We start from the raw sequence: 57,671 nt of genomic DNA, 5'->3' as shown, positions 1-57,671 counted from the left end.
GGCCCGCGCCGCGACGGCGGTGGGCCGGAACCCTTCGGCGGTCACGGAGATCGTGATCTCGCCCTCGGCGATGTCCCCGAAGACGTAGCTCCCCGAGGCGTCGGTGACACCGTTCGCCAGGACGTCGCCGCGGGCGTCCGTCACCGTGACGACGGCGTGGGCGAGGGGGAGCCCGTCGTCGGCGCCGAGAACCTTGCCGGTCATGCTGCCCGCGCCGGACAGCAGGATGTCGTGCTCGGAGGAGCCCTCGGCCAGGACGAGATTCGTCGCGTGCGGGTGGTGGCCGTCCGCCGTCGTGATCAGCACATGGGCGCCGGGACCGGGAACGGGCATGCGGTAATGCCCGCCGGGCCCGGCGACGGCGCGCGCGAGCTGCCGGCCCGTGGGCGAGATGAGGGTGAGTACCGCGCCCGCGAGGCCCGCGCCCGCCGCGTCACGCACGGTGCCGGACAGGGCGGGCTCGTGCGTGTCCACCGTTTCGACCGCCGTCACGGGCTCGGGCGAGGGCGCGGCCGGCTTCGGACGGCGCAGCAGCACCGCACCGACCAGCGCCGCGAGCACCGCCAGCGAACCGGCCACGATCAGGCACAACTGCATCCCGTCGAGGAACGACTCGGACAGCGCGCCGAGCGCCCGCCCCCGCTGCGCCCCGAGGTCCAGCTGCGCGACCGCCCCGAGCCCCCGCGCCTCGACCGCACCGACGACCCGCTCCGCCGCGGACCCGGTGACCCCGGCATCGGCCAGGTGCCCGGCCAGATTCCCCGTGGACCTGGACGTGAGCAGCGCGCCGAGGATCGCAGGACCGAGCGCGCCGCCCACCTGCCGCAACGCGTTGTTGCCCGCCGCGGCCATGCCCGCCAGATGGTGCGGCACGGACGACACGGCGGTCGCCGTCATCGGTGTGACGACGAGACCCATGCCGAGACCGAGCAGGGCCAGACGCCAGGCCATCGGGCCGAACGAGGTGTCGGCGGTCAGCGACGTCAGCGAGAACAGCGCGCCCGCGGCGCACAGCAGGCCGACGGTGATCAGCACGCGCGGCGAGATCCGGTGCATCACACGCCCGGCCACCGGGCCGACGAAGAAGCACACCCCGGTCACCATCAGCAGCCGGTACCCGGCGTCGAGGGTGTCGAGCTGCTGCACCATCCCGAAGTAGAGGCTGAGCACGAAGAAGAACCCGATGAGCCCCATGAAGGTGATCATCGCGATCAGGCTCGTCGCACTGAATCCCGCGCTGCGAAAGAGCCCCAGGTCGAGCATCGGACTGGCGCTGCGCCGCTCGAACACGACGAAGGCGATCAGGCCGACCACGGCGAGCCCCAGCGCCACCAGCACACGGGCGTCCGTGAAGGATCCCGCGCCGCCCTCGATCACTCCGTACACGAGCGCCGTGATGGCGACCGTGGCGGTGATCTGCCCCGGCCAGTCGAGCGCCCGGGCATGCGGGGAGCGGGAGTCCTTCACAAGCCGAGCGGCGACCACCATGGCGAGCAGTGCCACGGGAATGGACGGCAGATAGATCCAGCGCCACTCCGTGTGCGCCAGGATCACGCCCGAGATCAGCGGGCCCACCGCCAGCGCCGCCATTAGGGACGACGCCCACAGGCCGACGAACTTGCCGCGCTCACGCGGGTCGGGGACCGCCTGGCTGATCATCGCCAGCGTCGTCGGCAGCAGTGCGGCCGCCCCGATCCCGGCCAACGCCTGACCGGCCCACACCACCTCGACGGACTGCGCGCACAGCGCCGTCGCGGCACCCACGGCGGTGAACGCGAGGCCCGTCTGGAACACCTTCTTGCGCCCGTGCACATCGCCGAACACACCCGCCGTCAGGATGAGCGCCGCCATCGGCAGGACGAACGCGTCGGACACCCAGGACAGCTCGGATGTGGACGCGCCGAGCGCGCGCTGGATCGCCGGGAGACTCACCGACACGGAGGTCACCGGCAGATAGGCGACGAACACCCCGACACAGGCCATGACGAGGGTGACGGCCCGCCGCTCCCGTGTTCCGTTCGCCGTTGTCGCCACGTTCACGAAGACCCTCTCCTGCGGCGCAGCGCGCCGCGTTCGACTTTTCGACCGTGAGCACCTTCCGTCCTCGGGCGGCATCGAGGCCAGCCAGGGTCCCCGAACCCCGGAAAACCGATGCGGGGGTGCCCGGATCCACGGATTTCCGACAAGCGGCCGGGTATGCGCGCGTACGAGAACGGCCCCCGGCGATACGTCGCCGGGGGCCGTGCCTCGTAGGCAGTGCGGTGCGGTCAGCCCGCCACCGCGTCCGGTTCGGCCGCCGCCTGCGCGGCCTCGCCGGTGAGCCGGCTGACCGCGTCCTGCATGTGCGCGTCGAGGAGCGTGAGCAGGCGCTCCTCGTCCTCGTCGCGCATCGCCTCGATCAGCTCCGCGTGCTCCTCGACCAGCGCGTCCGGATCGGGATGGTCGTCGGTGAGGACCGACAGACACATCCGCGTCTCCACGAACAGGGTCTGCGCGATGCGCTGCAGTCGCGGGCTGCCGGACTCCTCGACGAGCACCTGGTGGAAGTCCATGTCGGCGGCGCTCAGCGCCGCTTCGTTGCCCCGCCGCGCCGCCGACTCCATCCTGCGGTGCGCCTTCTCCAGATGGTTCGCCGTGGTCTGCGGGTCGTTCTGGAGGACGAGGCGGCAGGCCGCGGACTCCATGGCGGTGCGCGCCAGATAGATGTCGCGTACGTCGTCCTCGTCGAGGCGGGTCACGAAGACGCCGCGATGCGGTGCGCTGACGGCGATGCCCTGCTGCACGAGGCGTTGCAGAGCCTCGCGCAGCGGGCCCCGGCTCACGCCGAGCTGGCCCGCCAGCTCGGCCTCGCCCAGCTGGGTGCCGGGCGCCAGGGTGCCGTCCATGATCGCTTCGGTGAGCCGGGCGGCGATGACGGTCGCCGCGGGTTCACGCTTGACCGGTCGCAGCGTTTTCGCAGTGGCCATATTCAGTTCGGTCCTCTAATCGGCGCGGCGCTTCACACGGCCGCGGGTGTCGGGGAATGGGGAGTGCGGGAGAGCCGGAACAGCGAGCCGAGGCCCTCGCGCGGCGTCTCGTCGCCCGCGAGCCGCAGGCCTTCCCAGGCAGTGACCTGGTTGGCCGTCAGAACGGGCTTGCCGACGGCCTCCTCGAGGTCGTCCAGCCAGGCGGCGCTGTGCAGCGCCGTGTCCGGCAGCAGGATCGCCTCGGCGTCCGGGTGGTCGTTCTCCCGCGCCAGTTCGATGACCTGCTCGCGGCCCAGCGTGCCGACCTCGGCGGCGGTGATGATGCCCTGCCCCGACACCGAGACGACCTCGGAGCCGTGGTGCTCAAGGAACCGGACGAAGTAGCCCGCCACATCGTCCGGGTACGTCGCGGCGATGGCCAGGCGGCGCACCCCGAGCGCCCGGACGGCGTGCGCGAAGGCGAAGGACGTGGAGGAGGCCCGCTCGACCGGAAGGCCCGCCGCCTCGGCGAGTTCGGCGACCTGCTCGCGGGCGCCCTCGGGGCCGAAGATGAAGCTGGCGCTGGTGCACGCCCACACCACCACGTCCTGTGGCTGGGTGAGCAGCTCGCCGAGCGCCGCCTTGAGACGGTGCGTGGAACCCATCTCCAGGAGGTCGTCCACCCGGTGCGCGTCCACGCCGATGTCCGTGTGGACGAGCGTCAGCCGGGCGCCGCCGCCGATCATCCGCTCGAGGCGCGGGTAGTCGTCCTCTGCGGAGTGACCGGGGTACAGGAACCCGACTCGGGTGGTCTTCTCGCTCATGCTTCTGACGTCCTTTCGTGCAGGCAGTGTACCGGGGATCCGGTCAAATGTAGATTGTTGACAGTACGAAGAACGGCAGCGCCACGGGTGTGGCGCCGCTCAGGGGCTCAGCCGAGGTCGAGGTCCGCGGTCGGCTCGTCCGGGGGAGCGGCCGCCGTCGACTCGGTCGCGGCGATCTGTTCCCGGTCCGCGGCCTCCCGCACGACGGCCGCCGCCGCGGCGGCGGGCGCCGGAGGAGCGATGCCCTGCCCGAGGTAGGGCGCGAGTGCCGCGCGGGCCGCCGGGTCGATCAGCGACTGGTAGTCACCCGCCGCACGGGCGCCCGCGTGCCGCAGCGCGGCCCACATCGTGACCTGGTTCGCGGAGATCACCGGGATCCTGAGCTCCGCCTCCAACTGCGGGATCACGTCGTACGTGGCCAGGTTGGTGCAGCTGATGAAGAGACAGTCCGCGTGCGTCAGGTCCGCGGAGCGGGCCAGCTCCACCACGTTGCGATACCCGACCTTCCAGATCTCCCCGGTCAGGCCCATGTACTGACGCCCGACCACGTCCACGTCCGCCTCGCCCAGGAAGTCGGCGAGCGAGTCGGTCAGGGACGCCGTGTACGGCGTGATGACGCTGACCCGGCGCGCCCCCAACTCGCCGAGGGCCTCGAGCAGCGCCCCGGACGTCGTGACCGACGGCGCGCCGCCGCCCGCCCCGCTCATGGACACGCACATCGCGCGTTCGTGCGCGATGCCGCCGACGAAGCTGCCGGACGTGCAGGCGTACGCGTAGGACGCGGGCCGGACCGCGTCGAGCGCCATGACGGCGTTGTGCAGGGTCTCGTGCTCGCTGATCAAGCGAGCCATGTCCACGCTGACCTCCACGGGAACGTACGGGGTGCGGGTCAGGTGGAGGGAGATCTCCTCGGGGGTCCAACGCCACAGTTCGCGATCGAGCGCGAAGTCGAACGGGGCGACTACGCCGATGCCGAGCTGCGGGACGGGTCCGCCGAAGGTCGTGATGTCCAATGCAGTGCCCCTTCGTGGCTGCACGCGTACAGAGATGCTGGTCCGTACGCCTGAGGTGGACGTGTCATGGCAGGTGGTGCGGAGGGGAGTGGTGTTTTGCCGGACTGGCCGCGGGTAGCAGAGTAGGCCCGCGGTTCGCCTGTAGATTGTTGACAACGTAAAGATCGGCTGCTTAGCGTGTCAATCCCCTACGCGGGGCGGCTCGTTCGTCGTGGTGAAAGCCTCGGTAAAGAGCCGGGGAATTCAGCCCAGGGGATGGCCCTTCCCCAGCCCTCACGGGGCTTCGTCCCTCCATGGTCAACCCTCGTACCGCACCTCGCATACCGTCCGCTCCAACCGTCGCCCGATCCGTCGCGCGACCCGAAGGACCGCCGTGCCGAAGACCGAGAAATCCCGCGTTCTGGTGCTCGCCGACCACCGGCCGAACGGCCTGGAGGAGGTGGCCGCCCACGCCGAGCTCGTCTGCATCCCCGAGGACCGTCTCGCCGCGGAACTCCCGCACGCCGACGCGCTGTTGGTGTGGGAGTTCGGCACCGAGGCGCTGCCCGGCGCCTGGCCCGAACGGGGCGGACCGCGCTGGGTGCACACCGCGAGCGCCGGCGTCGACCGGCTGATGTTCCCGGCCCTGCGCGACTCCGAAGCGATCCTGACCAATTCGCGCGGCGTCTTCGAACAGCCCATCGCCGAGTACGTCGCGGGCCAGATCATCGCCCTCGCGAAGGACTTCGCCGGCACCTACGACCGCCAGCGCGACCACGTCTGGCGGCACCGGGTCACCCAGCGGGTCTGGGGGACCCGCGCCGTCGTGCTCGGCGGCGGGCCCATCGGCCGCGCCGTCGTGCGCACCCTGCGCGCGCTCGGCATCGAGACCGACCTGGTCGGGCGCACCCGCAGGGAGGGCGACCCCGAGGTCGGCACGGTGCACGCCTTCGACGAGCTCGACGGCCTGCTCGCGCGCGCCGACTGGGTGGTCTGCGCGGCGCCGCTGACCGAGCAGACGCAGGACCTGTTCGACGCGGCCACCTTCGCCCGTATGAAGCGCGGCGCCCGCTTCGTCAACGTCGGACGCGGCCCGATGGTCGTCGAGAAGGACCTCCTCTCGGCTCTCGAAGAGGGCCAACTGGGTGGCGCGGCGCTCGATGTGTTCCGCGAGGAGCCGCTGCCCGCCGACAACCCACTGTGGGACGCGCCCAACCTGCTGGTCTCCCCGCACATGTCGGCCGACACCGACACCTGGCTCGACGACCTCGCCGAGGTCTTCGCCGACAACTTCACGCGCTGGCGCGCGGGCCGTCCGTTGCGCAATGTCGTGGACAAGGAACTGGGTTACGTACCGGTCGCGGACGCCCCGCAGGCCGCGGCAGAGGAGGGCCCCCGATGACCGGCACGACCAGCACGCACAGCACGACCGATGCGACCGGCGCGGCCCACGCGAGCACCCCGGCCCCGCAGGAGCCCTACGCGCTGACCGCCACCGAACTGCTCGCCGCCTACGAGAGCGGCGACCTGTCCCCGGTCGAGGCCACCGTCTCCGTGCTCGACCGCATCGAGTCGGTCGACCCGAAGCTCAACGCGTTCTGTCTGGTCGACCGGGACGAGGCGCTCGCGCAGGCGCGGGCCAGCGAGGAGCGCCGACGGCGCGGCGAGGCACTCGGCCTTCTCGACGGCGTGCCGACGTCCATCAAGGACCTCATGCTCACCAAGGGCCACCCCACGCTGCGCGGCTCCCTGACCATCCCGGCCGACCGCGAGTGGGACGAGGACGCGCCGTGCGTCGCCCGGATGCGGGAACAGGGCGCCGTGTTCGTCGGCAAGACGACGACGCCGGAGTTCGGCTGGAAGGGTGTCACCGACAACCCGCTGACCGGTGTCACCCGCAACCCGTGGGACCCGTCGACCACGGCCGGCGGCTCATCGGGCGGCAGCGCGTCGGCCGTCGCCGCGGGCATGGCCCCGCTGTCCATCGGCACCGACGGCGGTGGCTCCGTGCGGATCCCCGCCGCGTTCTGCGGCATCTTCGGCATGAAGCCTACGTACGGTCGGATCCCGCTCTACCCGGCCAGCCCCTTCGGCACGCTCGCCCACGCGGGCCCCATGACCCGCACCGTCGAGGACGCCGCCCTCCTGATGGACGTCGTCACGGGCTTCGACAGCCGCGACTGGTCGGCCCTCGAAGCGCCGCGCCGCAGCTACCGGGCCGCCGTCACCGAGGCCCTCGCCGACGGCTCTCTCCGTGGACTGCGCATCGCCTACGCCCCGACCCTCGCGGGCGCCTACGTAGAGCCCCAGGTCGCCGAGCGCGTGGCGGCGGTGGCCCGTCTCCTGGCCGACCTCGGAGCCGACGTCGAAGAGGCCGACCCCGGCTTCGCCGACCCCGTCGAGGCGTACCACACGCTGTGGTTCTCGGGTGCGGCGAAGGTCGTCGAGCACCTGAGCGCCGAGCAGTTCGCGAGCCTCGACGCCGGGCTCCAGGAGGCGTGCCGCGAGGGCGCCGCGAAGAGCGCGCTCGACTACCTGGGCGCCGTCGACACGCGCATGGCGCTCGGCGTGCGCATGGGCCGCTTCCACGAGACGTACGACCTGCTGCTCACGCCCGCCGTGCCGATCGCGGCGTTCGAGGCGGGCGTCGAGGTGCCGGCCGGGAGCGGACACAAGCGGTGGACTGGGTGGACCCCCTTCACGTACCCCTTCAACCTCACACAGCAGCCCGCCTCCACGGTGCCCTGCGGTGTCACGGCCGCGGGCCTGCCGGTGGGCGCGCAACTGGTCGCCGCGCGCCACGGCGACGAACTGGTGCTGCGCGCGTCGGCGGTGCTGCACGCGGCGCTGCGCGGGTCGGGCGTGGTGGGCACGGCGCCGGTCGGCCGATGAGGGCACTTCGCCGGTCCTGCCGCGCGTCGGCGCCGTAATGTTGCCCCGTGATCCTGCCCAAGATCCGCGACCCCCGCTTCATCACGCTGCGCCGCGGAGGGACGCTCACGGACGACGACCATCACCTCCTGGCTCTGTGGGCGGCCGACTGCGCCGAGCACGTGCTGCCGTTGTTCGAGGCGGTGGAGCCTGTCGACCGGCGCCCTCGTGAGGCGATCGAGCAGGTCCGGGTGTGGGCGCGCGGCGAGATCAGGATGTCCGACTCCCGCTCGGCCGGCGGTCACGCGATGGCCGCGGCGCGCGTGCTGAGCGGAGCGGCCCGCCACGCGGCGTTCGCCGCGGGGCAGGCCGCCGTGGTCGCGCACGTCGCCGCGCACGAACTGGGCGCCGCCGCCTACGCGATCAAGGCGGCCCGCGCGGCGGCGCCCAAGTCCGAAGCCGCGAGCGCGGGCCGGGACGAGTGCCAGTGGCAGCGGGACCGACTCCCCGACGCCATCCGCGCACTCGTCCTGGACGATCAGCGCCTGCGCAACGACATCTGCTGGTCCGTCTTCGACTGCTGACGCCGCATCAGCAGCAGCTGTGCACCGCGTGTTCCGGGCGGTGCCACCAGTACCTTTCGAGGACGGGAGCTTGCGGTACGTCCTCGGCGGTGGCACCGCGCGGCGCCGCTGACGGGGTCGCCGAATCCTCCGCCGTCATCAGGTCGGACACGTCGTGCACCACGCCCCCGGCGACCACCGTACGGACCGCGGCCGCGGCGGTGACGTCCTTCAGCGGATCGCCCTCCACCAGCACCAGATCCGCTAACTTGCCCGGCGCGATCGTGCCCAGATGCTCCGTCACACCCAGCGTGCGGGCGCCCTCCGCGGTGGCCGCGCGCAGCGCGTCGGCGGGGGAGACCCCGTAGCGGACCATGGCCTGCACATTGAGGTGGTAGTACACCGCCGGGGGCACCAGCGGACTGTCCGTGCCGACATGCACGTGCGCCCCGCCCTCGATCAGCCGCCGCACGGTCTCCCCGTGCCGGGCGACGAACCCCAGCTCGGCCGTGGGCTCCTCGGCCTGCGCGTCCCGCACACCGTCGCGGAACTCGTCGTACGACGCCGGGGGCAGCAGCGCCTTCAGGCGCGCGTCGTCCAGGGCCCACCCCGCGTACCGGTACAGCGCCGCCCGCACCGACGACAGGCCGAGCCCGGAAAGGCCGAGCGTCGGGGTGAAGGCCATACCGGACGCGATCAGTGGGGCTGTGACGTCGTCGTAGGAGTGCCCGAGGTGGGTCTCCTTCTGGCGGCGGCCGTAGCGGCTGGTGCCACCCAGGTGCTCGACGCCGTCGGCACCCAGCGCCAGCGGCCCGAACAGGTAGTGCGACGTGGCGGGCAGGCCGATCCGGTGGGCGCCCGCGACGGCCTCCGCCTGCATGTCGTACGGCAGCCTGACGTACGTCTTGACAAGGTCGTGCCCGAGCGCCTCGTGCTTGTCCAGTTCGCGCCGCAGCTGCTCCCGGTCGGTCACGGGCCGGGCGGAGGAGTAGTACACCCGGGAGCCGTCGATCAGCTCCCCGGCCGTGAAGACCCGCGGCCCCACCCGCCGCCCGGACTCCACGGCCTCCTTCGCCTCCACCAGGTGGTAGTGGCCGCTGCCGGGCGAGCGCACCGAGGTGATCCCGAACGCCAGCCACAGCCGCGACGTCGCGTCCAGTTGCCACGGCCCGTGCTCGTGCGCGGCGATCATGCCGGGTATCGCGGTCAGTCCGCCCGCCTTCACCACCTTGTCCCCGGGGCGCACGGCCGTCGTGCCGGACGCCTCGACCGCGGCGATCCGGTCGCCGTCGAGGACGATCTCGACGTCGCGGCGGAGCCGGGACCCGGTGCCGTCCCACAGCGCGCCCACGCGCACCACCGTGCGCCCGGTCGGCTTCGCCGGACGCCACGTCAGGTCCAGGGGGACCGCGGCGGCGCGTCCGCCGCGCGCGTCCGCGATCCGCAGCCGGCCCGCGGACAGGTAGAGCAGCGAGCGTGAGTCGCCGCTGAACGAGGGGAAGTCGGCGCTCTCGCTGTTGACGGTGCGGGCCTTGCCCGCGGGCAGCCCGGCCGCGTCCACCGGCACCACGCGCAGGGTGCCGTCCACGACGCAGGCCAGGTGCTTGCCGTCGGGCGAGTACACCGGGCCCGCGTACTCCCGGTTGGCCAGCGAGGAACCGGGAACGGGATCGCTGTAACGCGCCTCGCCGGTGGCGAGTTCGACGGTGAGGACGCGGTTGTGGCCCTCCCTGAAGCGCGGGGTGACGGGCGCAAGGGCTGCCAGCGAGACGCGGCTGCCGTCGGCGGTGAAGGAGGGTCGGCCGGGCGCGTTGAGCGGCCCGACGACCTTGCGGACGGCGCCGCTTTCCACGGTGACGGTGTGCACGCTGGAGTCGGCGACGAAGGCCACGGCCGATCCGTCGTGGCTGAACGCGGGCAGCGTCGCCCCACCCACATCGGTCAGGCGACGGGTGGCGCCGTCGGCGAGACCGCACCGCCACAGTTCCTGCGTGCCGGAGCGGTCGCTGACGTACACGAGGGAGCCGCCGTCGGGAGACCAGGTGGGCGAGGTGTTGTGGTGTCCGTCGGAGACCACCGCCTCGGGGCGGCCGCCACGGCGCATCACCCAGATGTCGCCGAGCGCGGCGAACGCCAACCGCTTTCCGTCAGGGGCGAGTTCGGGCCCGACGACGCCGCGTACGGGCCGGGCGTCCGTGGAGTCGAAGTCCCTGGCCGTGGGGCGCTCCTCGACGGTGGGCACCTGCACGGCGGCCGCGAACGGGATGTCCTTCACCGCCCCCTTGCCGAGCGTGCGGCGGCGGATCTTTCCGTCCCCGGTGTACAGCAGCTCGTCCGCGTCGATCCAGCGCACCGGCAGCGGAAAGACGTCCTCGTCCGCGCCGGAGACCGCGTCGCCGTCGACGACGACGGAGGTTCCGGCGCTGGTGAGATGCACGTAGGCGAGGCGTTGGCCGTCGGGGGAGAGGGACGGGCCCGCCACGAAGCCGGAGTCCACCTTCGCGAGGACCTTGCGGCTGCCGTCGGCCTCGACCCGCTCGATCACCTGCGGCGCGCTGTCCTTGCCGGACGTGAAGACGATGGCCTTGCCGTCGGGCGCCCAGGCGGGCTGTGCCTCCTGGGCGCTGCCCTCGGTCCAGACCCGGCGCCCGCCGCCCTCGGCGGACAGTACGTGCACGGCGTAGCGGCCGCCGGTCTCGACGGCGCAGGCGATGCGCGTGCCGTCGGGGGACCAGCGGGGCTCGCGGTGGTCGTCGCTGCCGTCGGTGAGTTGGCGCAGTCCGCGCCCGTCCGCCCCGGCGACCCACAGGTGGAAGGAGCCGTCGGTGTAGGCGGAGAACACGATGTGCCGCCCGTCGGGCGAGTAGTCCGGCTCGACGCCCTCCAGCGCGCCACCCGTGAGCCGCGCGGCGTCGCCGCCCTCGGCCGGCACCGTCCACAACGTATTGAGCAGGTCGAACACGACGGTGGTGCCATCGGGCGAGAGCGCGGCGGAGCCGTTCGTCATCTCGGTCACCGTGACCGCCGCGCGCCTCCCCGCGGCCGCCGCACCCGGTGCGGACGCGACCGCGCCGCCTGCCCCGACCAGTGCGGTCCCGGCGGCGACGAGGCCGCTCCGCTTGACGAAAGTACGGCGTGTGAGAGCCACAGTCGTCCAACCTCCCGAAGATCAACAACAGTTGACGGGAGGCTATGCACACCACGCGTCACCGCATCCGCACGCGCTGTAGATGTGACGTGAAAGTAATGCGCCGACGCCCGACTGCTGTCTTACTCCGCCCGCTTGAACTGCAGGGACTCCCCGACGGCCCCTGTCCGCCACAGGTCCTGGCAGGCCTCGGCGAGGCGGTCGAGGCCCTCGACGACCGTGCCCCAGACGATGCCGGGGACCCAGCCCTGGTCGCCGTTGATCAGCAGGTTGTTGCGCTCGTAGAACAGCGCGAGGTCGACGACGATGTCGCGCTCCGCGTGCGCGGCCTGGTTGCCCTGCTGCTCGGCGGCGGCCTCGTAACCGTAGGAGGCCGTGCTCATCTGGGTGTTGGAGAACGTGAAGTAGCACAGGTCGCCAGGGATCGGCGTGATCGTCGGGTTCTCCAGCGGGGGCTCCTGCGGGGCGAAGGCCGGCACGAGGGTGTAGATCTCGTTGCGCGCGTACTTCGCGTGGTAGACGTCGCTGCCCAGCGGCAGCGCGTTCCAGATCGCCTCGCAGGTGATCGGGGCGCGGTCGTCGAGCAGCTTGGCGGTGGCGGTGACGCCGCGCTTGGGCAGGGAGACCTCGATGAAACGGTCCATGGGTGTCGTCGCTCCGGTCTGATCGGTGATCAACGTAGGGGGAAGGTAAGCCGGTTGGGGTCCGCCTGTCAGCCGAGCGGCATGGCCAGGTAACGCGTCTCCAGGAACTCGTCGATGCCGACCCGGCCGCCCTCACGGCCCAGGCCCGAGGCCTTGACGCCGCCGAACGGGGCCGCGGGGTTGGAGACGACGCCCTTGTTGAGGCCGACCATGCCGGTCTCCAGGCGCTCGGAGAGCCGGAAGGCGCGCTCCAGGTTCTCCGTGAACAGGTACGAGACCAGGCCGTACTCGGTGTCGTTGGCCGCGGCGACGACCTCGTCCTCGTCGGTGAAGGTGAGGATCGGGGCGACCGGGCCGAAGATCTCCTGGCTCATCAGGGCGGAGTCGGGGGAGACGCCGGTGAGGACGGTCGGCGTGTAGAAGTAGCCCTCGCCCGCCGCGCGCTCGCCACCCGTGAGGACCTTCGCGCCGCGCTCGACGGCGTCCGCGACCAACTCCTCGACCTTGCCGCGGCCGTCCTCGTCGATGAGCGGACCGACCGAGACACCGTCCTCGGTGCCGCGTCCGACCGCGAGCGAGGCCATTCGCGCGGAGAGCTTCTCGGAGAACTCGGCGGCGACGGACTCGTGCACGTACAGACGGTTGGCGGCCGTGCACGCCTCGCCGATGTTGCGCATCTTGGCGGCCATGGCGCCCTCGACGGCCTTGTCGATGTCGGCGTCCTCGCACACGATGAACGGCGCGTTGCCACCCAGCTCCAGCGACACCCGCAGCACGTGTTCGGCGCTCTGCTCGATGAGCAGGCGGCCCACCGCGGTGGAACCCGTGAAGGACAGCTTGCGGACCGTGCCGCCGCGCAGCAGCGGCTCGACGACCTCGCCGGGGCGGGACGTGGTGAGCACGTTCAGAACGCCGGCGGGCACGCCCGCCTCGGTCATGATCTCGGCGAGCTTCAGCATCGTCAGCGGCGTCTGCTCGGCCGGCTTCACGATCATCGTGCAGCCCGCCGCGATCGCCGGGCCGATCTTGCGGGTGCCCATGGCGAGCGGGAAGTTCCACGGAGTGATCAGCAGCACCGGGCCGACCGGGCGCTTCATCACGACGAAGCGGTCCTTGCCGTCGGGGGAGGCCTGATAACCGCCCTCGATGCGGACGGCCTCCTCGGCGAACCAGCGGAAGAACTCGGCGGCGTACGCCACCTCGCCGCGCGCCTCCGCGATCGGCTTGCCCATTTCGAGTGTCATCAGGAGGGCGAGCTCGTGCTGGCGCTCCATGAGGAGTTCGTAGCCGCGGCGCAGGATCTCGCTGCGCTCGCGCGGCGCGGTGGCCGCCCAGGACTCCTGCGCCGCGGCCGCGGCTTCGGCGGCGGCGCGCGCGTCCTCGGCGCCCGCGTCGGCGACGGTGCGCAGCTCACGGGCGACCGACGGGTCCTCGACGCCGAAGGTCGCGCCGGAGGCCGCCGGGCGCCAGCCGCCGCCGATGAAAAGGCCGTCGGGCACGGACGCCACGACGGCCTGCTCCTGCTGTGTCTGCTGCTCGGTAGGTGCGCTCACTTCGACTCCCGGATCAGTTTGAGTACCCCCGGCCCGACCTACTCGTGGACAGCCGCGGAATTGCATGCTTGCATGAGTGTAGGTTGTTGACAATCCTACGACGCAGCCCGATGTTGATCTACAAGGAGCCGTCCATGAGTGCCTTGTCCCCCGTCCTCAAGCAGGCCACCCCCGTCCTGGCCGAACGCGGCGAGGGCGTCCATCTCTACGACGAATCCGGCCGCGCCCACCTGGACTTCACCGCCGGCATCGGCGTCACGTCCACCGGGCACTGCCACCCGAAGGTCGTCGCCGCAGCCCAGGAGCAGGTCGGCAAGCTCATCCACGGCCAGTACACGACCGTGATGCACAAGCCGCTGCGCACGCTCAGCGCGCGCCTGGGCGAGGTGCTGCCGAACGGGCTCGACTCGCTCTTCTTCGTCAACTCTGGTTCGGAGGCCGTCGAGGCCGCGATGCGCCTCGCCAAGCAGGCCACCGGTCGGCCCAACATCGTCGCCTTCCAGGGTGGCTTCCACGGCCGTACGCTCGCCGCCGCGTCGATGACCACGTCGGCCACCAAGTTCCGCTCCGGGTACGGCCCGCTGATGTCGGGCGTCGCACTCGCGCCGTTCCCCAACTGCTTCTACTACGGCTGGGACGAGGAGACCGCGACCAAGTTCGCGCTGCGCGAGCTGGACCAGCTGCTCGCCACCGTCACCACGCCCGCCGACACCGCCGCGTTCATCGTGGAGCCGGTCCTCGGCGAAGGCGGCTACGTCCCCGCCAACACGGCCTTCCTGCGCGGCCTGCGCGAGCGCGCCGACCGGCACGGCATCCTGCTGATCATCGACGAGGTGCAGACCGGGTTCGGGCGCACCGGCAAGTTCTGGGGCCACGACCACTTCGACGGCAAGCCCGACATCATCGTCACCGCCAAGGGCCTGGCCAGCGGCTTCCCGCTGTCCGCGATCGCCGCCTCCAAGGAGCTCATGTCGCGGGCCTGGCCCGGTTCGCAGGGCGGCACGTACGGGGGCAACGCGGTGGCCTGCGCCGCCGCCATCGCCACGCTCGACGTCATCCAGGAGGAGAAGCTCGTCGAGAACTCCGCCGAGCGCGGCGAGCAGCTCTTCGCCGGCCTGCGCGAGGTCGCCGAGTCCTACCCCGTCGGTGGGCAGGGCGGCATCGGCGACGTCCGCGGCCTCGGCCTGATGGCGGGCATCGAGTTCGTCACCGGCGACGGCTCCCCGGACGGCGCCACCGCCGCCCGCGTGCACGCCGCCGCATCGGAGCGCGGTCTGCTCCTGCTCACCTGCGGGACACAGGGCCAGGTCGTCCGGATGATCCCGCCGCTCGTCGTGAACGGCGAGGAGATCGACGAGGGCCTGCGGCTGTGGCGCGAGTCGCTCGCGGCGGTCCTCGGCTGACACCTCCGGTGGAACCGGGGCGGCGTCGAGGCGCCGCCCCGCACCCGCCGTCGCCCCGGCCGGCCGCCGCCGCGCCGGGGCGACGGTGTGTCACCTGCCGGTCGGTCACGGCCCGGTCCCGGCCGCCAGGTCCTCGTGCCGGGCACCCGCCACCCGTGATCCCGCAATTCCACCACCCCGCCGCAGCGATCTTGAGATCCTCACCTCCAGCAGCACCTCTCCGCCCGCCCGAAGGAGCCACCATGTCCGCCCCCGTCGCCACGACCGGATCCGCCGCGCGCCGCCCCGACGCGCCCGACCCGGCGACGCTGCAGAAGCTGGAGCGCGCGCTGCGGGACGCCGTGCCGCACGGCGAAGTCGCCTTCGGCAAGCGGCGGCGCGCCGAGTACGCGCAGGACGCCTCCGTGTACCGGCAGGTGCCCGCGGCCGTCGTGCTGCCCGCCGACACGGACGAGTTGGCCGCCGCGCTCGCCGCCTGCCACGGCCTCGACGTCGCCGTCACCCTGCGCGGCGCGGGCACCTCCATCGCCGGACAGGCGGTCGGTGACGGCGTCGTCATCGACACCTCCCGCAGCCTCAACCGCATCATCGACATCGACGCCGAGGCGCACACCGCCCGCGTCGAACCCGGCGTCGTCCTCGACCGCCTCCAGGACGCCTGTAAGCCGCACGGCCTGCGTTTCGGCCCGGACCCCTCCACGCACGCCCGTTGCACCATCGGCGGCATGATCGGCAACAACGCCTGCGGCACCCACTCGGTGGCCTGGGGCCGCACCGCCGACAACATCGTCGAACTGGAGGTCCTCACGTACGACGGCGAGCGCATCACCCTGCGCTCCCTCGATGCCGAGGAACTGCAGCACGTCATAGACGAGGGTGGCCGCACCGGCGAGATCCACGCCCGCCTGCGCGAGCTGCGCGACCGGCATCTGGCCATGCTGCGCACGGAGTTCGGCCGCTTCCGCCGCCAGGTCTCCGGCTACAGCCTCGAACACCTGCTGCCGGAGAACGGCTTCGACCTCGCGGCCGCGCTGGTCGGCACCGAAGGCACCTGCGCGGTCGTCGTCTCGGCCACCGTCAAGCTCGTCGACCTCCCGGCCCGCCGCACCCTCGTGGCGCTCGGCTTCTCCGACCTCCCCGCCGCGGGCGACGCCGCCCGCCACGTCCTGCGCCACGAACCCATCGCCTGCGAGGGCCTGGGTGGCGACCAGGTCGCGGCGCTGCGCCGCAACGTCCCCGACGCTCGCCCCGAGGAGATGCTCCCCGAGGGCGCGGGCTGGCTGCTGTGCGAGTTCGGGCACGCCGACGCGACGCCTGACCCGGAGGCCGAACAAGCCCGCGCCGAGGCCCTGCTGAAGGACACCGGCGCCGTCGACGTCCGCCTCGTACAGAGCCCCGCGGAACAGGCCGCCCTGTGGCGCATCCGCGAGGACAGCTCGGGACTCGCCACCCGCGCCCCCGACGGCTCCGAGGCCTGGCCCGGCTGGGAGGACTCCGCCGTCCCCGTCGAACACCTCGGCGACTACCTGCGCGACCTGGCCCAGCTCCTGGAGAGCCACGGCCTCCAGGGCACCCCGTACGGCCACTTCGGCGAGGGCTGCGTGCACATCCGCATCGACTTCGACCACGAGACGACCGAAGGCGTGCGGATCTTCCGTACGTTCATGAAGGACGCGGCCGAACTCGTCGCCCGGCACGGCGGCACGCTCTCCGGCGAGCACGGCGACGGGCAGGCCCGCGCCGAGTTCCTGCCCCTGGTCTACAGCGAGGAGGCCATGGCGGCCTTCGGCGAGTTCAAGGCGATCTGGGACCCGGAGAACCGGCTCAACCCCGGCATCCTCGTCCACCCCCGCCCCGCCGACGAGCGCCTGCGCATCACCGCGGGCCACCGTCCCACCCTCCAGCTCACCACCACGCTCGCCCTCGCAGAGGACGGCGGCGACCTCACCAAGGCGCTGCGCCGCTGCGTCGGCGTCGCCAAGTGCCGCACCGCGTCCGGCGGTGTGATGTGCCCCAGTTACCGCGCCACCGGAGACGAGAAGGACTCCACCCGCGGGCGCGCACGCGTGCTCTACGAAATGGTGCAGGGCGACGTCATCACCGACGGCTGGCAGTCCGAGGAGGCCGCGGAGGCGCTCGACCTCTGCCTGTCCTGCAAGGGCTGCAAGAGCGACTGCCCCGTAGGCGTCGACATGGCCTCCTACAAGGCGGAGTTCCTGCACCACCACTACAAGGGCAAGCGCCGCCCCGCCTCCCACTACGCGCTCGGCTGGCTGCCCCTGTGGTCCCACCTCGCGGGCCTCGCGCCGAGCCTCGTCAACGCGGTGACGCGCAACAAGAAGGCGGCCACACTTCTTAAGAAGGCGGGCGGCATCGCCCCGGAGCGCCCCGTCCCGCCCTTCGCCGGGCGCCGCTTCCGTACGAGCTTCAAGAAGCGCCGCAACGCGCCGACCCCCGGCAGCCGGGGCAAGGTCCTCCTGTGGCCCGACACCTTCACCGAGTTCATGTCACCCGAGGTCGGCCGCGCGGCCGTCGTCGTCCTGGAACACGCGGGCTTCGAGGTGGTCCTGCCGCCCGACCGCCTGTGCTGCGGCCTGACCTGGCACACGACGGGCCAGCTCGACATGGCCAAGAAGGTGCTGGAACGCACCCTCAGCGCGGTCGACCCCTACCTCCAGGAGGGCATGCCGCTGGTCGGCCTGGAGCCCAGCTGCACCTCCCTGTTCCGTACGGACGCCACGGAGCTGTTCCCCGACGACCCGCGAGCCAAGCGCCTCGCCGAGCAGACCGTGACCCTCGCCGAACTCCTCGACCAGCGCGCCCCCGACGTCGACTTCGGCCACCTCGACGACGTCACCGCCCTGACCCAGACCCACTGCCACCAGCACGCCACACTCGGCAGCAAGGCGGACGACCGGGTACTCGCCCGCGTCGGCGTGGACAGCGGCCGCCTCGACTCCGGCTGCTGCGGACTGGCCGGCAACTTCGGCTTCGAGGACGGCCATTACGACGTGTCGGTCGCGGTCGGCGAGCAGGCCCTCCTCCCGGCCCTGCGCGAGGCTGCCGACGACACGGTGGTCCTCGCGGACGGCTACAGCTGCCGTACTCAGATCACCCAGCTCTCCGACCGCAGGCCACGCCACCTCGCGGAACTGCTCAGGGACGCGTTGAGGACACGGCGGGGCGACTGACCGATACCCCGGCGACCCGTCGCACACCGATGAGTTCTGCCACGCCCGCCGGTCTATGAGTGTGAGTTGGCGCAGAGCCGACCGATAACCAGTGAGAAATCAGGGAGATCCGACATGCGCACGCTGATCAGCACTGCCTTCGTGTCCCTCGACGGAGTCGTGGAGGCGCCCGGCGGCGAGCCCGGGTACCGCAACTCCGGGTGGACCTTCAAGGGCGTCGACTTCGTGCCCGAGGCGTTCGAGATCAAGGGCAGGGAGCAGACCGAGGCCACCGCGATGCTGTTCGGCCGGGTCAGCTACGAGGCGTTCAGCCCGGTGTGGCCGGGCATGGAGGAGTTCGCCGAGTACAAGCCGATGCCGAAGTACGTCGTGTCCACCAGCCTCAAGTCGGACGACCTGGTGGCGGGTTGGGGCGAGACGACGATCCTGCGCTCGCTCGACGAGGTCGCCGCGCTGAAGGAGACCGAGGGCGGCCCGATCATCATGCACGGCAGCGCCACCCTCAATCAGAACCTGTCGGACGCGGGCCTCATCGACCGCTACCACCTGCTGGTCTTCCCGCTGCTGCTCGGCGCGGGCAAGCGACTGTTCAGTGCGACGGACAAGGACACCCAGCATCTGAAGCTCGTCGAGCACGAGGCGTATGCGAACGGGCTGCAGAAGAACGTCTTCGACGTCGTGCGCTGAGGCCGTCGGGGTGCTCCGTCACGTGTCGAAGTCGGTGGATCGGGCGAGCTTCTCCCAGGTGGCCAACTCGGCTCGGGCGCCGTCGAGTTGGGTGGTGATCGCGTCGACCGCGTCGTTGCCGAGCGGCAGGCGCAGCGGCGGCTCGTCGGCGTCCACGGCGGTCAGGATGGCGGCCGCGGCCCTGGCCGGATCCCCGGGCTCCTGGCCGCTGCCGCCCGGCAGCGCGGACAGGACGGGACCCACGGTGTCCTGGTACGCGTCCAGGGTCGATACGGGCGTCAGATCGGCGGACCCGGCGAACCCGGTCCGGAACGCGCCGGGTTCGACGATCAGCACGCGGATGCCGAGCGGCGCCACCTCGGCGGCCAGCGCCTCGGAGAGCCCCTCCAGAGCGAACTTGGTGGCGCAGTACGCACCGACCCCGGCAAAGGCGAACCGGCCTCCCATGCTGGTCAGTTGGACGATGGTGCCCGAGCCGCGGCGGCGCATGTGCGGCAGTACGGCCCGGGTGAGCGCGGCCGGGCCGAAGAAGTGCAGGTCCATCAGGTCCCGCAGCTCCGCGTCCGTGGCCTCCTCGACCGCCCCGACCATGCCACGCCCCGCGTTGTTGACCAGGACGTCGATCCGGCCGTGCCGGGCGGCCACACCGTCGACCGCGGCCTGGACGTCGCCGATGGCGGTCACGTCCAGCGCCAGCGTCTCGACCTGGTCGGGGTGTGCGGCGACCAGATCGTCGAGCGGCGCGGTGCGGCGGGCGGCGGCCACCACCACATCCCCCGCGGCCACCGCCGCCTCGGTGATCGCGCGGCCGAACCCGCTGCTCGCTCCCGTGACCAGCCAAACTCTGTTCATCGTGTGCTCCTCGATCCGGGGGAGCCGCCGCTGTCGGCAGCCCGTGTGCGAACTACCTTGCGGTACAACCCAGTTGCCCGTACAAGATCTGCCGTGATAGCCGATGGTTATGGACGTTCACGGGCGGGACCTGAGGTACTTCACCGCGGTGGCCGAGGAGTTGCACTTCACGCGTGCGGCCGAGCGGCTGTACGTCTCGCAGCCCGCGCTGAGCAAGCAGATCCGGATGCTGGAGAAGCAGCTGGGGGCCGCGCTGTTCGAGCGGGACCGGCGCGAGGTGCGGCTGACCGAGGCCGGGGTGGCGCTGTTGCCGCACGCCCAGAGGATGGTCGCCGAGTGGGAGGCGGGGCGGGAGTCGGTCGCGAAGGTGGTGGCCGAGCGGGCTGCGGCTCTTGTCGTGGGGATGAGCACGAGTCCGGGGCGCGGCGGCGTGCTGCCGGCGATCCGCTCCCGCTTCACCGCCGAGCATCCCGACACCCGGCTGCGGGTCCGCCAGGTGTCCTGGGACGACTCGACCGCGGGGCTCGCCGACGCCGCGAGCGACGTGGCGTTCGTGTGGCTGCCGCTGCCGGAACAGGAGCGCTACCGGTGGTTGTCGGTCGCCGAGGAGCCCCGCCTGGTCGCCATGGCCGAGACGCACCCGCTGGCCGACCGCGGGGCCGTCGACTTCGCGGACCTCCTGGACGAGCCGTTCCTCGCGCTGCCCGACAGCGCCGGGCCACTGCGTGACCACTGGCTGGCCACCGAAGCCCGCGGCGGGAAACCCGCGGTCATCGGGGCGGAGGTGGCCAGCGCCGAGGAGACGTACGAGGCACTCGTCGCGGAACTCGGCGTCGTCCTGCTCGCGCTCGGCAACGCACCGCTTCTCACCCGCGGCGGAGTCGTCACCCGCCCCGTCCACGGCATCTCACCCAGCCGTTTCGTCCTGGCCTGGCGCGCCGACGACCGCCGCCCGCTGGTGCGCGCGTACGCGCGAGCCGCCGAGGCCGTCAGCGACGGAACCCGTACTCCGCCCACTTCTCGACCACACGCCGCCGCACGTCCTCGGGGAACGAGTTCCGGAACGAAGCGGTGATCCCCGGTGTGTCACCGGCCAGTTGGGCGGGGAGCAGGCAGCTGATGACGGCCTTGCCGCCACGGCCCGTGCGGGCCTCCTCCGGGGTGAGGTAGGGAACCATGGGGATGCCGGGCGCCTGCGGGTACACGTATTCGCCGGTGCCGGGGTGGTAGCGCGTCGCCATCGCCCACACCAACTGGTCGATGTCGGTGACGTCGATGTCGTCGGCGACCAGGATCACCTTCGGGACGAGCCACCCGGTGTGCGAGCCGAACAGCACCTCGGCGACGGCGTCGGCCAGTTGGCGCTCACTCATCGCCGTCCCGGCCAGCCGCGCGATATCGACGGAGACGGCGATCCAGCAGGTGGCGGCCTCGTACGAGCACCAGGCCATGGAGACGGGAAGTCCGCTGGAGCGCAGCAGGTCCAGGCTGGTCGCCGAGATCATCGTGCCCCAGATGGTGTGGTTCTCCTCCGGCGGAAGGCCCGCCACGCACACCGGCAGGATGGGATCGTCGCGGTGGGTGACGGTCTCCACGTGGAAGACGGGCTGCTGCTTGCTGCCCGCGAACGAATACCCGTGGTACTCGCCCATCGGCCCCTCGGGGGCCGTCTCGTCCGGGCTGATCCAGCCCTCCAGCACGATCTCCGAGTTGGCGGGCACATGCAGGTCGTGCAGCTCGGTGCGGACGACGTCGACGGGGCTGCCGGCGAGGGCGCCCACATACCCGTCCTCGTTCACCTCGGCGGGCAGCGGCATGCCCGCGGCCGCCAGCGCGGCGGGCGGGGCCCCGAGGACCATGGCCCAGGGCGTGGGCTCGCCGCGCTCCCGCCACATCTGGTGGATCATGCCGAGGTGCTGCTGGGGCATGGCGGGTCCGACGAGCGTGCGCGGCCCGTGCAGCATCGTGCGGCTGACGGACCAGCTCGTCCACCGGCCGTCGGGTGTGCGCACGACATGGAAGCCGTACGTCCCGAAGTACCGCCCGCCGTCCTCGGCGTGCAGCAGCGGGACGGGGAAGCGGGTGAGGTCGACGTCCTCGCCCGCCAGGACGTTCTCCTTGCAGGGGCCGCCGTCCACGATGCGCGGGGGGAGTGGGTCGGCGTGCATCGCCGAGATGAGGCGCTCAAGGAGTTCGCGCGGCGCGGTCTCGCGGGGGAGGTCGAAGTGTGCGGCGAGCCGCCCGTACGCGCCGTCCGCGCGACCGGTGAGCCCGGCGGGCGCCCCGAGGATGCGATGCCCGGGCGCACCCTCGGTGAGGTTGCTGAACAGGGGAGCGGGGCCGCGCGTCTCGTACACGCGCCGCGTGATGGCGCCGACCTCAAGCGTGGGGCTGACCGGTTGACGGATGTCGACCGCGTCGCCCGCCTCGATCAACTCCTCCACAAAGTCACGGAAGTTGAGCGCGCTGCCGCGTTGCGTCATGACAGACCCTTTCGTGCGGGCGAGTGCCGACCGGAACGGGATCGGCCCTCCCCGAAGGCATCACACACAGTTATTACGTACACGTCCTACCTTCCTCACGGTAAAGTACGTACACGTCCTAATCAACCGAGGGGTCCCACAGATGTCGCGTCCGACGTCCCGGAAGAGCGCGCACGCCGAAGCCCTGGAAGCGGCACTCGACGGGCTCGGGCCGCTCGCCCGCCAGCTGAACCAGCTGCACACGCGGCTCTGGTACGAGCAGGTCCACCAGGACCTGACCGGCCCGCAGTTCACCGTCCTGAGCCTGCTCGACCTGCACGGCGACATGGACCAGGGCACGCTCGGCACCCTGGCCCACCTCGACAAGTCGACCGCCGCACCACTCCTGGAGCGACTGCGCCGACGGGGCCTGCTGGACATCCAGAAGGATGAACGCGACCGCCGCCGCAAACTCGTCCGCATCACGGAGAGCGGCCGCCACCTGGTGACCCGCCTGGCGCCCGGCGTCACGGACGTGAGCGACCAGCTGCTGGACGTGCTCACGGGGGAGGAGCGGGGGGAGTTCCTGCGGATGCTGCGACGGGTGACGTCGCGGCAGCAGGACGCGTGAACCGCCGGCCGGAGCGCGGCGGGGACGGTTCGGCCGGACCCGAAGCGTTCCACGCCTAGCGTCGAGTGCATGAACCGAACCGTGCATGAAGTGCGCCGCTACGAGGACGTGCGGGCCGCGCTGGCCGACCCGAACCTGGTGCCGGAGCCGCCGGCCGCCGCCGAGGGGCCCGCCGGAGCGTCGATGACCTGGCTGCGGGCCTCGGTGCCCCGGTTCAGCTCGGGCGCGACGCATGCGCGGCGCCGGGCCCTGGTGGAGACCGAACTCGCCCGACTGGACGTGTCGCAACTGGAGGAGGCGGCGGCGCACTGGCCCGACGCGGCCACCCGGGACGCGGCACCCCACGTCGTACGCACCCTCGCAGAGGCCCTGGGATACCCGGAACCCGAGACCGTAGCGGAGGCGGTCACGGCCATCGCGGCCGTCTACTTCGGCGGAGAGGACCCCGCGGCCGACGCGGCGGTGGCCCACCTGGTCGACCTGCTGTCGCCATCCGGGCAGCCGCACGACCCGAGCGAAGTCGCCGCCGCCCGCATCTGCCTCCTCGTGCAGGCCAGTGACGCGACCGCGACCCTGGTGCGCCAAGCCGACGCCACTCCCGCTCCCGCCTCCGCCGGCGCTCGCCCCGTTGAGCGACTGCTGCACGAAACGCTGCGCGACGATCCGCCCGTCCGCGTCCTGCGCCGCGTCGCCGCCCGCGACACCCGCGTGGCCGGTAGGGACATCGCCGCCGGTGACCTCGTCCTCCTGGACGCCACGGCGGCCGCCCCCGCCGTCGCCACTCCCGCTCCCGCCTCCGCCGACGCCCGCCCCGTTGAGCGGCTGCTCCACGAAACGCTGCGCGACGATCCGCCCGTCCGTGCCCTGCGCCGCGTCGCCGCCCGCGACACCCGCGTCGCCGGTACGGACATCGCCGCCGGTGACCTCGTCCTTCTGGACGCCACGGCGGCCGCCCCCACGGACGCCGACGCGCCGCTCACCTTCGGTGCGCCGCCGCGCGTGTGCCCCGGCCGGGACCACGCCATGGCCCTGGCCGCGGGGGCCCTCGCGCACCGGCGGCCCTCGCTCACCCCCTTCGCCCACCTGCACCGCAAGGGCGTGCCGCTGCTGCTGTTGCCGAACGCCTGGGACTGCGCCTCGGCCGCGGCGCTCGCTGCCGAGGGGTTCGAGGCCGTCGGCACCACCAGTCTCGGCGTGGCCGCCGCGGCCGGGCTCCCGGACGGCGCGGGTGTCACCGCTGACGCCACCCTCGCCCTGGCCCGCCGACTCGGGCGCACTTCGCTCCTGTTCACCGTCGACATGGAGGGCGGATTCAGCGACGACCCGGAGGAAGTCGCCGATCTCGCCCGCCAGTTGAGCGCCGCGGGCGCCGCCGGGATCAACCTTGAGGACGGACGCGCCGACGGCGGCCTCACCCCGGTCCACCAGCACGCCGCGAAGATCGCGGCGGTCAAGGCGGCCGTCCCCGAGCTGTTCGTGAACGCCCGCACCGACACGTACTGGCTGGGCCGCGGTCACGAAGGCACCGACGAGCGCCTCGCCGCGTACCAACAGGCTGGCGCCGACGGGCTGTTCGTGCCCGGTCTGGCCGAACCCGACCGGATCCGCGACATCGCCTCCCGCTTCGAGCTCCCCCTCAACATCCTCTACTCGCCCACCGGACCGACCCTCGACGAGCTCGCCGCGCTGGGCGTCCGCCGGGTCAGCCTCGGCTCGCTGCTCTACCGCCGGGCGCTCGGCGAGGCCGTGGCCACCGCGCGGGCCGTCCGCGAAGGGCGGCGGCCCACCGGAGACACCCTGTCGTACGGGGACGTGCAGTCCCTGTAGAGGGTCAGCGCTCCGGCGCCGGATTCGCGAGCGCCGTCGTCGTGCAGTAGCCGATCGGGCCCGCCGCGTCGTACAGCGTGCAGTGTCCGACGGCGATGCCGTCCTCCGCCGTGTGCGCCGTCGCCTCCAGGCCGATCGCGTCGCTGAGCGGGAGCCGGCTCAGGGACAGCGTGTAGTCGGCGTTGATTTAGCGCAGGCCGTCGTCGCCCGCGTGGGCGAGGGGGCTCGCGGTGTCGGCGGCCAGCGCGGCGCGGACGAGCGGGGACAGGGCCTCTCCGCCCACCAGCGGCCGGGCGTCGCGCATCCAGGACCGCCGCCGCTGATCGCCGCTCCACTCCCGCACGGGCCGCAGCTCCTCGTCGAACCGCAGGAACTGCGTGCGCCCGTGCGGGGCCAGCATGTCCTGCGCCGGCGGCGCGTCCCACGGGCCGGTCGCGGGAATGTGTCCCGGAGGCGGTGTGCCGGTGCGCAGCAGTACGGCGCTGGCCCGCGCCAGGGGCCGCCCGTCGCCGCCGCGCACGACGGCGTCGGCCACGCGGATCCGCCGCCCGTCGCGGACACGCTCCGTGGTGACACCGACCGGGGCGAAGGGCGCGGTGCGGAACAGGTCGACGGTGAGCCGGGCGAAGTGCAGCCCCTCCTCGGCGTGTTCGCGTTCCAGCGCCCGCGCGGCGAGCCCGCCCAGGAGCCGGCCGTGCACCGTGTCGGGCGCCCACCAGCCGCGCGCGTGCGACTCAGGCACGAAGGTGTCTCCGCTCCGGATGAAGTAGGGCGCCTCGTCCTCGGTCTGTGCCACGTGTGTTCCTTTCAGTGCGTCGTACGTCGGTGCGTACGGGGATCAGTCGTCCGCAGCGGATCGATGTGCAGCGGGTCCAGCCTGCGGATGAGCGCGAGCGTGGCGTGACAGATCGCGTCCGCGTCCCGCTTGCGCGCACATGTGCCGATCTCCCGGCCCGCCTCACCGATGACGGAGGTGAGGACGCCGACCACCAGCCGGTCCACGGGTTCGCTGCCCGCTTCGAGCAGCACCGAGTTCTGCCGGATCCACTCGCGGCCGCGCGCCCGGCGCATCAGCTCGAAGCCGGGCGGCCCGTCGCCGTCCATCCACAGTTCGATCAGGTCACGCCGTCGCCAACAGCCCTCCAGGAAGCTTCGGGTGCCGACGAGGAACAGTTCCAGCGGATCCGTCTCGCCCGCGGCCCGCGCCGCTGCCACCGCCTCGGCCGCCTCGCGTTCGCGGGAGTTCTCGTAGTCCTCCCACAGTGCGACGAACAGCTCCGTCTTGCCGCCGAAATGGTGGTAGAGACTGCCCACGCTGGACCCGGCCCTGCGCACCACCGCCACGATCGCCGTGTCCGTGAACCCCTGCTCGCAGAAGACCTCGCGGGCGGCGTCCAGCAGGGTGCGCCGGGTCTGTTCCGTGCGGCTCCACTGCCAGGCGCCGTCCTTGGCCGAGGTCCGCTCCGCCTTGCGTGTCATCCGGTCGTCACCCCCTGCGTACCCACTTCCGTACCGAACCGAATTTTAGAATCAGCCGATTCGCCGCGCCAGAAGCCCGGTTGAACTCGTTCCTACCTCTTGACCGACCGCCGTGCCGCGGGCAACTTGAACTCATTCCTAGATTCCCGTTCCAGGATTCCCGCATCCGGTATTGAGGGGGCACTTCCATGGTCGACTTCTCGCTGTCCACCGAGGAACGTCAGATCAGGGACACCGTGCGCGCGTTCATCACCAAGGAAGTGATGCCGCTGGAGCAGGACGTCCTGCGGGGCGAACGGGCCGGCCGGCGGGGCATCGAAGCCGAAACGGTCGCCGAACTCCGCGCCAAGGCCCGCAGATCGGGCTTCTGGGGCGTCAACACCCCGGAGGAGTACGGCGGGATGAACCTCGGCCCCGTCATGTCCGCGATCATCGCGATGGAGATGGGCCGGACCTTCGTCCCCTTCAGCTTCGGCGGCAGCGCGGACAACATCCTCTACGCCTGCGACGAGGAGCAGAAGCGGCAGTACCTGCTGCCCACCATCGAGGGCGAGCGCCGCTCCTGCTTCGCCATCACCGAACCCGGCGCCGGCTCCGACGCCCGCAACATCCGCAGCCGCGCCGTCCGCGACGGCGACGACTGGCTGATCACCGGCGAGAAGACCTTCATCACCGGCGGCAACGAGGCCGACTTCGTGATGGTGTTCGCGGTCACCGACTCGGACAAGGGCGCCGACGGCGGTGTCACCTGCTTCCTCGTCGACCGCGACATGGGCTGGAAGTCCGAACCGATCGAGACGATGGGCGAGTGGGGCCCGGCCTCCCTCGTCTTCGACGAGGTGCGCGTCCCCGGCCGCAACGTACTCGGAGAGGTCGGCAAGGGATTCCGGCTCGCCATGGAATGGATCGGCCAGGGCCGCTACCTCATCCCCGCCCGGGCCATCGGCTCCGCCGAGCGCATGCTCCAGATGGGCGTCGACTACGCCCGCCAGCGGCACTCCATGGGCCGGCCCATCGCCGACTACCAGGCCATCCAGTGGCACATCGCCGACTCCCAGGTGGAGATCGAGTCCGCGAAGTGGCTCACCCTGTACGCGGCCTGGCGCACCCAGCAGGGCCTCGACGCCCGGCACGCGTCCTCCATCGCCAAGCTCAACGGCGCCGTGATGGCCAACCAGGTCGTCGACCGTGTCCTGCAGATCCACGGCGGCATGGGCTACACCAAGGAACTGCCCATCGAACGCTGGTACCGCGAACTGCGCCTTCTGCGCATCTTCGAGGGCACCGACGAGATCCAGAAGCGCACCATCGCCCGCAACCTCATCAAGGGGCACGTACGACTCGGCGGGATCGGCGAGTGACTGGGCAGCGCCCGCGCACCGGGCTCTTCCGGGTGCGCGAGCTCGACCAGTATCCGGACGCGAAACAGCGGATGCGCATCCTGTCGATGGCGGTCCTCGCGGTCCTCATCGCCTCCTACGAGGGCCAGATCGCGCCCGTCGTGCCGCTGCTCCTCGACGACCTGGACATCTCGCTGACCACCTACGGCGCCGTGTCCGCCACGGCGCTCGTCGCCGGGGCCATCGCGTCGATGGTCGGCGGGCGGCTCACCGACACCGTGGGCCGGGTGCGGCTCATCGTGCCCCTGCTGATGCTCACGGCCGGCTGCTGCTTCCTGATGACGACCGTCCACTCGGCCGGTCAACTCCTCGCCGTGAGGGCCGTGTTGTCGGTCGTCGACGGCATGGCCATGGCGGGCACCGCGCCCCTGGTGCGGGACTTCTCGCCGCGCATGGGCCGCGCGCAGGCCTTCGGCTTCTGGACCTGGGGCCCGGTCGGAGCGAGCTTCCTGGCCGCCGCGGTCGCCAGCCTCACGCTGCCGCTGTTCGACGACTCGTGGCGCTCCCAGTTCGTCATCATGGGATCGGTGTCCCTCGTACTCTCCGTGGTCATCGCCTTCAACATCGCGGACCTCTCACCCGAACTGCGCGCCCGCATCGTGCAGTCCGAGCGGGAGACCCTCGGCCGGGCGGACCACACCAAGCCGCCGCGCGCCCTCGACCTGTTCGCGCACCGCGACATCTGGGCGCATGTGATCGGCATCGCGTCCTGGCTGGTGCTGTACGTGACGCTCGTCGTGTACGGGCAGACGATGCTCGCGGAGAGCTTCGACCTGGACGCCGCGACGGCCTCGCAGATCATGGCCGCGTTCTGGACGCTGAACATCTTCACCCTCGTCCTGACCGGCCGGATCTCCGACCGGCTGCAACTGCGCAAGCCCTTCTGCGTGGGCGGGACGGTGGGCGGCGTGCTGCTCACCGTGTACCTGGCGGGCCTCGTCGGGCGTGAGGACGTCTCGCACCTGCACATCGCGATCACCGGCGCGCTGCTCGGCGGGGTGATGGGCTGCGCCTACGGGCCGTGGATGGCGAATTTCTCGGAGAACGCCGAGGACGTCGACCCGCGCCTTCAGGGCACCGCCTGGGGTGTGTTCACCTTCCTGACCAAGGCGATGGGCGTGGTGGTCCTCCTCGTCGTGCCCCGCGTGGTCGAATCCCACGGCTGGCGCGCCTGGCTCGTCGTCTGCGGATGCTGCATGGCCGTGTTCGTCCCGGCATCGCTGTTCTTCCGCGGCCCGTGGCGCCGGCCGAAGGCGGCACCGGCGGCGGCCCCGCAGGACACCACGGCCCCCGCCCCCGCGGGTGACTGACGCGGGACTCAGGCGGCGTTCACCCTGTGAAGGACGCCGCCAGAATCTCCTGCACCCGCGCCCCGTTCGACGCGATGTGATGCCTCGCCTCCCGCTGCGCGCGCTCCGCGTCGCCCGCGCGGATCGCGTCCATCAGCGGTTCGTGCTCGCCGAGGAGCCTGCGCGGGTTCTCGTTCTCACGTTCGTGGGCGGACAACGCCATGAGGTAGAAGCGCAGTTCACGGGTGAGCCCGGCGTAGAACGCGTCGATGCGGGCGTTGCCCAGCGTCGCCACGATCGTCCCGTGGAAGGCCAGGTCCGCGGCCACGATGTCGGCGCGCCGCAGTGAGGCCGTCACCGTGACGAGATGGTCGTACGCGGCCTCCACGGCGCCGAGTTGGGCCGTGCCGAGGGGCGCCGCGAGGGCCGCCGCCTCCAAGTGCTCGCGCGCCGTGTAGAGCTCGTCGACGCTCTGCGGCGTGGGGGAGATGACCACGGCCCCGCGGTTGGCCTGGAACCGGATCAGACCACCGTGCTCAAGCAGCCGGACGGCCTCGCGCACCGTGTTGCGGGCGATGCCGAGTTCTGCGGCGATGGCGCTCTCGCGCAGCCGCTCGCCAGGCCGGAAGGAGCCGGCGAGGATCCGCTCCGACAGACCGTCAGCGATCTGCTGCGCGGTCGTGGTTCGCCGGGCCACCAGCCCTTCAAGTGCCGTCGTCATGGCGTCATCGTAGCCATCCCGCGACCCCTGGTGCCGAACAGTAGAACTGTTCTACAGTTGCGCACTGCTTCGGCCGATCATGGCCCGTCGCCTGCGTGACCCACTGAACCGATGTTGCAGGAGGGCCCTCAACAGTGCGGACAACTCACGGACACGACCGGATCGATCCCGGCGACGGGGCGGCCCCGGAGCAGCCGCCCTCCGACACACCCCGCACCCTCAGACAGCGGCACGTGCGGATGATCGCCCTCGGCGGCATCGTCGGCGCCAGCCTCTTCGTCGGCAGCGGCGCCGTCATCCACACCGTCGGACCCGCCAGCATCCTGTCGTACGCCCTCGGCGGTCTCCTGGTCATCCTCGTCATGCGGATGCTCGGCGAGATGGCGACCGCCTCACCGACCCTCGGCTCGTTCATGGAGTACGCCAGGACGTCGCTGGGTGGCTGGGCCGGATACACCATCGGCTGGCTGTACTGGTACTTCTGGGTCGGCGTCGTCGCCTTCGAAGCGGTCGCGGGCGCCAAGCTGCTGATGCTCTGGATACCCGGCGTACCGCAGTGGCTGTTCTCCCTGATCCTGATGACCCTGCTGACGGCCACGAACCTGGTGTCCACCCGCTCCTTCGGGGAGACCGAGTTCTGGCTGGCCTCCATCAAGGTCGTCACGATCGTCGTGTTCCTCGTCGCGGGCACACTCTTCGCGCTGGGCCTGTGGCCGGACACGAAGCTGTCGGTCGGCAACGTCGCCCTCGACGGATTCGCCCCCAACGGCCTCTCCGCCATCCTGCACGGCGTCGTCCTCGTGATCTTCTCCTACGTCGGAACCGAGATCGTCACCATCGCCGCCGCCGAATCCGACAACCCTGTGAAGTCGGTCGTCAAGGCGACCTCCTCGACGGTGTGGCGCGTCATCATCTTCTACGTGGGGTCGGTCACGCTGTTGGTGATGATGACGCCGTGGGACCGGATCCCGACCGAGACCAGCCCGTACGCGGCCGCCTTCGGCAAGATGGGCGTGCCCGCGGCGACGACCATCATCAACGTCGTGGTGCTCACCTCCGTCCTGTCCGTGCTCAACTCCGGTCTCTACACGGCCTCCCGCATGCTCTTCGCCCTCCAACGCCACCAGTGGGCACCCCGCTGGGTCGCCCACCGCAGCCGCAAGGGCGCCCCCTGGAAGGCCATCCTGGCCTGCACCGTCGTCGGATACGTGGCCGTCGCGATGAGCTACGTCGCCCCGGACACCATCTTCAGCTTCATCATCAACTCGGCAGGCGCCGTAGGCCTGTTCGTCTACGCGATCATCGCGGGCTCGCAACTGCGCATGCGGCGCCAGCTCGAACGCGAGGCCCCGGAGCGGATCAAGCTGCGCATGTGGGGCTACCCCTACCTCAGCTGGGCCACCCTGGCAGCCATCCTCGTCGTCCTGAGCTCCATGCTCCTCGTCCCGGACGCGCGCTCGCAGCTCTATCTGAGCGTCCTGAGCCTGGCAGCCATCCTCGCCACCTACGCGCTCGTACGGACCCGGCGACGCGACACCACACACTGACCCCCACCTTTACGGAGAACCTCATGGCCCAGGAGAACCCGCCCGTCCTGACCGGCCCCGCCCTGTGGAGCGCGCAGGCCCACCTCCCGTCCGTCCTCGGACGCCAGCTGACCATCGAACGCGCCGAGGGCAGCTACCTGTACACCACGGACGGCCGCCGCCTCTTCGACGGCACCGCAGGACTCTGGCACGCCAACGTCGGCCACGCGCGCCCCGAACTCGCCGACGCCGCCCACGACCAGATGCGACGCCTGGAGACGTACCACGTCTTCGGCCGCTACCTGAACGACCGCGCGGTAGCCCTCGGCGAACGCCTCGCCGCGATGTCACCCATCGACGACCCCAAGGTCATCCTCAACAGCGGCGGCAGCGACGCCATCGACGTCGCCTGCAAGCTCGCCCGCAGGCACTGGCAGCGCGAGGGCCGCGAGAGCAAGACCATGATCCTCAGCCGCGAGTTCGCGTACCACGGACTGCACGCCTACGGCACGAGCATCGCGGGCCTCGACTTCAACCGGACCGGCTACGGCACCGAGTCCCTGGTCCCGGAGACCGCGCGCGTGTCCACGGACGACATCGACGCCGTCGAACGCACCGTCCGCGAGATCGGACCGGAACACATCGCCGCCCTCGTCGCCGAACCCGTCCAGGGCACCGGCGGTGTCATCGTGCCGGCACCCGGCTACCTCGAAGGCCTGCAACGCATCTGCCGCGAGAACGACATCCTGCTGATCATCGACGAGGTGATCACCGGATTCGGGCGCACGGGCCACATGTTCGCCACCGAACGCTACGGACTCACCCCCGACCTGATCACCTTCGCCAAGGGCGTCACCTCCGGCTACGCCCCGCTCGGCGGCGTCCTCGTCGCCCCGCACATCTGGCAGCCGTTCTACCGGGACACCGACGACACACCCATGTTCCGGCACGGCGCCACCTACTCCGGGCACGCCACCGCCTGCGCCGTGGCACTGCGCAACCTCGACATCCTCGACGAGGAGAAGCTGGTGCCCAGGGTGGCCGACCTCGAACACGTCCTCGCCGACGAACTGCGGGTCCTCGGCACACGGGAGTCCGTCGTCGAGACACGGGTCGCGGGCCTGCTCGGCGGTGTCGCCCTCGTCGACGACATCAACGCGGAGGCTGTCACCGACGAGCTCGTCGAGCACGGCTTCGTCACCCGCCCACTGCGCGGCAACACCGTGCAGATCAGCCCGCCGTTCATCACCACCGACGACGAACTGCGCGCTCTCGTCGCCGCCATCGCCACGGTGCTCGCGGCACACGAAGGCCGGTGACGCCATGCCGACAGCGGACGGGCAACCATCGGGCGGCCTCGTCGAGTCGCGGTCGATCGACGTCGTGCCGGACGAGGAGCGGCACGGCACCGCGTTCAGCCAGTTCACCCTGTGGGTGGGCGCCAACCTGCAGATCACGGCCGTGGTCACCGGCGCCCTCGCGGTGGTCCTCGGCGCGACCGCCTTCTGGGCGGTCATCGGACTGCTCGTCGGAAACCTGCTCGGCGGCGCGGTCATGGCCCTGCACTCGGCGCAGGGACCGCGGCTCGGACTCCCTCAAATGATCTCCTCGCGGGCCCAGTTCGGAGTGCGTGGCGCCGTCGTGCCGCTCGTCCTGGCCGTCTTCATGTTCATCGGCTGCACCGCGAGCGGCACCGTCCTCGCGGGCGAGGCGGTCGGCGAACTGACCCACCTGGGACCCGTCGCCGGCATCCTCATCTTCACGGCGGTCACCGCGGTGGCGGCCGCCGTCGGCTACCGCCTCATCCACTTCCTGGGCCGCCTCGCCGGAGTGGTGTGCGGTGTCGCGTTCGTCTACCTCGGCGCGCGCCTCCTGAAGCACGACGACATCGGCATGGTCCTCTCCGACCACAGCTTCGCCCTGCCGGCGTTCCTGCTCGCCGTCTCGCTCTCGGCGTCCTGGCAGCTGTCGTTCGGCCCGTACGTCGCCGACTACTCACGCTATCTGCCGCGTGCGACCTCGGCCCGCGCGACGTTCGGCTGGACGCTGGCCGGGACCGCACTCGGCGCCCAGTGGTCGATGGCCTTCGGGGCGCTCGCCGCGGCCGCGGCGGGGGACGCCTTCGTCGGCCACGAGGTGACGTACGTGGTGTCACTCGGCGGGGCGGGCCTGATGGCGGCGGTGCTCTACTTCGTCATCGCGCTGGGCAAGCTGACCGTCACGGTGCTCAACACCTACGGCGCGTTCATGTCGACCGTGACGAGTGTGACCGGGATGCGGCGGCGGGGCGCGGTGCCCCACCGCCTCTCGCCGCGCGGGCGGGTCGGCTACATCGCCGCGATCATCGTGGCGGGCGCCGCGCTCGCCCTCGCGGGCCGGGGCGACTTCCTCAACACGTTCTCGACGTTCCTGCTCATCGTGCTGGCCTTCTTCACCCCGTGGAGCGCGGTGAATCTCGCCGACTACTACCTGGTCGCGAAGGAGCGCTACGACATCCCGGCCCTGAGCGACCCCGACGGCCGCTACGGATCCTGGCGGGCCCCGGCCCTGGTGTCGTACGGCGTGGGCCTGGTGGTCCAACTCCCGTTCATGGCAACGGACCTGTTCACCGGCCCCTTCGTCGCACCGCTGGGCGGCGCCGACATCTCGTGGATCGTGGGTCTGACACTGCCGGGAGTCCTGTACTGGTTCCTGGCCCGCCGCGACCGGCACCGGATCCCGGACCGGATGATCTACCCGGAGGGCGCATCGCCGACGCAGGCGCCCCGGGGAGCGACGGAGGTGCCCGCGTAAGGCCTGTCGTTCGGATCAGGCCGGGCGCCCCCGGCGGCAAGGACGAGCGCGTCCACGGCGAGGGCGCCTCCCGGGGCGAGGCGGACCGGGTTGAGCTCGACCTCGTCGATGTCCTCCCGGCCGGCGATCACCTCGGACACCGCGACGACCACATCCACCAACGCCTCCACGTCGAGAGGGTGGCGGCCGCGCCAGCCGTGCAGCAGCGGAGCCATCCGCAGGCTCCGCACCATGGCGTGCGCGGTGGCCCGCGAACAGGGCGCCAGTTCCAGCGCCAGGTCGCGGGAGAGTTCGGCGCGGACCCCGCCCGCCCCGACCACCACGACCGGACCGAACGACGCGTCCCGACGGGCGGCGACCAGTACCTCGACCGCGTCCGCACGCCGGTCCATCTCCTCGACCACATAGCGATGCGGCCCCAGGCGCTCGACCATGTCCTGGTACGCGGCCCGCAGCGCGCCGGGATCCCAGAGCCCGGTCGCCACACCGCCGTGCTCGCTCTTGTGCTCCAGCCAGTCGGCCTTGAGCACGACGGGGGCCGAGAGAGAGGCCGCCACGGCCACCGGGTCACGGGTTCCGGCCGGAATCTCCACCGCACGCGGGAACGACACACCAGCCTCGCCCAGCAGGCGACGAGCAGCCAGATAGCCCGCACCCACGGGATGCTCATCGGGCGCCGCGTGGTGCGGCGGTGTGCCGCGGACGCGAGGCTGCCAGGTCAGGCGGTGTGCCGTGGCGACGGCCCGCAGTGCCCGCTCCACGTCGGTGAACGTCGGCACGCCATAGCCTTCCAACTCCCGTACCGCTGAGGTGTGTTCGGCCATCGAATGCACGACGACGGGCAACTCCCTGTCCGCCGCGACGCGGCCCAGGGCACGCGCCGCGGCCGACTCGGCCGCCGCTTGCGCGGGGATGTCACGCCCGTAACTGCCGAAGTAGCCGCTGAGCACGACCGTGTCGGCGACGGACGCGGCCGCCAGGCACGCCGGAACCGAGGCGTACGTCGACAGGTCCCGCTCACCCGCACCGTCGAGGTCGACGGGGTTCGCCCGTCCGGCCCGCGGCGGCAGATGGCGTGCGAGGTCCCCCTGTACGGCGGGCGGGAACTCCGCGACGTCCAGGCCGAGCCGCGCGGCGGTGTCCGCGGCCACGGCCCCCTGCCCACCGCTGTCCGCAACGATCGCCACACGCGGCCCGCGGACCGGGGCCGCGCGGAGCACCAGGTGGGCGGTGTCGGCGAGTTGGGCCGGGGTGTCGACGCGGACGGCACCGACCGCACGGCACGCCGCGTCCACGACATCGAGGGCGGAGGTCATGGCCCCGGTGTGCGAGCGGGCCGCCGCACGCGCCGCCGTGCTGGCGCCGACGGTCAGCAGCAGCACCGGTTTGCCGGCCTCGCGCAGCGCGGCGAGGGCGTCGAGGAGCGCCGCGCCGTCGCCGTAACTCTCCAGGTAGAGGCCGACGGCGCGGGTGGCGTCGTGGTCGACGAGGTCGGCGAGCACCTCAGCGGCGCCGACGTCGAGCTGGCTGCCCACGGAGACGAAGCGCGAGACACCTACGCCGCAGGCCGCGGCCAGCTGGGCGATCTCAAGGCCGACCTGGCCGCTCTGCGAGACCACCGCGAGCGAGCCCGCGGTGAACCGGCCCCAGGCCAGCTCCAGTTCGGCCGACGCGTCGTACAGGCCAAGACAGTTCGGGCCCACCAGACGGGAGCCGCCGGCCCTGACGGTCCGGGTGAGTGCGGCCGGGTCCTCGACGCCGGAGGTGACGGCGAGCAGCCCCGGCACCCCGAGGGCGACCGCGTGCCCGACGCCGGTGGCGAGAGCGGCCGCGGGCACCGCGAAGGCGACCAGGTCGGGAACCTCGGGCAGGGCGTCGAGGGCCGGGTGGCTCGGCTGCCCGAGGACGGTCGAGCCCCGGGCGTTGACGAGATGCACCCGGCGCCGATGCCGCCCGGCGAGGGCGCCGCGCGCGAGCCAGTGGCCCCACTTGGCGGGGTTGTCGGTGGCGCCGACCACGGCGACGGAACGCGGGGCGCGGAACACGTCGAGCGTCGGACGGCCCGTCATGATGCCGCGAGCGCACGGGAGATGATGAGTCGCTGGATGTCGGAGGTGCCTTCCTCGATCTCCTCCAGCTTGGCGTCCCGCATCCACTTCTCGGCGAGGAACTCCTGCGAGTAGCCGTTGCCGCCCAGTGTCTGCACGGCGGCCCACGTGGTGAACATGGCGTTCTCCGAGCCGACCAGCTTCGCCGTCGCCGCCTCGGACGTCACCTTGCGGCCCAGGTCGTACAGGCGCGCCGCGCGCATCGTCACCAGGTGTGCGGTGTCCGCTCGGGTCGCCATGTCGGCGAGCCGGAAGGCCACCGACTGATGCTCGATGATCGGCACACCGAACTGCACGCGCTCGCGTGCGTAAGTCACCGCCAGGTCGAGCGCGGCCCGGCACAGTCCGGTACAGGACGCGCCGATCAGGATCCGGGAGGCGTCGAAGGTCCGCATGAGGCCCGTGAAGCCCTGCCCCTCCTCGCCGAGCCGGTCGGCGGCCGGGACCCGTACGCCGTCGAGGAACACCTCGGCGTTGACGATGGCCCGCTGCCCCATCTTGCGCATCGGCTTGCCGACGCTGAGCCCCGGTGTGTCCCGGTCGACGACGAACGCCGTGACACCACGGGAGCGGAGCTCCGGGTCGACCGTCGCGAACACCACGTACCGGCTCGCGTAGGGGGCGTTGGAGATCCACGTCTTCTGCCCGCTGAGCACATAGTGGTCGCCCTCGCGCACCGCGCGCGTACGGATGCCCGCGGCGTCCGAGCCGTGGTCGGGCTCCGTGACGGCGAGCGCCGTCAGTGGCGGGGCCGATGTGGTCAGCGGGCGCAGCCACCGCTCCTTCTGTGCGTCGGTGCCGAGTTCGATGACCGGGTCGGCGAAGAAGCCGTTGGACGTCAGCAGATTGCCGATGCCGATGTCACCTTGGCACAGCTCCTCCTGGACGAGCGCCTGGGTGGCCAGGTCGGTGACACCGCCCCCGCCGTACGCGGCCGGGATCATGAAGTCCGTCAGGCCGGCCGCGGCGGCCTTCTTCCACAGGTCGAGCGGCGACTCGACGGCGGCGTCGTCGACCGCGCGGGCGCGCGGCCTGATCTCGGTGGCGGCGAAATCGCGGGCCAGCCGGACGAACTCCCGTTGTTCTTCGGTCAGTTCCGAGGGGTCGGGTACGGGGAGGGGCATGGTGGGCTCCTCTGGCGACGGTCGGTCGGTGGACGAAGCAGCGGCGGCTCGGGGTGTCACCGCGGGACGGTCTCGTGCGGGGGAGGGGCCGTCGCCGGCTCGTCCCGGCGGGCCGTACGGTCGAAGAATTCCGGGGCCACACGTGCGTAGAGGAGCATCAGCAGCCAGCCCAGGAGGAGCGTGCCGACGCCGATGAGGAAGACGCCGCCGATGTGCCAGTGCGGTGCGAAGGGCAGCGTCCAGGAGGTGTAACTGTTCGCCGGGTCCCAGTCGTTGCGCAGGCTCCACAGTCCGGCGGCGAGCAGCACCAGGCCACCGATCGCGGGCAGTACGATCCGCAGCCACAGATCGCCCGCGCTGCGGCGCCACTGGTCCCGGTAGGCCCACGCCGAGGTCAGGCCGGTGAGCCCGTAGTAGAACGCGATCATCAAGCCGCAGGAGGAGACCGCGTCGCCGATCACCTGGCCGTCGCTCAGGAAGTTCATGACGATGTAGCACACCGCGCCCGCGAGCCCGGTGGCGATGGTGCCGAACTGCGGGATGGCGTACCGCGGATGCACCTTCGCGAGCCCGCGCGGGGCGGCGCCGCGCCGGCCCATCGCCAGCATCGTGCGCCCTAGCGTCAGGACGGTCGTCTCGGTGGAGGCCGCCGCGGACGACAGCACCATCAGGACGAGCAGATGCCACAGGAAGGACCCGAGGCCGCTGTCGCCGAAGACGGCGCGGCCGATGGCGGAGAACACGTCGCCGAAGTTGTCGGGGTTGCCGAGGCCGATCCCCGTCGTGCCGATACCGGCGAACGCCAACGTCGCGATGGTGGCCACCAGATAGAGCCCGAGGAGGGTGAGCGTGGACCAGGCGGCGGCCCGGCCCGGCGTGCGGTGCCGGTCGGTGGTCTCCTCGTTGACGGTGAGCGCCGTCTCCCACCCCCAGTAGATGAACAGCATCAGCACGAGCCCGCTGACGAAGGCGCTCGGCGAGGGGATCTCGAAGGGGTTCAACCACGACAGCTGAGGACGCTGGGCGCCCGGCCCCGCATCCCCTGCGTAGACACGCACGAGCGCGACCACGGAGAGCACGGCCAGCATCCCGAACTCCAGGAACAGCAGGGCGCGTTGGACGGCCGCCGCCACCTCGATGCCGCGATAGCAGATGGCGCTCATCAGGCCGATCCAGCCGAGCCCCACCAGCAGCACCCAGGGGCTCGACGGGTCCGCGCCGATGCCCTCGGCACCGAAGAGAATGAAGACGTACTGGCCCGCGACCTGCGCCAGGCTGGCGAGGACCAGGACGAACGAGGTGATGATGGCCCAGCCGCCCATGAAGCCCACGCGCGGGCCGAGGACCCGGCTCGCCCAGGTGAAGATCGTGCCGCAGTCCGGCTCCTGACGGTTCAACGCCGCGTAGCCGAAGGACACGAACAGGATCGGCACGAAGGCGAGTACGACGATCGACGGCGCCTGGAAGCCGACGAACGCCACGATGAACGCGAGCGTCGCCGCGAGGCTGTATGCGGGGGCGGCCGACGCGACCGACAGGATCAGGCTCGTCGTCATGCCGAGCGCGTTGGCGCGCAGACTCTGCTGGGGTGGTCCGCCGGAAGGCTCGTCGGTGGTGGTGCGTGGGATGTCCGGCACGGTCGAACTCCCTGTCAGAGGTAGGTGAATCGCATCGTTGACGCGATGGTCAATGATGCGCCCGATGCGCGGCATGTCAAGGGTTTCGGGCACCCGTGGTCGCAACGTTGACTGAATGATCAGTGTTGCGACATGCTCTCCTGTCATGTGGGAACAGACCGAAATGAACCTGGTCGAGACCGAGGTCGTCATCGTCGGCGGCGGCTACGCGGGACTCGCCGCCGCACTCCAACTCCACGACCACGGCGTCGACTTCGCACTCCTGGAAGCGGCGGACCGGGTCGGCGGCCGCGTCCTCACCGAGTCCCGGAGCGGCCTGTGTGTCGACCACGGCGGCCAATGGATCGGCCCCACCCAGACCCGGCTGCACACCCTCGCCACCCGCTTCGGCTGCGCCACCTTCCCGACCTGGGAGAGTGGACAGCACATCGAGGTGTGGCACGACGGCGCCACCGTCCCCTACCTCGGGGCGGCCCCCGCCGACGGGCCCGGAATCACCGCGTACACCCACATCACCGAAGCCCTCGACGCGCTCGCCCGGACCGTCCACACCACCGAACCGTGGCGTACCCCCGGCTTCGCCGAATGGGACGCGCAGACCGCACAGTCCTACTTCCTGGCGCACACGGACGACCCGGACGCGCTGCGCCGACTCGCGCTCGCCGTCCAAGGTGTGTGGTGCGCGGAGCCGTACGAGATCTCGCTGTTCCATGTGCTCTTCTACGTCGCCGCGGCCGGCGGCTGGGAGCAGCTCATGGAGACCGGCGGCTGCGCCCAGGACAGCCGCTTCGTCACCGGCGCCGCGGGACCGGCCCGCGCGGTCGCCGAACTGCTCGGCGACCGGATCCGCCTCGGCGCCGCGGCACGCCGCGTCGAGCACGACTCCGGCGGCGTACGCGTCCACACCGGCGACACCGTGTACGAGGCCCGCAGGGCGGTCGTCGCGCTCCCGCCGCCCGCGGTCCGCGCCCTGTCCTTCGCCCCGGCCCTGCCGGTCAGCAGGGAGGGCTGGCTCTCGCACAGCCCGATGGGGCGCGTCGCGAAGGTCCACGCGGTGTACGACACACCGTTCTGGCGCGAGGCGGGCCTCTCCGGCATCGCCACGCTCTACGACGACGGGCCGCTCGGCGTCGTCTTCGACAACTCACCCGAGGACGCCGCCCATGGTGTGCTCGTCGGCTTCGTCTACGGAGACCGCCTCACCGACTGGAGCCGCCTCGACGACACCGGCCGCCGCGAGGCCGCCCTCGCGAGCCTCGCCCGTGTCGTCGGCGACGCGGCGGCCCGCCCCCTCGACTACACCGAGAAGAACTGGTCCCAAGACCCGTACGCACGCGGCGGATACGAGGCCTACGTGACCCCCGGCGGGTGGACCGGCTACGCACGTGACGGCTGGCGCGCACCCACCGGGACGCTGCACTGGGCCGGCACGGAGACGGCTAGCGTGTGGAACGGCTACATCGACGGCGCCCTCTCCTCCGGGGTTCGGGCGGCCGACGAAGTCATCACGTCACTCCCGGCGCAGGCGGAAGGCTGAACCAGCATGGGCCCCGACAGCGAGGGCGAGGAGACGCTCGTCGAGCGGGCCCGCCAGGTGGTCCTCTGTGCACCCATGAGCCAGCGGGAGTTCGCCGACCGCGTCGGCATGGACCCCACCGCCCTCTCCAAGGCCCTGCGCGGCAACCGCCGCCTGCGGGACGTCGAGATCGCCGCCATCGCCCAGATCGGCAGGGTCTCGCAGCGCTATCTGCGGACCGGCGCCGGCCGGCCACCCGCGCCCCGGAACGGCGCGAACGGTACGCAGGGCACCCGCAGGCGCGCCGACGCCGTGGACGCTGAACTCCGCCGCACACAGATCCTGGAGGCCACGGCGCGGCTCATCGCCCGCCGCGGCTTCCACAAGGTGCGCGTCGCGGACATCGCCGAGGCCTGCGGCACCAGCACCGGCACCGTGCACTACCACTTCCCGACGAAGGACGACGCCCTGCGCGCCGCGCTCGTCTTCTACGCGGACCGCTTCCACACCCGCCTGGAAGCCGAGTTCGCGACCGCCGGCAGCACCGTGGAGAAGCTGCGCCGCCTGATCGAGGTACAGCTGACGACGACCGACGAGGACGCCGACGAGTGGTCGGTGTGGGTGCAGTCGTGGAACGAGGCGATCCTCGACCCGAGCCTGCGGGACGGCCAGCGCGGTGTCTACGCCCGCTGGCGCGGCGTCGTCCTGGACCTGGTGCGCACCTGCCAGCGCGAGGGCATGGCCGAAGGCGTCGACGCGGCGGCCCTCGCCGCCCGCTTCACGGGCCTCGTCGACGGCCTGGCCATCCAAGTCCTGGCAGGAACGGGCGACATGGACGCGACGCGGATGCGGGAACTGCTCCTGGACGCGTTCGAGCCGTACATCAGCCTGCGAAAGGGCAGTTGAGCCCGCGATTCGCACGCGGGTTCGGGAGCAATCTACAAGATCTACAACAGGCCGATCCGGGGTCTTCCGCGTCGGTGGGGCGTCAACGATAGTGATGCATCGCGGAATTGATCTTCCGCAATGCAGAATATCCGCCCATGTAGGAGTGCCCCATGGCGCACGCCAACGGAAACATCGCACACCGCGCAGGCCGTCTCCTGCGCACCAGCCTCTTCGCTCAAGTCCTGCTCGCCCTGCTGCTCGGCGCCCTCGTGGGACGCCTGTGGCCGGACATCGGATCGACCCTGCAGCCCCTCGGGGACGGCTTCGTCCGGCTCATCAAATCGATGATCGCCCCCCTGGTGTTCTGCGTCGTCGTCGCGGGCATCACCAAGGCCGGTGACCTGAAGGCCTTCGGCCGCATCGGCGTGAAGGCGCTGATCTGGTTCGAGGTCGCCACCACCGTCGCCCTCGTCATCGGCCTGCTCGCCGGCAACATACTGGCGCCCGGAGCCGGCATGAACGTCGACCCGGCCACCCTCGACAAGGGCGCGGTCGACGAGCAGACTGGCGGCGGGCATCTCCCGTCCACCACCCAGTTCGTCCTGGAGTCCCTGCCGGACAGCGCCGTCGGCGCCTTCGCCGAGAACGCCCTGCTCCAAGTCCTCGTCCTGGCCTGCCTCGTGGGCGCCGCCCTGCTCCACCTCGGCCAGAGCAAGGTCCCGCAGATCCTGCCGTTCATCGAGCAGGCCCAGGACGTCGTGTTCACCATCGTCGGCTACATCATGAAGCTCGCCCCGCTCGCGGTCTTCGGAGCCACCGCCCACCTCGTCGCCGAATACGGCGTGGGCGCGATGTCGACGTACGGAAAGCTGATCGCCGTCTGCTACGGCGTCGCCCTGCTCTTCCTCCTGCTGCTCGGCCTCGCACTCAAGGCGGTCACCGGCCTGAGCCTGTGGAAGTTCGTCCGCTACACCCGCGAGGAACTCCTGCTCGCACTCGGCACCGGCTCCAGCGAGACCGTGATGCCACGGATGATGCAGAAGCTGCGCGCGGCCGGCTGCCGGGACGACGCGGTCGGGCTCGTCCTGCCCACCGGCTACTCCTTCAACCTCGACGGCGCCTCCATCTATCTCTCCATCGGCACCCTCTTCATCGCCCAGGCCGTCGGCGTGGACCTGACGCTCGGTCAACAAGTGACCGTCGTCCTTGTGTTGATGCTGACCAGCAAGGGCATGGCGGGCGTACCCGGTTCCGCGTTCCTCGCGCTGTCCGCGACCGCCTCAGCCCTTGGCGTCATCCCCGCCGCCGCGGTGGCGCTGCTGCTCGGCGTCGACCGGATCATGGACTCGATGCGCGTCGCCACCAACCTCCTCGGCAACTGCGTCGCGGTGTTCGCCGTGTCCCGCTGGGAGGGCGCCCTGGACCGGGTCACCGCGAAGCGGGTGATGAACGGCGAGGAACCGGCGGCGGCGCCGGTCCCGGTGGTCACGACCAAGGACGTGGCGCCCGCCAAGGACAGCTGACGCGCAGGCGTCTTCACGGACCGAACCCCGGCTCACCCTGAAATCGCCCAGATCGCGATATCGGCGGCAATCCCTTGCGTTACGGAATCATCACATCATCGCGGCCATGGAGGTCCCTGTGCGGGGCAGGCGAAAAGTGAGAGTCGAGGAAAGGAAGCCACCGATGCTGATCGTGGCTCTTTTGCTCCTGCCGGCCATGGGACTCCTCTTGATCGGCATGGACCGCATAGAAGACCGCATGGGCGGATCGTCCCGCCCGGGATCCGGACACCATCGACCGAGTCATCTGCGCCTCGTCCACGGCGACGAGCAGAGCGGCAGAGAAGCGAGCACCACCAGAAAGGCCGGCCGCGAGGCCGCGTGACGGGCACGAACCTCCCGGCCCTCCACTGCTCGGTGCCGGGGCCCCGCGCACACCACGCGGGACCCCGACACACCATGCCGCCGACTCAGTCCCGTACGGCCGCCAACCGCACCGTCAGGATCTGGAACGGCCGCAGCCGCAGCCGCACCCCGTCGTCCGTCGCCTCACACGCGGCCTCGTCGGCGGCGCGCGGGCGTTCCAGCAGGTCCGTGGCCGTCGCCGACGCGAGGCGGAAGCCGGGGGAGAGGAGCGCGGTGGCGCGGGCGCCCCGGGACTCGTACAGGCGCACCACGACGTCGCCCGAGCGGTCGTCGGCGAGCTTGACCGCCTCGACCACCACAGCGGGGTTGTCGACGACCACCAACGGTGCCACCTCCGCCGAACCGGACACCGTCCGCTCGGGCAGATTGAGGTGGTACCCCTCACGGACCGCGTCGTCGACGTCCGCCCCGATCAGCAGGGCATAGCGCAACCGGTGCGTGCCCTGGTCGGTGTCCGGGTCGGGGAAGCGCGGCGCGCGGGCCAGGGACAACCGGACCGTCGTCGTGGTGCCACCGTCCTCGCGCACATCACGCGTGACGTCGTGCCCGTACGTCGAGTCGTTGACCAGCGCCGCACCCCAGCCCCGCTCACCGACATGCAGGAAACGGTGCGCGCACACCTCGAACTTGGCGGCGTCCCAGCTCGTGTTGGTGTGCGTGGGCCGCTCGACATGCCCGAAGGGCACCTGCGCCGTGGAGTGCCCGGCCCGCACGTCCAGCGGGAACGCCACCTTGAGCAGCTTCTCCGTCTCGTGCCAGTCCAGGACCGTGGCGACATCCAGGCGACGGGCGCCCGGCGCGAGCGCCAGGGTCTGCTCGACGTGCGAGTCACCAAAGGCACGCACGACACGGACACCACCGTCCACGACGGTCACCGACTCCACCGCCGTCAGGTCCGTGACGGTGTTGCGGTAGAAGGCGTCCAGGTCCCAGGCGTCCCACTGGTTCGGGAAGTCCTGATGCAGCTGGAGCAGGTTCGCCACCGCCCCCGGCGGCAGCGCCTCCCGCTCACCCTCGATGTCGTACGCCGATGTGACCAGGCCCCGCTCGTCGATCACGACGCGGACCAGGCCGTTGTCCAGGACGTACCCGCCGTCCCGCGGCTGCGCCTCCACCGTGACCGCCACCGGCTCGCGACGCACCGTCGTACCCAGGCCGGCAGCGCCCGCGCGGGCATGCGGAGCGGCGTTGAAAACGACCCGCGAACCGTCCTCGGAGGCAGGACCCGCCAACGCGGACTGCGCCGACGCAATCAACTCACCCAGCTCAGCGGCGACCTGACGGTACGTCTCCTCCGCCTCCCGATGCACCCACGCGATCGACGTACCCGGCAGAATGTCGTGGAACTGGTGCAGCAGCACCGTCTTCCACAACCGGTCGATCGCCTCGTACGGATACGCCGCCCCCGTGCGCAGCGCCGCCGTAGCCGCCCACAACTCGGCCTCCCGCAACAGGTGTTCGCTGCGCCGGTTCCCCTGCTTGGTCGCGATCTGACTGGTCAGCGTGCCCCGGTGGAACTCCAGGTACAACTCGCCCACCCACACCGGCGCGTCCGGGTACTCCTCCAACGCCTTCGCGAAGAAGTCACCCGGCTTCTCGATCTCGACCCGCGCCGAACCCTCCAGATCCGCGAGCCGCTCGGCACGCGCCAGCATCTCGCGGGTGGGGCCACCACCACCGTCGCCGTACCCGAACGGAGCGAGCGAACGATTGGCCGCGCCCTTGTCCTGGAAGTTGCGCACACTGTGCGCCACCTCGGCGCCCGACAGATCACTGTTGTACGTGTCGACCGGCGGGAAGTGGCTGAAGATGCGCGTCCCGTCGATGCCCTCCCACCAGAACGTGTGATGGGGGAACTTGTTCGTCGTGTTCCACGAGATCTTCTGCGTGAGGAACCAGCGCACCCCGGCCAGCTTCATCAGCTGCGGCATCGCACCGTTGTAACCGAAGGTGTCCGGCAGCCACATGTCCTCGGTCTCGACACCGAACTCGTCGAGATAGAACCGCTTACCGTGGATGAACTGACGGGCCAGCGCCTCACCCCCGGTGATGTTCGTGTCCGGCTCCACCCACAGGCTGCCCGTCGGCACGAACTGCCCCGTCTTCGCCTTCTCCTGGGCCCGCTCGTACACCTCGGGACGGTGCTCCTTCAGCCAGGCGAGCTGCTGCGCCTGGGACATCACGAAGCGGAACTCCGGGTGCTCGTCCATCAGTTGGGTGACGTTGGAGACGGTGCGCGCGACCTTGCGCACGGTCTCGCGCAGCGGCCACAGCCACGCCGTGTCGATGTGCGCGTGCCCGATCGCCGAGATGCGGTGCTCGCCGTCCGCGGCCGTCGAGGCGAGCGCGGGGGCGAGGATCGCGCGGGCGGCGGCCGCGGTGCCGCTGATGTCCTGCAGATCCACGGCGTCCAGCGCCGAGGACAGCGCCCGCAGGATCTGCCAGCGGCGCGGCGCCTGCTCGGGCAACTCCCGCATCAGCTGGTCGAGGACCTCCATGTCGTGGACGAGGTCGTACACCTCCGCGTCGAAGACGGCCAGGTCGAGGCGGCGCAGCCGGTAGATCGGCGCACCGCCCGAGGCGCCCTCCTCCTCCAGCCACGGGGCGCGACCGCCGACCGGCGTGATCGCGAAGCTGCGGTCCTCGGGCCCCGAATGCATGACGAGCGGGTTCGCGGCGGCCTCGACGTAACAGACGAACTCCTCACGACCGACGGCCTGTTCGGCCACCGGAAGCCAGGTGTTGCGCGGGTTAAGCGCCTTCACGGCCGTGCCGTCGCTCCGGTACGCCAGGCCCTCGGCGGAGAATCCCGGCTCGGTGGTGCCGAAGCCGAGGTCGACGACGGCCTCCACCCGGCGGCCCGCCCACTCCTCGGGTACGCGGCCACTGACCTTGAACCAGTTGGTGGTCCAGGCGGGGCCCCAGGACGCGCCCACCTCGGTGGGCCGGTAGTCGGCGGCGAGACCCTCGGCCACCGGGACGGGCTCGCCCGGCACCTGCCAGATGCCGACCTCCAGGGGGACGGAGGTGGCGTGGACGGCGGGCCGGATGCGTTCGTCGAGGACGCGCCGGAGGCGGTGCTGGACGATGTCGCGGTCGGAGTGCACAGAACACCTTTCGAAGAACGTTGAACAGGACTGCACGGGAAGGGAGTTGGCGCCTCCCGGGGGGCTCGGGAGGCGGGCTCAGCCCTTGAGCGCGCCACCCAGCGCGAACCCGCCGCCCAGCTTGCGGGTCAGCAGCAGGTACAGCATCACCACGGGCAGCGTGTACACCAGGGAGAACGCGGCCAGTTGCCCGTACTGCGTCTGGTCATGGGCACTGAGGAACGTGAACACACTCACCGACGCCGGCAGCTTCTCCGGCGACAGGAGCAGCACGAACGGAACGAAGAAGTTGCCCCACATGCTGATGAAGGTGAACACGGTGACGACGGTGACACCCGGCCACATCAACGGCAGCACCACGCGGGCAAGCGACTGCATGGCGTTCGCGCCGTCGATCCGCGCGGCCTCCTCCAGGACGATGGGCACCCCGTCCATGAAGTTCTTCATCAGCCAGATCCCGATCGGCAGCGCGGAGGCCGCCAGGAACAGCGTCGTCGCGAACATCGAGTCGATCAGCTCGACCTGTACGAACATGCTGTACACGGGGATCATCACGGCGGTGATCGGCAGCCCGGTGGTGAACAGCACGGTGTACAGGAACGGACGGCGCAGCCGGGAGCGATAGCGCGAGAGCGGGTACGCGGCCAGGATCGACGTGACCACGCACAGCAGGGTCGCCCCTCCGCACAGCAGCAGCCCGTTGAGCAGCGGCCGGTACGTCGTCTCGGCGTTCAGGATCGCGTCGAAGTTGTCCAGCGTCGGGGGCGAGGGCACGCTCAGCTCGAAGCTGGCCGTCGAACTGAACGCCGCGAACACCATCCACACCAGCGGCAGCACGAACAGCAGGCTGATCACCAGCAGGACGACATTGACGGCGACGCGTCCGGGGCGGATCCGGCGGCGAGCCGTGCCCGTCGCGGGAACGGGGCGGGCGCCGCCGTCGGCGCGGCCGGTGTCGGCGGCGGGCAGCAGGTCGGTGGCGGTCATCAGGCGTCCTCCACCTTGAGCAGCTTCAGATACACGACGGAGAACAGCGCGCCCACGACCAGCAGCACCAGCGCGATCGCGGTGCCGTAGCCGATCATGCTGTTCTGGAAGGCCTGCTGGTACATGAACACCGGCAGGGTCTGGCTCTTGTTGCCGGGCCCGCCGCGCGTCATGGCGTAGATCAGCCCGAAGACGGAGAGCGTCTGCAGAGTGATCAGCATCAGGTTGGTCATGATGGTGCGGCGGATGACCGGCAACGTCACGTGCCACAGCCGGTGCCACACACCCGCGCCGTCCATCTCCGCGGCCTCGACCAGCTCGCGCGGCACCTCGTTGAGCGCGGCGGAGTACACCATCATCGAGAACGCGGTGCCGCGCCACACATTGGCGAGGCACACCGCGAGGATCGGCAGGGTGTACAGCCAGTTCTGCTGCGGCAGGCCCAGGAAGCCGAGCACGTTGTTCAGTGAGCCCTGCTTGTAGAAGAACGCGTACATCAGGTACCCGGCGACGACCTCGGGCAGCACCCAGGCGGCGATCACGACACCGTTGGTGAGCGTGCGCAGCGGCTTGGTGGCCTTCTCCGTCATCACCGCGAGGCTCAGGCCGAGGGTGTTCTGCCCGATGACGGCGGAACCCACGACGAACACCAGGGTCAGCCACAGGGCGTTGAGGAAGTTCGGGTCGTTGAGCGCCCGCGTGAAGTTGTCCAGGCCGACGAAGTTCGTCTCGGCCGCACCCGTCAACTGGGCGTCGGTGAAAGCGTCGTAGACGCAGTACAGGATCGGCCCGGCCAGGAACACGGCCAGCAGGACGATCGACGGCAGTAGCGGCATGCCGCGCAGCAGCGATCGACCCGCGGCGCTGCGCCCGGCCGCGCGCCCACCGGGGGCGGTGGAGCCGGCGGTGGCGACGGCGGTCTTCATCGCGAGCCCCGGGTGGTGGCGTCGGGGCCGACGGCCGTGGCCACATCCTGGTCATAGGTCTTGGCGGCCTCGCCCACCGAGGCCTGCTTCGTGGTCACGGACTCCATGGCCTTGGTGACGGCGTTGGAGACCTGCGGGTACTTCGGCAGCGCCGGACGGAAGTGGGTGTACTTCACGAGATCGGTGAAGAACTTGTTGGTCGGCGTCGCGCCCAGGTACTTCGGGTCGGCGGCCACGTCCGTGCGCACGGCGGTCGTGGACTCGATGATGTTCCACTTCACCGAGTTGTCCTTGTTCTTGATCGCCTTGACGAACTGCCAGGCCAGATCGGGGTTCTGGGCCTTCGACGGGATCGACCAGGCCCAGCCGCCCGACATGCTGACCTTGCCGGGCGCCTGGCCGTTCTGGGTCGGCATCGCGGCGGACTTCATCGTCTTCGACCACTCGGGCCACGGGCTCGGACCGGTCTTCAGCCAGCTGTTGGCCATCCACGAACCGTCGATGTTGAGGGCGATCTTGCTCTTCGGCATCAGCTCCGTACCGACCTCGGTGCCCGCGTTGGGCCCGAGCGCGGTGGACTTGTCCAGGCCCAGGTCCTCGTCGTAGACGGTGTGCACGAACTTCAGCGCGTCCTTGAAGCCCTGCGAGCCGACGATCCACTTCTTCTTCTTGGCGTCGTACAGGGAGTCACCGGCGGCATCGGTCCCGTACAGCAGCATCTCGAAGCCCTGCATGGTGGACTGCTCACCGCCGGCCTGGCCGGTGTAGAGGTTCATCGGGATGACACCCGGCAGCTTCTTCTTCAGCGTGCGCGCGGTGTCGAGAAGGTCGTCCCAACTCTTCGGCTGCCAGGGCGTCTTGATGCCCGCCTTCTTCAGCAGCTTCTGGTTGTACCAGATGCCGCGTGTGTCGGTGTCGTCCGGGACGCCGTATGTCTTGCCGTCGGTGGGGGAGGAGACGGCCGCCTTGGCGGCCTTCGCGAACTTGCCCCAGTCCGACCACTTGGACACATAGTCGTCGAGCGGTTTGAGGTAGCCGCTCGCGATGTCGGAGTTGATCAGCGCGGTGTCCTCGTAGACCAGGTCGGGCGCGGTCGAGGGCGAGCGCATCATCAGCTGGATCTTCGTGTAGTAGTCGTTCTCGGAGGCCGTGACCGGAACGATCTCGACCTTCTTGCCCGGGTGGGCCTTCTCGAACGATGTCTTCATCGAGGCGAGGAACTTCTGCTGCTTGTGGTCGTTCTGGTCCAGATGCTGCCAGTAGACGACCTTGATCGAGTCGCCCCCGGCGGAGGATCCGGAACCACCACAAGCGGTTGCGGACAACGTTGTCGCGAGGGTGACCGCGACGGCGGCGAAGAGCTTCTTGCGCAAGGGGTTCCTCCAGGAGGTGGCGGCTCGGCGCCCTCTGTTGGGCGCTCAACTGCAGGCGGTACCAGAGGTGTTGCGGTGCACCGGCCGGATGGCGATGCGGAAGCCACCGGCGATACGGATGTGCTGCGCGTGCTGCGTGATGCGTTGACGATTACCTAAATCCAATGGATGGACTAAGTCAACGGCTGCTGCATAATCTCGACGCCGAAACCCGGTGCGCTGGATACGAGTTGGCGAGACCGCCACGACAGGGGACTTGCCCGAAGGAGGAAACGCCATGGCGCGCAGCGGCACCAACCTGCCCAGGGTCGGCGGCTACAACCAGGCCGTCGTCCTGGCCGCCATCCGCACCAAAGGCCCGGTGAGCCGCGTCGAGTTGGGCCCGCTGACCGGACTCACCAACCAGACGGTGTCGAACGTGGTACGCCGCCTGCTCGACGAGGGCCTGATCGCCGAGTCGGGACACGCACCCTCCAGCGGAGGCAAACGCCGCACCCTGCTCACCCCGCGCGCCGACGGCGCCTACGCCCTCGGAGTGCACCTCGACCCGGACGCCGCCGTGATCGTCCTGGTGGACCTCGCCGGATCGGTACTGCTCAGCCGCCGCTTCGCACTGCCACGCCCCAGCGATCCGACCGAGGTGGTCGACCGGGTGGCACGTGCGGCGCTGCGGCTGCCCGAGCGCGCCGAGATCGACCCGAGCCGGCTGCTGGGTCTGGGCATCGCGGCGCCGGGCCCCATCGACGCGGAAGCGGGCGCGGTCGTGGACCCGCCGAACTTCGACGGCTGGCGGCGCGTGCCACTGCTTCACATGTTCGCTCAGGCCACCGGCATGCCGGTCGCGATGGACAACGACGCGACGGCGGCGGCGATCGGCGAACGCTGGATCGGTGGCGAGCAACGCGCGGACGGCTTCCTGTTCCTGTACATGGGGGCGGGGATCGGCGCGGGGGTCATGCTGGGAAGCCATGTCCTGCGCGGCGATTCGGGCAACGCGGGCGAGATCGGCCACGCTCAGACCGAGCCCGGAGACCGCCGCTGCGACTGCGGAAGCAACGGGTGCGTGGGTCCGTACTGCAACCCCGCCGCCCTGGTCGAGGACCTGTTCACCCGGCACGGCGAGGACGCCGCACGCCGCATCGGACTCAGCGGCACCCCCGACACGGTGCGCGCCGACTGGAAGCTTCTGCGGCGCGCGGTGGCCGCGGGGGACGAAGCGGCCTGCGACGTGGTGCGCCTGGCGGGGCGTCGGATGGGGCAGGCGGTGCGGGGGGCCGTGTCGCTGCTCGACGTGAGCCTGGTAGTGCTCGGCGGCGAGGCGCTCGTCGGCGTGGAGCAGGTGCTGGGCGAGGAGATCGACAAGGCCGTCAATACGACGTCGGTGGCTCGCGCGCTGGGCGGGGTGACGGTGGAACCCAGCCTGATCGGCGAGACGGCCGGGGCGGTGGGCGCCGCCTCCCTCGTCCTGCACGGGCGTTACACGCCGGGGTGGCGGATGCTGACGGAGGTGTCGGGCTGAGGGGTGCACTTGTGGGCGGGGTGGGTCGGCTGGGAAGGATCCGTGTCCGGGAACCGTCCCCAACCCGCGGATGCGGCTCCTCCATGGGCAGCGAGATCGTCAAGAGTCAATTCCCGTGAGCACACGGCCAGTTCGGGATGGCAGGTCAGGGCCGACGGTCGGCGTACGCCCCTCTGGTGTGGCCTTCAGTCCCCGTGTCACCGGCCGGCGGTCGTGGCCGGCTCCGGGTAGGGGGCGCGGAAGGTGAACGCCTCGGGCCCCGGCCCGTGTTCGCGGATCAGCGCCACCCGCTCCATCGCCTCGGCGACGCCCGGACGATGACCGGCCGGCACCCACCACAGGGCCTGGTGTGCCTCGGCCACGCGCTGGAACCACTCACGCCGGCGACTCAGCACACGCAGGTGATCGCTGTGGTACGTGAACGCCCGCAGGGCCTCGACCGACTCCCAGGTCGAGCAGTTGATCAGGATCATGTCGTCGGTGTCATCGGGCCGGAAGCCGGTCGCGTCCTCGCCGGTGTCGTCGACCATGCGCCAGACGAATCCGGGGCTGCCGTCGGCGAGCGCGTTGATCTCGGGAAGCTGTGCGACGAAGTCGGCGAGTTCGGGTCCGGTCAGCGGGGCGACGAGGCGGCCGATGTTGACCTGCGCCAGGTGAAAGCCAGTCATGGGCCCAGCATGGCCGAGCCCACTTCTATAGTCAACGCTCATTTGTTTTAGAAACGACCCCTGGGATCGCCGGTGGATCAGTCGGAACTCCGGGAGAGCGCCACGCAGCATCCCCCCGGGCGCGGATCCATCACCGGCGCCCACTGCGCAGGCGCAAGTCCCTCCAGCAGTGCGAGATTCATCCCGCAGATCAGGGCGGGAAACTCCTCGGCCAGCGCATGGAAGGGGCAGTTGCGAAGGCGCAGCGTCCCCTCGTCCCAGAAGGGCTGATACCCGCGCTCGGCCAGTACGTCGACCACGTCCTCGGCGTCCACGCCCGGCTGCGCCGCCCCCGCGGCCCGCGCCGCCTCCTGCAACTCGCGGTCCAGGCCGGCGTTCTCCACGGTCGAGGCGAGCAGTTGGCCGGCGGAGCCGTAGGACCGGGGAGGCACGGACACGGTGTGCTCACCCTCGGCACGCCGATACACCTTCGCCGGTCGCCCCGCGCCCGGACCGGTGCGCCCGGACAGCCGCCGCGACGACGCGGTCAACAACCCCGCCTCGACCAACTTGTCCAGGTGGAACGCCGCCAGTGACCGGGAGACACCAACCGCCTCCGCGGCCGCGTCACGTCCTACGTCGTCCGGCTGGGCGGCCACGTATCGATAGAGGCGACGGCGTACGGGATCACTCAGTGCGCCCAGGGTTGCGAATGCGGAATCGTCGTTCGTCACACGGCGAGTCTATGACCAATGGGGATATCCGATAGAGCCGCTCGGTCGGGGCAACCGCGCGCTCAACACACCGCGAGCCCCGGCACGGGCTGATCGTTCTCCCCGCCGGTGAGATACACATCGCTGACGAACACACCGGAATTGCCGCTGTCGTCATCGGTCTTCGCCCACCACACGTTCGTCCACTCCCCGTACGTCTCCCGCTGCGTGCGCTTGACCTGGCAGTAGAAGTAGTTGGTGCCCGGCCGGATCGTCCCGACGGGACGATGCCGGGAGTCGTACGAGGTGGCGGAGCGCCACACCCGGCAGTGGGACTTGCCGCCGTCGATGCGCGTGCAGGCGGGGGAGGAGGCGCCGTCCGCCGATTGTGTCGTTGAGGGATCACCGGACGGCGAATCGGACGGCGAACCGGACAGTGAATGCGATGGCGTCGGGGTCGACTTGGTGTCCGATTTAGTGTCCGACTTGGTGTCATCGGCGACGGGCCCCGCCGCACCGCTGCCCCCGTCATCGCCGCCCTGGCTGGTCACGGCGTACGTGGCCGCGCCCCCGACGAGCAGCGCCGCCGCCACGGCGGCGACGACGATGCCGCGCCGGCGCGGGCGGCCGCCCGGCCGAGCGGCGACGGTCTGCGCGCCGACCGGACCGGGAGGCTGCGGGGGAGCGGGCACAGGGGACACGCCCGCGGCGCCGAAGACACCGGGCCGGGACCCCGGCGCCTGCTGCCCTCCCCGCTGCCCTCCTTGCTGATGGCGCAGGCGCACGGTGTCGGGGGACTGGGGTGGCAGTGGCTCGCCCGCGGCCGTGGCCCGCAACAACTGCGCGGCCCGCACGGCGTCGGCCCGCAACGCGGGGTCCTTGTCCAGCAGTTCGGACAACGCGGGCGCCAGCGGCCCGGCATGCCGCGGCTCGGGCAGCGGCTCGGTGACGATGGCGGTGATCGTCGACCAGGTGGAGGTACGCCGGAACGGCGGCGCTCCCTCGACAGCCGCGTACAACGAGGCACCCAGCGCCCACACATCCGCTGCGGGCCCCACCTCACCGCCGCGAGCCTGCTCGGGCGCGAGATAGTCCAGCGAACCAACGAGCTCACCACTACGCGTGATCCTGGTCGCCGCGCCATCACCCGGATCCTGCAACGCCGCGATACCGAAATCGGTGAGCACGACCCGGCCACCGTGCTCGAGCAGGATGTTGCTGGGTTTGACGTCCCGATGCCACACCCCGGCGCGGTGGGCGGCCGCGAGCGCATCCATCACCTGGCCGCCGATCCGCGCCGCCTCGACCGGATCCAGCGGACCACGCCGCTGCAACAACCCCTGAAGCGACTCGCCGTCGACGAACTCCATCACGATCACCGGACGCCCCTCGTGCTCGGCGACGTCGTGCACGGCGACCACCCCGTGATGCCGCACCCGCGCGGCGGCCCGCGCCTCCCGCTGCATCCGCAACCGCTGCTCGCTCGGATCCGGCCCGTCGCCACCGTCGAACGTCCGAAGCTCCTTGACGGCGACCTCGCGCCCCAGCCTCTCGTCGACGGCCCGCCACACCGTGCCCATCCCACCACTCCCGAGCCGCCCGACGACGCGATACCGCCCGCCGATCACCCGCCCGTGCCCCGCGCCGCCAGCACCCTCGTCCCCCATGGCCCGCACCCCACCCGTCTCCTGTCGACCCCTCAGGCCCTACCGGTCCCTCGGGCCTTGACAACCTCGGGACCACCGTAGACACCGAGGGCCCAGATGAGTACACCGGGCCGGGGGCCGTCCGGGGGGATCAGGCAGTGAGGTTTTCTTACTCGTTTCGAGTGTTTCTCATACCTATCGGCGTCGAGATGGCCGCCTGGGCGACCGTTGTTGTTAACGTCACGTCAACTCAAGGGCTTGTCATGTCGCACGGAAGAAGGAAAAGCGAAATGAACATCCTTCATCCATGTCCGACGATTCCTGAGTTGGAATCACTACTTCAAGTCTGCATACGGGCCGACCGGAGCCCGGTCCACCAGCACTGAAACATCGCGACTGAAGGAGATGCCTGTCGAGGCTCTCCCGATGTCGCTTCTCCAAAGTCGTCCGAGGGGGTCGCGATTGCGGCCGGAATCTTCAGGTCCAGGGATGTGCAATGCCAAAAGAAGCCCTGTCGCAGCCCAGCGCACCGTCCAGCGCGGAATTCCGCACCGGACCTCCATCCCGAGCACTACGTGCCTACCGCCGTGTGATTCCGCTGCCCCTGCGTCGCGCGGTGCGAGCCAAAGTCGGGATCGAGGATTGGGAGCGACTGAGACATCAGCTTGAGCGCCCCACCCTCGCAGCGCGAAGCCTCCAGCACCGTCGACTGGCCGCCCGACTCCAACAACAGGGCCTGCTCGGCGACGGCGGCCATGTACCGGTCCGGACGTCGGTCGGCCTACGCATCGCACTGCAACGCCGGGAGATCACCCCGCTGCAGGCACGCGAGTACAACCTGCAAACCGTACTCGGAGCGCTACGGGAGGCAGGGGTAGATCACTTCATGGTGCGCGGCGCGACGGAAACCGCCTCCACCGTGGGGATCTGCACCGAAGACCGGGCGCGTGCCGAACAGGCGCTGTGTGCGCTGGGCAGTCAGACGCCTCTGCAACTCACCTCGACTCGAGGTAGCCAGCGGCAGCAGGTTCAGTCCAGTCAGCCCATCGGTTCCGCGAACGTGTGGCGCCGGCTCGCCACACGGCAAGTGATCCGAGTTTTCTGCTTCTTCGCGGACTCGGCCTCGGCGGAGCTTGTCCTGGGCCCGAAGTTCGGCTGCGATGTCGAGTTCTGGTCCCCCTCCGAAGACGGTACGGAACTGGTGGCGCCGCGGCACAACCTCACCTGCGAGCGGATCAGCCGCTGGGCGCCCGCCGTACAGCGCCCGGGGCGGCACTTCACCCGGCTCGCCTCGGAGGACACACGGCCCGAGCCTGCGGAGGTCCCCACCCGGCGCGAGTTCGCCGAGCCGCTGCCTGATGATGTCCACTTCCCAGTGGACGTCGTCTACACCTGGGTGGACGGCTCGGACCCGCAGTGGCAGCGCAGACGCGCGGCAGCCGTGGGCGAGCCCTACCACCCGGAGGCAGCCAACGCCGCCCGCTACTTCAGTCGCGACGAACTGCGCTACTCCTTGCGTTCCCTGAACCTCTACGCGCCATGGATCCGGAACATCTTCATCGTCACGGACCACCAGGTTCCCAGCTGGCTGAACACTGCACACCCCCAGGTCCATGTCGTCGACCACCGGGAAATCTTTACCGACCCCGAGGCGCTGCCCACATTCAACTCGCACGCCATCGAAAGCCAGTTGCACCACATCGACGGTCTGGCCGAACACTTCCTCTACTTCAACGACGACGTCTTCCTGGGCCGCCCGGCGATCCCACAGGACTTCTTCCTCGCCAACGGTCTCAGCAGGTTTTTCCCCTCCAGGGCGCTGCTACCGCCCGTTGGCAGCACCGGCGCGGACGATGTCCCCGTATCCGCCGCGGGCGTCACCAACCGGCAGTTGCTGGCAGCCATGTTCGGCAGCAGCATCACCCGCAAGATGAAGCACACGCCCTGCGCCCTGAGGCGCAGCGTGCTCGAAGACGTGGAACGGGTCTTCGCGGACGCCCATCGACGCACCGCCGGACATGCCTTCCGTAGCGCCGACGACATCGCCATCACCAACTCGCTGCACCACTACTACGCCTTCCACACCGGCCGGGCCGTGCCGGGAACCATCCGCTACGACTACGTGGACATCTCCCAGCCACGCATCGAATCCCGGCTACGACGCCTGCTGAACCGCTCTCACCTCGTCTTCTGTCTCAACGACACCACCACCTGTGACGGCGAGGAGCACGCGAGTACCGCTGTCGTGCAGCAGTTCCTGGACAGCTACTACCCCGCGGCCAGCCCCTACGAGCGTCCGTCTCCCGTCCTGCGCACGACTGACAGATCAGCCGCGCGGGCGGCCGACGTCACGCGTTCGACGTCCTGAGCCTCGAGCAGACCGCCAGTCCACCTTCGGCCTCCTGCAAGAGGAGGCGGGCTCCATCACTAGAAAAAGGACGATGTCCGATGCCGCTCGTAGTCACTCTCCCGCGTAATAGGTCAGCTCTCGCCCAGGTCGGCTCATACCCCAGCGCGTTGAATTTCATGAATCGCAAGCAGACGGCTGTGCAGCGGCAGTTGCGGCGGTCCGGACTGGCGGGATACGAGCCACTGACCCAGGCGACATTGATGGCGGTGGCCCATCAGGCTCCGGAGGGGAGCGCGGTTCTTGACGTCGGTGCGCACATCGGTCTCTATTCCGCGCTCATCGATGCCGTATACGGGCGTCGGTTGTCGGTTCATGCGTTTGAGCCTGCACCGGAGACATCGGCCATCTGCGCGGACATCCGGGACGCCAACGGCCTGGGATTCGAGCTCGTACGCTCAGCGGTGTCCGAAACTCCGGGCAGCGCGGAGCTGTACCTGTCGTTGAAGGCGGAATCCTCACATTCCCTGAACGCGGGTCACCGACGGCACACGGAATCGGTGACTGTCCCTGTCACCACGCTGGATGGTTTCACGCAAGCGCGCCCTGACCTCCGCCCGCATCTGATCAAGATCGACGTGGAGACGCTGGAGGGGCAGGTGCTGGCCGGGGGGCTGGGGACGCTACGTCTGCACCGCCCGTGGATCGTCCTGGAGATCCTTCCCAGCTCCGACCACGAGTCGCTGGCCCGGAGCCTGGAGGCGATCACCGAACTCGGGTACGGGCTCCACCCGATCCAGGCGGAGAGCCCGTGGACGGGACGTTCCGCGGACAACTATCACACCCATGTGAGCAGTAATGGGCGTGACTGGCTGCTGGCCCCTGAGCCGCTCAGTTACGAATTCCACCACGCGATGCGCACCTGGCTGAGGGCGATCCTGGAGTGCGATGAGCGCACCAATCTGGAGCTGCCGGGGGGAACCGCTTTCCCTGAGGGGTGGAACGCCCCCTATTCCCTGCCGACGGCGCCCCGAAAGCGTTCTTTCAAGAGCCTGGTGCGCGGTCAGCGATGGCCCGTGCCTGCATCCTGACATCCCGCCCGACCCGGAAAAGGGAGCACTGAATGCCCCAGCTCCTGCGAAGAGTTGTGTGCTGCTGACAGCTCTCGGCGCCCGTCGCACGGCCGGGCCACACGTGCATGAGCGACCGTCCCGGCGGCCCGAGGGGCACCTGTCACAACAGGCGGACCCGCTGCCGGCCGCTCTCCTCGCCGCACCGGGGATCGTTTCCGTACATGCTGAGGGCGGCCTCCAGGCGTTGCGTTCGGGTGCGTGTGGGTATGTTTTGAAGTCGGTGGCTGATCGGGATTTGGTGGCGGCGTGTCGGGGGGCGGTGTGTGATGAG

Annotated in this window: 43 protein-coding genes and 1 pseudogene (1 of these 44 running past the window's edge); 22 read left to right on the top strand and 22 right to left on the bottom strand. The window is 70.8% G+C overall.

Annotated elements, in window-relative coordinates; translation table 11 throughout:
• The 4 genes from ACFYWS_RS00220 to ACFYWS_RS00205 all read right to left on the bottom strand — a co-directional run.
• On the bottom strand, positions 1 to 2,040 hold the 5' portion of the coding sequence (locus tag ACFYWS_RS00220; protein WP_389267812.1) for a DHA2 family efflux MFS transporter permease subunit. Its footprint begins 303 nt before the window's first position; the window shows 2,040 of its 2,343 coding nt (coding positions 1-2,040); it begins with the start codon at positions 2,038 to 2,040; the stop codon falls past the left edge of the window.
• A gap of 227 nt (positions 2,041 to 2,267) precedes the next feature.
• Complete coding sequence (locus tag ACFYWS_RS00215; protein WP_389267810.1) at positions 2,268 to 2,966, bottom strand: GntR family transcriptional regulator; 699 nt, start codon at positions 2,964 to 2,966, stop codon at positions 2,268 to 2,270.
• Between the two features lie 32 nt (positions 2,967 to 2,998).
• On the bottom strand, positions 2,999 to 3,769 hold the full coding sequence (locus ACFYWS_RS00210; protein ID WP_389267808.1) for a decarboxylase: 771 nt from the start codon (positions 3,767 to 3,769) through the stop codon (positions 2,999 to 3,001).
• A gap of 107 nt (positions 3,770 to 3,876) precedes the next feature.
• On the bottom strand, positions 3,877 to 4,782 hold the full coding sequence (locus tag ACFYWS_RS00205; RefSeq protein ID WP_389267806.1) for a decarboxylase: 906 nt from the start codon (positions 4,780 to 4,782) through the stop codon (positions 3,877 to 3,879).
• Positions 4,783 to 5,155: 373 nt separating this feature from the next.
• Between ACFYWS_RS00205 and ACFYWS_RS00200 the strand changes: the two genes are divergently transcribed.
• Genes ACFYWS_RS00200 through ACFYWS_RS00190 form a run of 3 tightly spaced genes read left to right on the top strand, consistent with a single transcriptional unit; the run spans position 5,156 to position 8,216 of the window.
• The gene (locus tag ACFYWS_RS00200) at positions 5,156 to 6,163 is read left to right on the top strand and encodes a D-2-hydroxyacid dehydrogenase (protein ID WP_389267804.1); all 1,008 of its coding nucleotides are present in this window, start codon (positions 5,156 to 5,158) and stop codon (positions 6,161 to 6,163) included.
• Positions 6,160 to 7,653: an amidase gene (locus ACFYWS_RS00195; RefSeq protein WP_389267802.1), complete on the top strand. Its 1,494-nt coding sequence runs from the start codon at positions 6,160 to 6,162 to the stop codon at positions 7,651 to 7,653. Before ACFYWS_RS00200 ends, ACFYWS_RS00195 begins: the two co-directional genes overlap by 4 nt.
• A gap of 47 nt (positions 7,654 to 7,700) precedes the next feature.
• Positions 7,701 to 8,216 (top strand): putative immunity protein, encoded by a 516-nt coding sequence (locus ACFYWS_RS00190; RefSeq protein ID WP_389267800.1) that lies wholly within the window; start codon positions 7,701 to 7,703, stop codon positions 8,214 to 8,216.
• Positions 8,217 to 8,223: 7 nt separating this feature from the next.
• On the opposite strand, the gene ACFYWS_RS00185 is transcribed toward ACFYWS_RS00190, so the two are convergent.
• From ACFYWS_RS00185 to ACFYWS_RS00175, 3 genes are all read right to left on the bottom strand, one after another.
• On the bottom strand, positions 8,224 to 11,343 hold the full coding sequence (locus ACFYWS_RS00185; RefSeq protein WP_389267798.1) for an amidohydrolase family protein: 3,120 nt from the start codon (positions 11,341 to 11,343) through the stop codon (positions 8,224 to 8,226).
• A gap of 122 nt (positions 11,344 to 11,465) precedes the next feature.
• The gene (locus ACFYWS_RS00180; protein WP_266725357.1) at positions 11,466 to 11,987 is read right to left on the bottom strand and encodes a DUF3830 family protein; all 522 of its coding nucleotides are present in this window, start codon (positions 11,985 to 11,987) and stop codon (positions 11,466 to 11,468) included.
• A gap of 68 nt (positions 11,988 to 12,055) precedes the next feature.
• Entirely contained in the window at positions 12,056 to 13,540 is a 1,485-nt protein-coding gene (locus ACFYWS_RS00175) for an NAD-dependent succinate-semialdehyde dehydrogenase (protein WP_389267795.1), read from the bottom strand.
• A 134-nt stretch (positions 13,541 to 13,674) separates the two neighbouring features.
• Here ACFYWS_RS00175 and ACFYWS_RS00170 point away from each other — a divergent pair, with 134 nt between their 5' ends.
• The 3 genes from ACFYWS_RS00170 to ACFYWS_RS00160 all read left to right on the top strand — a co-directional run bounded on the left by ACFYWS_RS00170 (position 13,675) and on the right by ACFYWS_RS00160 (position 18,821).
• Positions 13,675 to 14,943 (top strand): aspartate aminotransferase family protein, encoded by a 1,269-nt coding sequence (locus ACFYWS_RS00170; RefSeq protein WP_389267793.1) that lies wholly within the window; start codon positions 13,675 to 13,677, stop codon positions 14,941 to 14,943.
• A 242-nt stretch (positions 14,944 to 15,185) separates the two neighbouring features.
• Positions 15,186 to 18,134, top strand: coding sequence for an FAD-binding and (Fe-S)-binding domain-containing protein (locus ACFYWS_RS00165; RefSeq protein ID WP_389267791.1), 2,949 nt, complete (start codon positions 15,186 to 15,188; stop codon positions 18,132 to 18,134).
• 114 nt (positions 18,135 to 18,248) lie between these two features.
• Positions 18,249 to 18,821 (top strand): dihydrofolate reductase family protein, encoded by a 573-nt coding sequence (locus tag ACFYWS_RS00160; protein ID WP_389267789.1) that lies wholly within the window; start codon positions 18,249 to 18,251, stop codon positions 18,819 to 18,821.
• 18 nt (positions 18,822 to 18,839) lie between these two features.
• On the opposite strand, the gene ACFYWS_RS00155 is transcribed toward ACFYWS_RS00160, so the two are convergent.
• On the bottom strand, positions 18,840 to 19,673 hold the full coding sequence (locus ACFYWS_RS00155; RefSeq protein ID WP_389267787.1) for an oxidoreductase: 834 nt from the start codon (positions 19,671 to 19,673) through the stop codon (positions 18,840 to 18,842).
• 103 nt (positions 19,674 to 19,776) lie between these two features.
• On the opposite strand from ACFYWS_RS00155, the gene ACFYWS_RS00150 reads away from it, so the two are divergent.
• Complete coding sequence (locus ACFYWS_RS00150) at positions 19,777 to 20,748, top strand: LysR family transcriptional regulator (protein ID WP_389267785.1); 972 nt, start codon at positions 19,777 to 19,779, stop codon at positions 20,746 to 20,748.
• Here the strand turns inward: ACFYWS_RS00150 and ACFYWS_RS00145 are convergent.
• The gene (locus tag ACFYWS_RS00145; RefSeq protein ID WP_389267783.1) at positions 20,663 to 22,156 is read right to left on the bottom strand and encodes a UbiD family decarboxylase; all 1,494 of its coding nucleotides are present in this window, start codon (positions 22,154 to 22,156) and stop codon (positions 20,663 to 20,665) included. The two genes, ACFYWS_RS00150 and ACFYWS_RS00145, sit on opposite strands and share 86 nt — an antisense overlap.
• A gap of 142 nt (positions 22,157 to 22,298) precedes the next feature.
• Between ACFYWS_RS00145 and ACFYWS_RS00140 the strand changes: the two genes are divergently transcribed.
• Entirely contained in the window at positions 22,299 to 22,766 is a 468-nt protein-coding gene (locus ACFYWS_RS00140; protein WP_389267781.1) for a MarR family winged helix-turn-helix transcriptional regulator, read from the top strand.
• 69 nt (positions 22,767 to 22,835) lie between these two features.
• Positions 22,836 to 24,593 (top strand): isocitrate lyase/phosphoenolpyruvate mutase family protein, encoded by a 1,758-nt coding sequence (locus ACFYWS_RS00135; RefSeq protein WP_389267779.1) that lies wholly within the window; start codon positions 22,836 to 22,838, stop codon positions 24,591 to 24,593.
• A gap of 187 nt (positions 24,594 to 24,780) precedes the next feature.
• On the opposite strand, the gene ACFYWS_RS00130 is transcribed toward ACFYWS_RS00135, so the two are convergent.
• Positions 24,781 to 25,389 carry an acyl-CoA thioesterase domain-containing protein gene (locus tag ACFYWS_RS00130; protein WP_389267777.1) on the bottom strand — a complete coding sequence of 203 codons (609 nt, stop codon included), beginning with the start codon at positions 25,387 to 25,389 and terminating at the stop codon, positions 24,781 to 24,783.
• A gap of 11 nt (positions 25,390 to 25,400) precedes the next feature.
• Positions 25,401 to 26,072 carry a TetR/AcrR family transcriptional regulator gene (locus ACFYWS_RS00125; RefSeq protein WP_389267775.1) on the bottom strand — a complete coding sequence of 224 codons (672 nt, stop codon included), beginning with the start codon at positions 26,070 to 26,072 and terminating at the stop codon, positions 25,401 to 25,403.
• Positions 26,073 to 26,260: 188 nt separating this feature from the next.
• Between ACFYWS_RS00125 and ACFYWS_RS00120 the strand changes: the two genes are divergently transcribed.
• Together ACFYWS_RS00120 and ACFYWS_RS00115 are read left to right on the top strand one after the other, a co-directional pair.
• Positions 26,261 to 27,433, top strand: coding sequence for an acyl-CoA dehydrogenase family protein (locus ACFYWS_RS00120; RefSeq protein WP_389267773.1), 1,173 nt, complete (start codon positions 26,261 to 26,263; stop codon positions 27,431 to 27,433).
• On the top strand, positions 27,430 to 28,782 hold the full coding sequence (locus ACFYWS_RS00115; RefSeq protein WP_389267771.1) for an MFS transporter: 1,353 nt from the start codon (positions 27,430 to 27,432) through the stop codon (positions 28,780 to 28,782). Before ACFYWS_RS00120 ends, ACFYWS_RS00115 begins: the two co-directional genes overlap by 4 nt.
• Positions 28,783 to 28,801: 19 nt before the next feature.
• On the opposite strand, the gene ACFYWS_RS00110 is transcribed toward ACFYWS_RS00115, so the two are convergent.
• Positions 28,802 to 29,482, bottom strand: coding sequence for a GntR family transcriptional regulator (locus tag ACFYWS_RS00110; RefSeq protein WP_389267769.1), 681 nt, complete (start codon positions 29,480 to 29,482; stop codon positions 28,802 to 28,804).
• Between the two features lie 134 nt (positions 29,483 to 29,616).
• Here ACFYWS_RS00110 and ACFYWS_RS00105 point away from each other — a divergent pair, with 134 nt between their 5' ends.
• The 3 genes from ACFYWS_RS00105 to ACFYWS_RS00095 are packed head-to-tail and all read left to right on the top strand — an operon-like array spanning position 29,617 to position 33,801.
• Entirely contained in the window at positions 29,617 to 31,029 is a 1,413-nt protein-coding gene (locus tag ACFYWS_RS00105; protein ID WP_389267767.1) for an amino acid permease, read from the top strand.
• A gap of 23 nt (positions 31,030 to 31,052) precedes the next feature.
• Positions 31,053 to 32,327 (top strand): aspartate aminotransferase family protein, encoded by a 1,275-nt coding sequence (locus ACFYWS_RS00100; protein WP_389267765.1) that lies wholly within the window; start codon positions 31,053 to 31,055, stop codon positions 32,325 to 32,327.
• Positions 32,328 to 32,331: 4 nt separating this feature from the next.
• Positions 32,332 to 33,801 (top strand): purine-cytosine permease family protein, encoded by a 1,470-nt coding sequence (locus tag ACFYWS_RS00095; RefSeq protein WP_389267763.1) that lies wholly within the window; start codon positions 32,332 to 32,334, stop codon positions 33,799 to 33,801.
• Here the strand turns inward: ACFYWS_RS00095 and ACFYWS_RS00090 are convergent.
• The 3 genes from ACFYWS_RS00090 to ACFYWS_RS00080 are packed head-to-tail and all read right to left on the bottom strand — an operon-like array spanning position 33,741 to position 38,670.
• Positions 33,741 to 35,870, bottom strand: coding sequence for an acetate--CoA ligase family protein (locus tag ACFYWS_RS00090; RefSeq protein ID WP_389267761.1), 2,130 nt, complete (start codon positions 35,868 to 35,870; stop codon positions 33,741 to 33,743). The genes ACFYWS_RS00095 and ACFYWS_RS00090 overlap by 61 nt on opposite strands.
• Positions 35,867 to 37,033, bottom strand: a complete 1,167-nt coding sequence (locus tag ACFYWS_RS00085) for an acyl-CoA dehydrogenase family protein (protein ID WP_389267759.1) — start codon at positions 37,031 to 37,033, stop codon at positions 35,867 to 35,869. The genes ACFYWS_RS00090 and ACFYWS_RS00085 overlap by 4 nt, the downstream gene beginning before the upstream one ends.
• Positions 37,034 to 37,089: 56 nt before the next feature.
• Positions 37,090 to 38,670 carry an APC family permease gene (locus tag ACFYWS_RS00080; RefSeq protein ID WP_389267757.1) on the bottom strand — a complete coding sequence of 527 codons (1,581 nt, stop codon included), beginning with the start codon at positions 38,668 to 38,670 and terminating at the stop codon, positions 37,090 to 37,092.
• Between the two features lie 145 nt (positions 38,671 to 38,815).
• Here ACFYWS_RS00080 and ACFYWS_RS00075 point away from each other — a divergent pair, with 145 nt between their 5' ends.
• The 4 genes from ACFYWS_RS00075 (at position 38,816) to ACFYWS_RS00060 (ending at position 42,961) form a co-directional block, all read left to right on the top strand.
• The gene (locus ACFYWS_RS00075; protein WP_389267755.1) at positions 38,816 to 40,207 is read left to right on the top strand and encodes a flavin monoamine oxidase family protein; all 1,392 of its coding nucleotides are present in this window, start codon (positions 38,816 to 38,818) and stop codon (positions 40,205 to 40,207) included.
• A gap of 6 nt (positions 40,208 to 40,213) precedes the next feature.
• Complete coding sequence (locus ACFYWS_RS00070; RefSeq protein WP_389267753.1) at positions 40,214 to 41,092, top strand: TetR family transcriptional regulator C-terminal domain-containing protein; 879 nt, start codon at positions 40,214 to 40,216, stop codon at positions 41,090 to 41,092.
• 152 nt (positions 41,093 to 41,244) lie between these two features.
• Positions 41,245 to 42,597, top strand: coding sequence for a cation:dicarboxylate symporter family transporter (locus ACFYWS_RS00065; protein ID WP_389267752.1), 1,353 nt, complete (start codon positions 41,245 to 41,247; stop codon positions 42,595 to 42,597).
• A gap of 163 nt (positions 42,598 to 42,760) precedes the next feature.
• Positions 42,761 to 42,961 (top strand): hypothetical protein, encoded by a 201-nt coding sequence (locus ACFYWS_RS00060; RefSeq protein ID WP_389267750.1) that lies wholly within the window; start codon positions 42,761 to 42,763, stop codon positions 42,959 to 42,961.
• Between the two features lie 85 nt (positions 42,962 to 43,046).
• Here the strand turns inward: ACFYWS_RS00060 and ACFYWS_RS00055 are convergent, their stop codons facing one another.
• The 4 genes from ACFYWS_RS00055 to ACFYWS_RS00040 form a co-directional block, all read right to left on the bottom strand.
• Entirely contained in the window at positions 43,047 to 46,109 is a 3,063-nt protein-coding gene (locus tag ACFYWS_RS00055) for an alpha-mannosidase (protein WP_389267748.1), read from the bottom strand.
• A 78-nt stretch (positions 46,110 to 46,187) separates the two neighbouring features.
• Positions 46,188 to 47,096, bottom strand: a complete 909-nt coding sequence (locus tag ACFYWS_RS00050; RefSeq protein ID WP_389267746.1) for a carbohydrate ABC transporter permease — start codon at positions 47,094 to 47,096, stop codon at positions 46,188 to 46,190.
• Positions 47,096 to 48,022: a carbohydrate ABC transporter permease gene (locus tag ACFYWS_RS00045; protein WP_389267744.1), complete on the bottom strand. Its 927-nt coding sequence runs from the start codon at positions 48,020 to 48,022 to the stop codon at positions 47,096 to 47,098. Before ACFYWS_RS00045 ends, ACFYWS_RS00050 begins: the two co-directional genes overlap by 1 nt.
• A complete protein-coding gene (locus tag ACFYWS_RS00040; RefSeq protein ID WP_389267742.1) occupies positions 48,019 to 49,395 on the bottom strand; it encodes an extracellular solute-binding protein in 1,377 nt (458 codons plus the stop codon). The genes ACFYWS_RS00045 and ACFYWS_RS00040 overlap by 4 nt, the downstream gene beginning before the upstream one ends.
• A 277-nt stretch (positions 49,396 to 49,672) precedes the next feature.
• On the opposite strand from ACFYWS_RS00040, the gene ACFYWS_RS00035 reads away from it, so the two are divergent.
• A complete protein-coding gene (locus tag ACFYWS_RS00035) occupies positions 49,673 to 50,914 on the top strand; it encodes an ROK family protein (protein ID WP_389267740.1) in 1,242 nt (413 codons plus the stop codon).
• Positions 50,915 to 51,111: 197 nt separating this feature from the next.
• Here ACFYWS_RS00035 and ACFYWS_RS00030 read toward each other — a convergent pair whose 3' ends face one another.
• The 3 genes from ACFYWS_RS00030 to ACFYWS_RS00020 form a co-directional block, all read right to left on the bottom strand.
• A complete protein-coding gene (locus ACFYWS_RS00030) occupies positions 51,112 to 51,582 on the bottom strand; it encodes a DUF3291 domain-containing protein (RefSeq protein ID WP_389267738.1) in 471 nt (156 codons plus the stop codon).
• Positions 51,583 to 51,659: 77 nt separating this feature from the next.
• Positions 51,660 to 52,295: a helix-turn-helix transcriptional regulator gene (locus ACFYWS_RS00025; protein WP_389267736.1), complete on the bottom strand. Its 636-nt coding sequence runs from the start codon at positions 52,293 to 52,295 to the stop codon at positions 51,660 to 51,662.
• A gap of 62 nt (positions 52,296 to 52,357) precedes the next feature.
• Positions 52,358 to 53,941: a serine/threonine-protein kinase gene (locus tag ACFYWS_RS00020; RefSeq protein WP_389267734.1), complete on the bottom strand. Its 1,584-nt coding sequence runs from the start codon at positions 53,939 to 53,941 to the stop codon at positions 52,358 to 52,360.
• A 568-nt stretch (positions 53,942 to 54,509) separates the two neighbouring features.
• On the opposite strand from ACFYWS_RS00020, the gene ACFYWS_RS00015 reads away from it, so the two are divergent.
• The 3 genes and pseudogenes from ACFYWS_RS00015 to ACFYWS_RS00005 all read left to right on the top strand — a co-directional run.
• Positions 54,510 to 56,288 carry a stealth family protein gene (locus ACFYWS_RS00015; protein ID WP_389267732.1) on the top strand — a complete coding sequence of 593 codons (1,779 nt, stop codon included), beginning with the start codon at positions 54,510 to 54,512 and terminating at the stop codon, positions 56,286 to 56,288.
• A gap of 158 nt (positions 56,289 to 56,446) precedes the next feature.
• The gene (locus ACFYWS_RS00010; protein WP_389267730.1) at positions 56,447 to 57,358 is read left to right on the top strand and encodes an FkbM family methyltransferase; all 912 of its coding nucleotides are present in this window, start codon (positions 56,447 to 56,449) and stop codon (positions 57,356 to 57,358) included.
• A gap of 220 nt (positions 57,359 to 57,578) precedes the next feature.
• Positions 57,579 to 57,671, top strand: a pseudogene (locus tag ACFYWS_RS00005) (DNA-binding response regulator); the annotation flags it as partial.

This window comes from Streptomyces sp. NPDC002795, assembly GCF_042888725.1.
GTDB lineage: Bacteria > Actinomycetota > Actinomycetes > Streptomycetales > Streptomycetaceae > Streptomyces.
The sequence above is the reverse complement of the archived record's forward strand: the minus strand, read 5'-3'. Positions and strand labels throughout refer to the sequence as shown.

Excerpts from the sequence above, each read along its gene's own strand:
- ACFYWS_RS00215 (WP_389267810.1), bottom strand. The coding sequence starts at position 2,966 with ATGGCCACTGCGAAAACGCTGCGACCGGTCAAGCGTGAACCCGCGGCG.
- ACFYWS_RS00210 (WP_389267808.1), bottom strand. The coding sequence starts at position 3,769 with ATGAGCGAGAAGACCACCCGAGTCGGGTTCCTGTACCCCGGTCACTCC.
- ACFYWS_RS00195 (WP_389267802.1), top strand. The coding sequence starts at position 6,160 with ATGACCGGCACGACCAGCACGCACAGCACGACCGATGCGACCGGCGCG.
- ACFYWS_RS00180 (WP_266725357.1), bottom strand. The coding sequence starts at position 11,987 with ATGGACCGTTTCATCGAGGTCTCCCTGCCCAAGCGCGGCGTCACCGCC.
- ACFYWS_RS00170 (WP_389267793.1), top strand. The coding sequence starts at position 13,675 with ATGAGTGCCTTGTCCCCCGTCCTCAAGCAGGCCACCCCCGTCCTGGCC.
- ACFYWS_RS00165 (WP_389267791.1), top strand. The coding sequence starts at position 15,186 with ATGTCCGCCCCCGTCGCCACGACCGGATCCGCCGCGCGCCGCCCCGAC.
- ACFYWS_RS00160 (WP_389267789.1), top strand. The coding sequence starts at position 18,249 with ATGCGCACGCTGATCAGCACTGCCTTCGTGTCCCTCGACGGAGTCGTG.
- ACFYWS_RS00155 (WP_389267787.1), bottom strand. The coding sequence starts at position 19,673 with ATGAACAGAGTTTGGCTGGTCACGGGAGCGAGCAGCGGGTTCGGCCGC.
- ACFYWS_RS00150 (WP_389267785.1), top strand. The coding sequence starts at position 19,777 with ATGGTTATGGACGTTCACGGGCGGGACCTGAGGTACTTCACCGCGGTG.
- ACFYWS_RS00145 (WP_389267783.1), bottom strand. The coding sequence starts at position 22,156 with ATGACGCAACGCGGCAGCGCGCTCAACTTCCGTGACTTTGTGGAGGAG.
- ACFYWS_RS00140 (WP_389267781.1), top strand. The coding sequence starts at position 22,299 with ATGTCGCGTCCGACGTCCCGGAAGAGCGCGCACGCCGAAGCCCTGGAA.
- ACFYWS_RS00135 (WP_389267779.1), top strand. The coding sequence starts at position 22,836 with ATGAACCGAACCGTGCATGAAGTGCGCCGCTACGAGGACGTGCGGGCC.
- ACFYWS_RS00125 (WP_389267775.1), bottom strand. The coding sequence starts at position 26,072 with ATGACACGCAAGGCGGAGCGGACCTCGGCCAAGGACGGCGCCTGGCAG.
- ACFYWS_RS00120 (WP_389267773.1), top strand. The coding sequence starts at position 26,261 with ATGGTCGACTTCTCGCTGTCCACCGAGGAACGTCAGATCAGGGACACC.
- ACFYWS_RS00110 (WP_389267769.1), bottom strand. The coding sequence starts at position 29,482 with ATGACGACGGCACTTGAAGGGCTGGTGGCCCGGCGAACCACGACCGCG.
- ACFYWS_RS00100 (WP_389267765.1), top strand. The coding sequence starts at position 31,053 with ATGGCCCAGGAGAACCCGCCCGTCCTGACCGGCCCCGCCCTGTGGAGC.
- ACFYWS_RS00095 (WP_389267763.1), top strand. The coding sequence starts at position 32,332 with ATGCCGACAGCGGACGGGCAACCATCGGGCGGCCTCGTCGAGTCGCGG.
- ACFYWS_RS00090 (WP_389267761.1), bottom strand. The coding sequence starts at position 35,870 with ATGACGGGCCGTCCGACGCTCGACGTGTTCCGCGCCCCGCGTTCCGTC.
- ACFYWS_RS00085 (WP_389267759.1), bottom strand. The coding sequence starts at position 37,033 with ATGCCCCTCCCCGTACCCGACCCCTCGGAACTGACCGAAGAACAACGG.
- ACFYWS_RS00075 (WP_389267755.1), top strand. The coding sequence starts at position 38,816 with ATGTGGGAACAGACCGAAATGAACCTGGTCGAGACCGAGGTCGTCATC.
- ACFYWS_RS00070 (WP_389267753.1), top strand. The coding sequence starts at position 40,214 with ATGGGCCCCGACAGCGAGGGCGAGGAGACGCTCGTCGAGCGGGCCCGC.
- ACFYWS_RS00065 (WP_389267752.1), top strand. The coding sequence starts at position 41,245 with ATGGCGCACGCCAACGGAAACATCGCACACCGCGCAGGCCGTCTCCTG.
- ACFYWS_RS00060 (WP_389267750.1), top strand. The coding sequence starts at position 42,761 with ATGCTGATCGTGGCTCTTTTGCTCCTGCCGGCCATGGGACTCCTCTTG.
- ACFYWS_RS00050 (WP_389267746.1), bottom strand. The coding sequence starts at position 47,096 with ATGACCGCCACCGACCTGCTGCCCGCCGCCGACACCGGCCGCGCCGAC.
- ACFYWS_RS00045 (WP_389267744.1), bottom strand. The coding sequence starts at position 48,022 with ATGAAGACCGCCGTCGCCACCGCCGGCTCCACCGCCCCCGGTGGGCGC.
- ACFYWS_RS00035 (WP_389267740.1), top strand. The coding sequence starts at position 49,673 with ATGGCGCGCAGCGGCACCAACCTGCCCAGGGTCGGCGGCTACAACCAG.
- ACFYWS_RS00030 (WP_389267738.1), bottom strand. The coding sequence starts at position 51,582 with ATGACTGGCTTTCACCTGGCGCAGGTCAACATCGGCCGCCTCGTCGCC.
- ACFYWS_RS00020 (WP_389267734.1), bottom strand. The coding sequence starts at position 53,941 with ATGGGGGACGAGGGTGCTGGCGGCGCGGGGCACGGGCGGGTGATCGGC.
- ACFYWS_RS00010 (WP_389267730.1), top strand. The coding sequence starts at position 56,447 with ATGAATCGCAAGCAGACGGCTGTGCAGCGGCAGTTGCGGCGGTCCGGA.